The sequence below is a fragment of the Sinomonas gamaensis genome, from assembly GCF_005876955.1.
In the GTDB taxonomy this organism is placed as follows: domain Bacteria; phylum Actinomycetota; class Actinomycetes; order Actinomycetales; family Micrococcaceae; genus Sinomonas; species Sinomonas gamaensis.
In genome coordinates this window covers 1-57671 of sequence record NZ_SSCL01000008.1, presented here as the reverse complement: position 1 = coordinate 57671, position 57671 = coordinate 1, and the positions used below count along the sequence as shown (strand labels likewise).

Sequence of the window (57671 nt, the reverse complement as noted above, 5' to 3'; positions counted from 1 at the left end):
GGCTCGGCGTCCTCAGGCGTCCTGAACTGGAAGCAGGCCGACGTCAAGGACCAGTTTGTGGCCGGCAAGGCCGCGATGATGGTCAACGGCCCATGGCAGATCCCGCCCCTGGACAAGGTCCAGGGCCTCAACTACGGCATCGTGCAACTCCCGGTGAAGACGGCCGGGCAGACCGAAGTTGCGCCGCTCGGCGGCGAGACGTGGACCGTCCCGCAGACCGGCAACAAGGCGAAGCAGGCCAAGGCCGCCGAGATCGTCTCGTGCATGAACACCGACCAGACGCAGCTCTCCCTGGCCAAGCAGCGCAACACCGTCCCCTCCAAGACGACCCTCGCCGCCCAGTTCTCCGCCGAGAACCCCAAGCTCGCCGTCTTCACCAACCTGATCAAGTCCGCCCGCGCCCGCACCGGCGAGCTCGGCGCCGACTGGCCCAAGGCCGCGACCAAGATCTACACCGCCATCCAGACCGCGCTGACTGGCAAGGCCTCGCCGTCCGACGCGCTGCAGCAGGCGCAGAACGGCCAATGAGATGACGACGGCGACAACCAGCCGGGTGCGGACGCGGCCTCCCGCGTCGGCTGAGCCTGCTCCGCGACGCCGGCGGAAGCTACGCCGGGAGACCCTGTACCAGTGGGGCTTCCTGCTCCCCGCGGCCGTGTACCTCGCGCTGTTCTTCGGCTACCCCGTGGTGAAGAACCTCGTGATGAGCTTCCAGGACTACGGCACCGCGACCTTCTACACGGGCGAGGCGCCGTGGGTCGGGTTCGAGAACTACGCGAAGGTCCTCCGCTCCTCGATCTTCTCGACGGCGCTGACCAACACCGCGTTGTTCACGGCGGGCTCGATCGCGGGGCAGTTCGTGATCGGGCTGGCGCTCGCGGTGTTCTTCCGGAAGCGGTTCCCGCTCAGCGGGGTGCTGCGCTCGCTGCTCCTGCTCCCGTGGCTCCTGCCGCTCATCGCGTCCGGTGCCGTGTGGAAGTGGATCCTCGACAAGGATTCCGGGGCCCTGAACCAGTTCCTCGTCGCACTGCACGTCGTCCCGACCGGGGTGCCGTGGCTGACGAGCACGTCGCTCGCGCTCGTCGCGGTGGTCGGCGTGAACATCTGGGTGGGCATCCCGTTCAACGTCACCATCCTGTACGGCGGCCTCCAGGACATCCCGGACGAGCTCTACGAGGCGGCGGCGCTCGACGGCGCGACCGGCTGGCGCGCCTTCCGCCACGTCACGTGGCCGATGCTGCGACCGGTCGTGAGCGTGGTACTGGTCCTCGGCGTGGTCTACACGCTCAAGGTCCTCGACATCATCCTCGCCCTCACCGGGGGAGGGCCGGCCAACTCGAGCCAGACCATCGCGACCGAATCATACGCGCTGTCCTTTGCGGAATTCCGCTTCGGGGAGGGCTCGGCGCTCGGCAATATCCTCGTGCTCATTTCGCTCGTGTTCGCCGTCGTGTATCTGCGGGCGAGCCGGCGGGGCGTGGAAGATTGAGAGGAAGCGCGTCATGAATCTCACCAAAACGGGAATCCACAATTCCGCCCTGGGAATTCTGTTCCTCGCGATCATGCTGTTCCCCGTCTACTGGATGGTGAACGCGTCGCTCCAACCCAACGGCACCACCATCGAGGCCACCTGGTTCCCCCTCAAGCCCGACTTCTCCGGGTACGGCACCGCTCTAGCGCAGCAGGGCCGGAACCTCGGCACCTCGCTCGTGGTGGCCATCGGGAGCGTCGTGTTCAGCCTCGCGATCGCGGCCCCTGCGGCCTACGCGCTGAGCCACTTCAAGGTCCGAGGCACGAATATCGTGCTGTTCGGGATCCTGATCAGCCAGATGATTCCGGGGATTGTCGTCGCGAATGCGCTCTACACCGCCTACAACGATCTGGGTCTGCTCAATTCGATCGGCGGGCTCATCCTCGCGGATTCTTCCCACGGGATTCCATTCGCGATCCTGATCATCCGGGCGTTCATGAGCTCGATGCCCACCTCGATCATCGAGGCCGCTCGGGTGGACGGGGCGGGGCATCCGCGGGTGTTCTGGTCGATCGTGCTCCCCGTGAGCCGCAACGCGCTCATCACGGCGGGCCTGTTCACGTTCCTCTTCGCGTGGAGCGACTTCCTGTTCGCCCTCACCCTCACCACCACCGACGCAGTCCGGCCCGTCACCCTGGGCCTCTACCAATACATCGGCTCGTACGTCACCGACTGGAGCGCCGTGATGGCGACGGCCGTGCTCGCCTCGCTGCCCGCCGTCGTCCTCTTGCTGGTGGCCCAGAAATTCGTCGCCGCCGGCACTGCGACCGGCGCCGTCAAATAAGGAGAAAATCCATGACTCAACCCATTCGCGTCACCGTCTGGGGCGAATACCGCCACGAATTGCGGGATGAAAACGTCGCCGCGATCTACCCCGACGGAATGCACAACACGATCGCGGACGGAATCCGCGAGAACCTCGGCGAGCGGGCCGTCATCCGGACCGCGACCCTCGACGAGCCCGAGCACGGCCTCACCGAGGAAGTCCTCGCCGAGACCGACGTCCTGACCTGGTGGGGCCACATGGCCCACCGCGAGGTGAGCGACGACGTCGTCGAGCGCGTCCACCGCCACGTCCTCTCCGGCATGGGGTTGATCGTGCTGCACTCGGGCCACTGGTCGAAGATCTTCCAGAAGCTCATGGGCACAACGTGCACCCTGCGGTGGCGCAGCGAGCAGGACCGCGAACTCGTGTGGACCGTGAACCCGACGCACCCGATCGCTCAGGGCATCCCGCACCCCATCGAGATCCCCGCGCAGGAAATGTACGGCGAATTCTTCGACATTCCCGCACCCGACGAACTCGTCTTCATCAGCTCCTTCACCGGGGGAGAGGTGTTCCGTTCGGGCTGCACCTTCCGCCGCGGCCACGGCAAGATCTTCTTCTTCAGCCCCGGCGACCAGGACTACCCCGTCTACCACCACCCTGACGTCCGGCGCGTCATCGCGAACGGCGTCGAGTGGGCGGTCTCCGACCTTCCGGAGCGCGCGTACCCCACTCTGCTCCGGTACGAGACGGGCGAGTTCTTCAAGGGCGTCGACTATTCGCACGCCGCTCCCGAGATCGCCGAGGCTCGCCGATGAGCGCGCTGCGGGTGGTTGTTGTCGGGGCCGGCTCGATGGGCCGCGCGTGGCTGCGCAACGTTGAAGCGAACGACGACGTCGAACTCGCCGGGATTGCCGACCTCGCCGTCCCTGCCGCCGAGGCAGCCGCCGCGGAGCTCGGGCGGTCTGACCTGCCCGTGGGCCCCGACGCCGTCGACCTCGCGCGCGCTGTCGGCGCTGAGGCGATCGTCAACGTCACCATCCCCGCCGCCCACCACCCGGTGACGACGGCGGCGCTCCTCGCCGGATTCCCGGTGCTCGGGGAGAAGCCGGTCGCGTCGACGGTTGCGGAGGGGCTCTCGCTTGCGGCGTGCGCCGAGCTGACCGGGAAGCTGTTCATGGTGAGCCAGTCCCGCCGGTACAACAAGCACCTGTTCGCGGCGAAGGCGCAGGCGTCGGCGCTGGGGCGCGTCGGCGTCCTGTCCGTGGACTTCTTCAAGGCGCCGCACTTCGGCGGGTTCCGCGAGGAGATGGCGAGCCCCCTGCTGCTCGACATGGCCATCCACCAGTTCGACATGGCCCGCTTCCTGCTGGACGCGGACCCCGTCTCGGTGCTGTGCGAGGAGTTCAACCCTGCCTGGAGCTGGTACGCGGGTAACGCGGCCGCGACGGCGACGTTCGAGATGGCCGGCGGCGCGCGGTTCGTGTTCAACGGGAGCTGGTGCAGCCCGGGCGCAGAGACGTCGTGGAATGGGTCGTGGCGGGTCTCAGGGGAGAGGGGGACCGTTCTGTGGGACGGTGACCACGAGCCGACGGCGGATCTGCCCAACCAAGCCGAGGCCGCCGTCGTCCGCTCGTTCGATGATCCCGGCGAGACGATCGCGGGATCGCTGCGGGAATTCGTCGCCGCGGTTCGGACCGGCGCAACGCCCATGGGCGAGGTGCACGCCAACGTCATGAGCCTCGCCATGGTCGAAGCCGCCGTGCAGAGCGCGTCGCTCGGCCGGCGCGTGGCGCTCGACGACGTCCTCAACACGTCCTACGAGACCGCCCTCGCGCACGAGACCAACGAGGACGTGCTGCGGGTCCTCAAGTCGTGGCCGTCCGTGCGGGCGGCGCTGGGCCGTTAGCGCCCCAAGCTGCTTTCGGGAATGTCCCGCTCAAACAGAGATCTAGAGCGGGACATTCTCGGAAGGATTAGTCGCTACGCCCCCGCTGGCCCGCCGACCGATGAGGTGAGGCGCCGGTCACCTTGAAGGAATCGGAGGCTCAGACGCGCGGCTTGAGGTGAGCTGCGATGATCTGTTCGCTCTCGTTCAGAGGAATGCTTCCATCCGCAACGCCGAGAACGAGATTGAACCCAACATCGGTGGTGAAGTCATGCTTGTATCCATTGAGCCAGAGGAACACCGCCATTACCGTCCACGCGGTTCTCTTGTTGCCATCGGGGAGTGCATGATTTTTCGTGAGGGATTCAAGCAATGCTGCGGCTTTAAATGTCAGTTTCGGATAAGCGTCGCGGCCACCGACCGTAGTCGCCGGTCTGGCAAGAGCAGATGCAAGGAGACCGACGTCCCGGACGTGGAATCCGAGGCGCTCGATGATCAGCAGAGCATCGTCAAGGTCAACGAACGAGGTCACGCGTCGGCGAGGCGCTCGAGGAGTTCCGCGTCGTGCGACAGAACGAACGCGAGTCCCTCCTCGACCTGGCTTCGGTGCTCGTGCCGTTCAACAACGAGTTGGGCGCCTTGCAGCAGGAGCGCGCTCTTGGAAACATGTTCGGCTGCTGCGACGGCTTCGAGCTTGCGGTCGAGAGCCTCAGGGATGCGGATGTTGAGCGCCATGGATCAATTGTACCGGATTGGTACCTAATTCAAGGCTTGGCCGAACCAGGTGGTGAGCGCCTCGCGCAACCCGCTCTGGGACGCTTCTCCTACCCACGCGACGTAACCGTCTGGCCGGATCAGCACCGCGTCCGGAGCGGGAACCCGGCCGAGAACCGGAAGCTCCCACCGGCCTTCGACCTCGGCATCCACGAGTTGGACCCGGCTGGCCCACGGGCGTATATCGAACCGGCCGGGCTTACTGAGATTGAGGAGCACCGGCCGTGCCCCGTGGAGGAGCGAGAACACCCGCATCGGGCCATCTACGGTCGCAAGGTCGAGGTCGGGCATGCGACGCCCGAGCAAAGGGTGGCCCTCGCCGAGGTCGTAATGGATGTCGAGGCCGGACATCATTCCGGCAATCCGCTTGCGTGGCTCGTCCATGCCGAGCAGCTCGGTCACGATGTCCCGCAGGGCGTCCGTGCGCTCGTCCGTGCGGCTGAGGGCCACTTGCGCCATGGTGTTGTGCAGCACCCGCGCCCCGACCGGATGTCGCTCGGCGTGATAGCTGTCCAGCAGGCTGTCGGGCGACGTCCCCTTCACCACCTGGGCGAGCTTCCAGCCGAGGTTCACCGCGTCCTGCACGCCGACGCCCAAGCCCTGGCCGCCCATGGGGGAGTGGATATGCGCGGCGTCGCCGGCGAGGAGCACGCGTCCCTTGCGGTACGAGGCGGCCTGACGGGTGGTGTCCGAGAACCTCGAGATCCACGCCGCGCTGCGCAGCCCGAAGTCAGTGCCGTACACCGCGATGAGGGCCTTGCTCAGGTCCTCCAGGGTCGGCTCGTCCGTCCGCCCGGGGTGCTCCTCCGTGACCATGCAGCGGACTGACTCAGTGCCCTCCACCTTCGACAGGCCGTGCAGGCCGAAGCCCTGACGGCGCAGGCCCCACTCGGGCTCCTCGTCCATCTCGACCTCGGCGATCAGGCTGCTCGTCGTCGCATCCCAGCCCGCGAACTCAATGCCGGCGGCTTTTCGGATGCGGCTGCGCCCGCCGTCGCACGCCACAAGGTACTGCGCGCTTACCGTCGCGCCGTCCGCAAGATTGACGACGACGCCGGTCGCGTCCTCCGCGAAGCCCGTCACCTCGCGCCCCCGGTAGACCGGGACGCCGAGTTCGTCCACCCAGCCGGCGAGAATCCGCTCGATGTGCTGCTGCGCGAGCCCGAGCCCGTAGTTGTGCCGCGTCGGGAAGTCGCTGATGTCCAGAGGGGTCCAGGCGAAGCCACCGACCTGCCCGATTTTTCCCTGCTCCAGGAACCGGTCCGCGATCCCGCGCTGATCGAAGACCTCGATCGTGCGCGATAGGAAGCCGAGAGCCCGCTGGCCGACGAGGTCCTGATTCTCGCGCCGCTCAAGGATCGCGACGTCGATCCCGGCCAGCGCCAATTCCCCCGCCAGCATGAGCCCCGTTGGGCCCGCCCCGACAACGACCACCTGATGCCCCGCCATGTCCGCATTCACGCCGCCGATTCTCCGGCACCCTCGGGGCCTTGCCGCAAGCCCCCGGGCGCGGGGTACGGTGAAAATGGAAGGAGCGGCGGGACCAAAGCCTCACGCGGTCGGGGCTCGCAGACCTTACTGTCGATGCCAAAGCCCGGATCAGTCTGGGCCGCTCCAAGGGGTCACCATGCGACGGTCTCCACTCCCTGTCCTCGGGTTGGTCCTGATTCTGGCGCTCACAGGTGGCGTCGGGGGCAAGGCTCTCGCAGCAGCCCCGGTCGGAGTCTCCGCGACCGTCGCCAATCTGGTTCCGATGCAGACCGCAGACCCGATCGACGAGCACTACCAACAACTGGGCGGCACCAACTCCTTCTTGGGCGCGCCGATCGGCTCTGAATACGCGATCGCGGGCGGCCGCGGTCAGGACTTTCAGGGGGGGCTCGATCTACTGGTCCAGTGCCACCGGGGCCCATGAGGTGCACGGGGCGATCCGGGGCCACTATTTAGAGCTCGGCGGGCCGGGCGGTTTCTTCGGGTTCCCCTTGACGGATGAGATGGCCGCGGCTGGTGGGGCGGGGCGTTCCAACGACTTCGCCAACGGCTCGATCTATTGGAGCCCTGTCACCGGGGCCCACGAGGTGCACGGGGCGATCCGGGGCCATTATCTGGACCTTGGCGGGCCGGGCGGTTTCTTCGGGTTCCCCTTGACGGATGAGATGGCCGCGGCTGGTGGGGCGGGGCGTTCCAACGACTTCGCCAACGGCTCGGTCTACTGGAGCCCGGGCACGGGGGCCCATGAGGTGCACGGGGCGATCCGGGGCCATTATCTGGAGCTCGGCGGGCCGGGCGGTTTCTTTGGGTTCCCGTTGACCGATGAGATGGCCGCGGCTGGTGGGGCGGGCCGTGTCAATGACTTCGCCAACGGCTCGGTCTACTGGAGCCCCGGAACGGGAGCGCACGAGGTGCACGGGGCGATCCGGGGCGACTACCTGGCGCTCGGCGGGGCCGCGGGGGTTCTCGCCTTCCCCGTCACCGATGAGAATCCAACCGCCGACGGGATAGGACGATACAACCACTTCAGCGGCACGAGCGGCGGTTCGTCGATCTACTGGAGTCCAGCAACGGGCGCTCACGCCGTGGTCGGCGGGATCCGCGCGACGTGGGCCTCCCTCGGCTGGGAGACCGGCCGGCTCGGCTATCCGGTCAGCGACGAGTACGGCATCACCGGCGGCCGCCGCAGCGACTTCCAGCACGGTTCGATCCTGTGGCACGCGGCCAGCGGGAGAACCGAAGTCATCTACACCACGATCCCGTCCTCGCTCTTGGGCGTTGATCTCGAGCGTATTCCGACGACCCAGAAGATCGTCGCGCTAACCTTCGACGCCGGCGCCAACGACGCCGCCCTCCGGTCGATCCTCAACACCCTCGCATCGAACGGCGTGCCGGGCACATTCTTTCTCACGGGAGACTGGGTCAACCAGTTCCCCTCCGACCCCGCACTGATCTACAACGCCGGGCATCGGATCGGCAACCATTCGATGACTCACCCCGATTTCACCACCCTGAGCGATGCGCAGATCGCCGCCGAGATCAGCAACGCGCAGAGGACGATCGAAGCGGCGGGCGCCGACCCGCTCCCGTTCTTCCGCTTCCCCTTCGGCGCCCGCGACTCCCGCACCATCGCCGACGTCAATGCCGCCGGCTACGCGGCCATCCGTTGGACGGTAGACACCTTGGGCTGGCAGGGCACCATGAATGGCACACGCGGCCCGAGCTTCGTGGTCCAGCGGGTCATGGCTTCGGCGCAGCCCGGCGAGATCGTGCTCATGCACCTCGGCTCGAATCCCGACGACGGTTCCACGCTCGACGCCGATGCCCTCCCCGAGGTCATCTCCCAGCTCCGCTCTGCTGGCTATGGCTTCGTCACACTGAACGCGGTCCTGGGCTAGGGGTTCAGGCTTCAGGCTCCGGCAAAAGCAAGGATTCGCCTAAGTTTCTCCGCGAATCCACGATCTCAGGGATCCGCGCCCTTAGCCTCTTTGTGGAGCTGGCGGTCTGCCAGCGGAAGCCAAGACCCGAAGGGGGCGTTCCTCATCAGGAAGCTACTGTCTGCCACCGCGGCGGGCCTGCTCATGGCAGCGGCGCTGGTCACCGGCGCCACCTCCGCGAGTGCGGCGCCTCCGGTCACCAAGGGCGCCGACCACTCGATCAAGGTGTGCTCGACCCCGGCGCCCGGTGAAGCGGCCTGCGCTGCGCGGCAGGCCACCGACGCGGCCGGGAAGGTCATCACCAACACCGCGACGCCGCCGGGAAGTGCCCTCACCCCGGCCCAGCTGCGCTCCGCGTACAACCTCGGCGGCACCGCCTCGGGCGGGCGAACGGTCGCGATCGTCGACGCCTACGGGTACCCGAACCTCGAGCGCGACCTCGGCACCTACCGCAGCCAGTTCGGCCTCCCTGCCTGCACCACTGCCAATGGGTGCCTCACGATCGTTGACCAGAACGGCGGCAGTCGCCTGCCGAGGTTCGATCTCGGCTGGGCGCAGGAGCAGGCGCTCGACGTCGACGCCGTTTCAGCAACGTGCCCGGACTGCAAGATCGTGGTCGTCCAAGCGGCAACGCCGTCCTTTGCCAACCTCGGCACCGCCGTCCAGACTGCCGCCAAGCTGCCCGGCGTCGTCGCCATCTCGAACAGCTACGGCGGGTCGGACGCCTCCGACGCCACCTACGGGAAGTACTACAGCTTCCCGGGGATCGCCGTCACCGCGAGCGCCGGCGACTCGGGCTACCAGGGCGGTTCCTACCCGGCGTCATCGTCGTACGTGACGGCCGTCGGAGGCACGAGTCTCAATCTGGCCCCGGGCACGACCCGCGGTTGGGCTGAATCGGTCTGGTCCGGCACGGGATCGGGCTGCTCCTCCTACAACGCGCCCCTGACGGCGGCGGCCGGGTTCAGCACGGGCTGCTCGAAGCGGGCGATGAACGACGTCGCAGCTGCCTCCGACCCATCCAACGGCGGACTCGCAGTGGTCTACCCGACGTCGAGCAAGAGCTCCACGTGGGGACAGTTCGGCGGGACCAGCGAGGCGTCCCCGATCATCGCCTCGGTCTACGCCCTCTCGGGCAACACGGGCTCCTCCGCCAACGGCGTCTATGCGAACAGCATCCCGTACGCCCACGCGGGCTCGCTGTTCGACGTGAGCTCGGGTTCCAATGGCTCCTGCACGACCATCCAGTGGTGCACGGCGCGTACCGGTTGGGACGGGCCGACCGGCCTCGGCACCCCGAACGGCGTCGCCGGGTTCTGATCGCCCTCAAGGAAAAAGCGTTACGCCCTAACCGCCGGTTAGGGCGTAACGCTTTTGGATGACTATTCGCCGCAGCCGGTCTGGATGCCGTGGGTGCTGTTCGCTGTTGTTCGCGCGGTATTGCCGTTCACGCAGAGGCTGTTCTCGTGGAGCCATGAGACGCCGCCGCGGTCGTTCAGGTAATTCCCATTGGCGCCCGGGAGCCCGACCTGCTGCGAGGGGATGGATCCCGGAGTGCCGAAGCCCCAGGCATATTCGGGAACGCCGATGCTCGGAAGCCATACCCAGTTTCCGTCAGTGACGGGGCCCGGACAGGACCAGCCGCACGGCGCCGGGGCGCGGGAGAGGTTCACGCAATCATCCGCGTTGGCGGCAGTTCCGACGAGGAGCAGTGCAGCGGTTGCTGCCGCCGTTGCCAAGAGCCTTTTCATCGTCATAGCTGGATCCGATCATGAGTCCGAGACCAGCGGACAAGATCCCCCAACGGAGCAATTGTTGCCTTGGGGAACGGTTTGGTCAACGACCCGTCACTGCTCTTCGGTGTTCGAGCGTGCTCTCCGTGAGCCGATACAGCGCATCGCAGACATCCATGAGGCGGGGATCATGGGTGGCGACGACGACAGCCCCGCCTCCCGCTACTCGCTGCTGCTCACCTCCGCTCAGCAGCCGGCGCCTGACGCGTCCGCGGGCACTGCCGAGATTGATCTCGTCAAGGTGGATTTAGTGCTCCGATGGGCAGGTTCCGTGGTGGGGATCAAGAGGTCTCCGTGGCGGATGAACCGGCCGGGCGCCGGTGTCGTCCTCTCGGTGATGCTCCAGACGTTCCCTGTCAGGAGCTTTCGGAGGGCACCATGAAGACTTTCCGCCCCGCAGTTGCTGCCGCAGCTTTTGGAGCCACCATCGTGCTCGTGGGCTGCGCGAACTCACAGCCTGCGGCTCCCACACCCAGTCGGTCGGTCTCCGCGCCAACCTCGATCCCGTCCCCAACTCCATCGCCGACGGCGACACCGACACCGACACCAACGGTGACGTCGCCGCCGTCGTCCTCGATGCCCACGGAGACGGTGGCCCCGGCGCCGCCCGTCGTCCCACCGCCGGCCCCGGCACCCGTCGTCCCGCCCCCAGCCCCGGCGCCGCAGCCTCTTCACCCGGGCGGCGGAGACCGCGACGGCGACGACCGCGGCGGTCCGGACGATGGCGACGGCAACAAGTAGGGCGCGCGCAATTCTCGGGATGGGCGCCGTCGTCGTGATTCTGGCGTCAGGGTGCGGCGTCCAGCCTGAGACGTCAGCTTTCGCGTGGTTTCAGGCAGGTCCAGCGCCATCGGCCTGGAAAACTCTCGAGCTCCCCGATCGAAGCGCGAGAATGTCCATTCCGCCGGAGGCGATACCGCAGGACAGCGACCCCGGAAGCGTCTCCGCCGAAATGACGTCCGGCAGCGGTGACCTCGAGCTGTATCTCAACGCCACACCGAGGAAGGCAACGAGTCGCTCGCCGCCTGGCCGGAATTCCGCCTCGATCATTTGGCGGAGGAAAACGGACAGGCAGCCGTGAAGGAATTCAGCCGGACGGGAATGAGGTTCGCGGGCGGAACGGGCTCCTGCGTGTCGGACACCTACACCGCCCGAGACGGTATTCACCGGTACCGCGAAATCGCGTGCTACGTCGAAGGCACCCACGGTGGAAGTGTTCTGGTCGTCGCCACTCCGATTCAGTCAGGAAACCCCGGGGAGTCGCTCGTCGAGCAGGCTGTCGATTCCTACGTCGCCGAGTGATGGTCTAGGCGCGAGGTAGGTCGGCGTGGGTCTTGCGCAGGGGGAGGCGCAGCGTGAAGACGCTCCCGACGCCGACGACGCTCGTGACGTCGAGCTGCCCGTCGTGCAGTTCAGCGACTTCCTTGGCGAGGGCAAGGCCCAGGCCGGTGCCAGGGATCCCCGACCGGACGGCGGCGTCGCTGCGTTGGAAGCGCGTGAAGACGCGATTCAGATCCTCGGGGGCAATCCCGAGGCCCTCGTCGGTGACGGAGCAGACGGCCCAGTCGTCGTCCTTGCACGTCTCAAGTGTGACCTTTGTGCCGGCGTAGGAGTACTTGAGAGCGTTGGAGAGCAGGTTGTCGAGGATTCGGACCAATCCAGTCCGATCGCCCATGACCGGAAGCGCCCGCTCAGCGTTCACCTCGACCTCGATGCCACGGCTCGTCGCCTCGGCCCGCGCTGAGGCCACGGCTTCCCGCGCCAGCTCGGACAGGTCGAGCGGCCTGCGCAGGAGGGGCGCATCTGAGCCGGTGACCGAACTCAGGAGGATGTCGTCCACCATGTGGTTCAGGTGCCGAGCGTTGCGGGCCATGATCTGCAGATCGGATCTGGCAGCGGGGCTGAGGGACGGATCATCGTAGAGCAGCTCGGCGTAGCCGAGGATGTTGGTCAGGGGCGTTCGGAACTCGTGGGACATAGCGGCGAGGAACTTGTCACGCGCACGCACAGCGGCCACGACCTCGGTCACGTCCGTCGAGGCCAGCACCGTGCCGGCCTTGTTCCCAGCCGCGTCCACAAACTGTCGCCCTGAGATCGAGACAGTCCTCGCCTCGGGGCCGCGACCCAACTGGTAGACCTCATGCTCGATGGTCTCCCCGTTGAGGACCCGCTCGAGCGGCCGCTGCTCGGGCGGAACAGGCTCGTCCCTGCCCTCCCAATAGATGAGAAGCTCGGCCTCGTTGGTCGTTGAGGAGCCCGCCGGCAGGGCGGCCACATAGAGCTGGCGCTCCTTGGCGTTCAGGTACGTGTTCTCTCCGTGGTCGTCGAGCACGAGCACTCCGACGTCGACCGTGTCGAGCACGGTGTCCAGGAGCCTCTCGCGCGTCTCGGCGCGCTCGAGGAGCTCCTGGACCCGCTCCTGCTGGGCCATGCCGCTCAACGTCATAACCGATGTGCCCACCCCGATGGCGAGCAGCATGAACGGCACCACGAGATTGGCGGCAAGCTCATGCGGCGTCGCCCTGCCCTCCATGAACAGCGGCACCCAGACCATGAGCAGCGCTGCCACACCGCCGAACGGCACCATGATCCGCGGCCGATACCCCGAGCCGGCGAGCCACATGATGGGGAAGACGGCCAGCAGACCGAGCCCGGGAAGGGTCGGCTCGCTCGAATAGCGCAGGAGCCCCACCGGATAGAAGTCGAGGACCGGCATGACGAGGAACCACCCGTATGGCAGGCGATCCCACGGCACCGCTACGGCGACGACGAGCAGCGCGAGCGCCCAGGCCTGTGCAATGAGGAACCCGGGATTGCCGAAGATCTCCGGATCCGCGATGACGGCGATGAGGCACACGAGCAGCATCGTCAGGTTGAGCGGAAGCTGGCTCAGCACCACGCGCCCACGCATGCTGAGATCGTGGAAGCGCATCCTCCCCAGCAATAGGACGTCCAGCAGCTTCTCCACGTGCCCCTCCTGCCCCAAAATCAACCCCCGATAGGTCAATTCTGTGACAGGAGGAGTCACAACGCCCTATACGCGCACGCCGAGCCGCACTTCGCCGTCGATCGCTGTCCCCAGGACCGCCGACTCGGCGAGCTCGTCGGGGTCTGCGGTGAGCGGGTCGAGCTCGAGGAACGTGAGGTCGGCGCGCTTGCCCACCGTGATGGAGCCCGAGTCGGCCCACGCACCCGCGGCATGCGCGGCGTGGGACGTGTACCCCTCAAGCGCCTGACGGGCGGTGAGCGCCTGCGAGGGAACGATCGGCTCCTCTGAAACCCCCGCACGACGCCGAAGCTGGGCATCGGCGATGATCGGCAGCGGCGGGTAGGGGGCGATGGGCCAGTCCGAACCGAGCACGAGCGTCCGACCCTGCTCGAGAAGATCTCGGCAGCGCCAGGCCCGTCCGGCGCGCACGGGGCCGAGGCGAACGCTCCAGTTGTCGCTCTGATCGGCTCGGGAATAGTGCGTGCAATGGGTGGGCTGCATCGACGCGACGAGGCCGGAGTCCGCGAAGCGTGCCACGAGTTCGTCCGGAACCGTCTCGAGGTGCTCGATCCGGTGCACGGCCCGGGACCGGACCGCGGGTTCGAGCGCGAGGAGGGCGTCCAGCACGTAGCCGACCCCGGCGTCGCCGATCGCATGGGTCGCGGTCGGGATGCCGCGCTCGGCGAAGAACGTGACGGCGCGGGAGTACTCGGCCGGATCCGGCCAGAACGGGTGCAACGACTCGCCGAGGGCGTCCGGTTCGTAGAGCCAGGCCGTGCCGTTGTCGACCGTGCCGTCGATGAAGAGCTTGATCCCGGCGACGCCCCAGCGCCGGCCGCCGGCGCCAACCGACGCCGCGAGCTCGGCCCAGTCCTCCGGCCCGGTGCCGGGCTGGCACCACGGGGCGCAGCGCAGGCGGACGGGGAGCTCACCCCGTTCCTCGAGCGCCCGGTAGAGGGCCGCCGATTCGTCCGAGTGGTCCATGACGTGTGCTCCGGTGAGACCGGCAGCAGCGAAGCCGTCGAGCACCTCGGCCAGGCGATCCCGCCGCTGCTCGAACGATTCCTCGGGCAGGCACCGGGCCACGAGGTCCACCGCGTGGAACTCGAGGAGCAGCCCGCTCGGGCGGGCGTCGGCGTCGCACACAACCGACGCCGCTCCGTCGAACTCCCGTGGCCCGTCGACCCCGGCGAGCTCGAGCGCCCGCGAACTCGCGAGCGCCGAGTGCCCGTCGAACAGCCGGACGAAGCCCGGTCGGCCGCCGAGGACGTCGTCGATCGCCGCTGAGGCGACGGGTGCGCCGTCGAACGCGTTCGGGTCGAGGCCCCAGGCCCGGACCCACTCGCCCGGGCCGAGCCGCGACGCCTCGGCGGCCAGCCGCCGTCGGACTTCGCCGAGATCCTGAAGCCCGCTCAGGTCGACGCCGGCGGTGATGTCCAGCCCGAAGACCGGGTGGGAGTGGCCGTCGACGAGTCCTGGGACAACCGTTGCACGTCCGAGGTCGACGATGTCGGTGCCGGGGCCGCCCCAGGAGGCGGCGTCGTCGCGCGTTCCGACAGCGGCGATCCGACTTCCGCTGATGGCGATGGCTTGGGCGGGGCCGTGGGCGGGGTCGAGGGTGTGGACGGTGTCGGCGAGAATGATGCGGTCAGGCGCGGTCATGAATCTCAGTGCTCTCGGCTTCAGTGCTTCCAATGCGTGCATAGGCGGACGGGCGGACGCGGCGCAGCCACCGTGCGAGGAGGAGGCCGACGACGAACACCGCCGGCGTGATCGCCATGAGGATCGCGTTGGTCACCGCGTCGGCGAAGGTCAGCAGCTCGATGTTGATGCCGATGAGCACGACGGCGGCGAACAGCAGCACGGCGCTCGCTGCGGTGAGGGGAACCGTGAGCCGGTTGCGGACGGCCTCGGGGTGGCGGCGGAAGTAGACGAGCGCTGCAACTCCGACGAGCCCTTGGAGCCCGACAATCCCGAAGATGCCGGGCGTGTTGACCCAGATGAGGAGCTGCTGGTAGGGATCCGCGCCGAGGACCGCGCAGAGGCCGATGACGACGGCGGCCAGCAGCGTCTGCACTTGGCCCGCCCTGTGGGGCGACTTGTGCTTGCGGTGGGTGTGACCGAGGAAGGCGGGCAGTACGCCATCCTGCGCGAGCATGTAGACGTAGCGGTTGATCGCATTATGGAACGCGAGCTGCGACGCGTAGACGCTCGTGACGATGAGGATGTACATCGCGGTTTCGGCCCAGGGCCCCACATACTGCGCGATGGTCGCGAAGAACATGCCCTGCTGCTGGCTGTCGGCGGCCGCGACGGCGTCAGCGTCCCCGTAGGCCTGGACGACGGTCCAGACAATGAAGGCGTAGAACACGGCCATGAAGCCGACCGCGATGAACGTCGCGCGGGGGACCGCCCGATCCGGGTCTTTGGCCTCGCGCCGGTAGAGCACGGTCGACTCGAAGCCCATGAACGCGGCGAAGCAGATGCCGAGGATTGCCAGGACGCCGGGGCTGAACATGGCCTCAGGGGCGAACGAGCCGGCCGTGATGCCCTTCGCGCCCCCGTGAACCAGGATGCCGACGCCCATCACGGCGAGGATCGCGGTTTCGGCGGTGAGCAGGACGGCCAGCACCTTCGCTCCGACGTCGATCCCGCGGTAGCCGAGGAACCACACGGCCGCGATGGCCACGAACGCGACGACGGGCCAGGGCACGTCCAGCCCGAACACGAACGAGAGCATCGCCTGTGTCTGCACGGCGAACAGCCCATACACGCCGATCTGGAGGCAGTTGTAGGAAACGACGGCGACAATCGCGGCGGCCAGGCCCACGGTCTTCCCGAGGGCGATGGTGATGTAGGTGTAGAAGCCACCCGCCGCCTTAGCGTGGCGGGTCATGGCCATGAAGCCGATCGCGAAGAGGGCCAGGGCGATGCCTGCCGCGAGGTAGCCGACGGGGGCGCCGATGCCTCCGCGGTCGATCGCGACGGGCGCCACGCCGGCCATCACGGTGAGGGGCGCGGCGGCGGAGATGACGAGGAACGCGATGCCGAAGGTGCCGATCGCGTTCCGCTTGAGGCCGTCGCCGCGAGGGGCGTCGGGAGCCGGAGGAGTTCCCTGGCTCGTGTCGGTCTGGGTCATGGGGGTTCCTTGATGGGGTCGCTCAGTGGGGGGAAGGCGAGATCTTTCTGAGGCTAAAACGAAAGCCTTTCGGTTTAGTATGAGGTACCGTGACCGAGAGCACAAGAGGAGATTGGAGAGAGGTTGGCACGCCCGTCTGAACCGCTCATCACGGTCGAGGCCGTCACTGACGCGGCGCTCGAGCTCGTGGACGAGAGCGGCGATTTCAGCCTGCCGCGCGTCGCAAAGCGGATCGGGGTGACGCAGTCGTCGATCTACCACCACGTGAAGGGGCGCGACGAGATCGTCGAGCGGATGCGTCGGCGGATCATCGAGACGACGCCGCGCACCGCCGTCGACGGTCTCTCCTGGGACGACGCCCTCCGCACGCTGGTGCGGGCCTATCGCGACGGCTTCGCGCGGCACCCGCGCCTCGCCCCGCTGCTCGTGCAGCAGACCGTCCAGGACGATCTGGTCCTTGGGCTCTACGAAGACATCGCGCTCACGCTCGAGCGCGCAGGATTCCGCGGCGCCGAGGTTCTCGCCGCGATTTCGACCATCGACTCGTTCGCGATCGGCGCCGCACTCGACCTGGCTGCGCCCGACGTCGTGTGGGCGCCGCCGGGGGAGGGCTACCCGACGCTGTCGCGGGCCTTGAGCCACGCGCCGGCCCCCGCGCAGCGCGCGGAAGAGGCCTTCGAGTTCGGGCTCGACGTGCTCATCGAGGGGTTGTGGGCGAGGCTCGGGGCCTCACGCTGAAACGACTGCTCCATAACTGTCGTTTTGGGGCCTGAAAACGACAGTTATGGAGCAGTCGATGGGGGGTGGGGTGGGGGAGCGGGTTAGGCCTGCTGGATGCGGACCGTGTTGCCGGCGGGGTCGCGGAGGGCGGCGTCGCGGACGCCCCACGGCTGGCTCACCGGCTCCTGCAGGACTTCGACACCCGGGGCGGCGGCGGCCTTCTCGAACGTTGCGTCGAGATCCTCCGTGCTGAAGTTGATGCCGCCGAGCTCGCCCTTCGCGAGGAGGGCCGCGATGGCCTCGCCGTCCTCCTTCGAACGCCCGGCCTGGGGCTGGGAGAGGACGATCTGGATCTCGGGCTGGTTGGGCGTGCTGAGGACGATCCAGCGGAAGCCCTCGCGGGCCACCTCGTTCTGGACGGTCAGGCCGAGGGTGTCCCGGTAGAAGGAGACGGCTGCGTCGGGATCATTGACGAGGACGTGGACGGTGCTGATTGAGACGGTCATGAAAATGATGCTAGGCGGGGGTCGAACTGAGCGCTTCTTGGAAACTGCTCAATTCCTCACGCACCGCTTCCGCGCTCGCAGCCCCCGTTTTCCGCGGCCGCGTCACGACCATCGCATGGCAGCTCGGCAGCACGCGCCAATCCTCGTGGTCCCGGGCCCGATACGCCGACGGCGATTCGCCCACGAGTTCCGTGAAACGCGAGGAGAACGATCCCAGACTCGTACAGCCGACCGCGAAGCAGATCTCCGTCACGCTCAGCTCTCCGTAGCGCAGCAGGGCTTTCGCCCGTTCGATCCGCCGCGTCATGAGGTACGCGTACGGCGTCTCGGAATAGACGTCCTTGAAGCGCCTGCTGAAATGCGCCGTTGACATGAGCGCAGTGCGGGCGAGGGAGGCAACGTCGAGCGGCTGCGCGTACTCGCGATCCATCCGGTCGCGGGCTCGGCGCAGCCGCTTCAATTCGTCGAGGTCAACACCCATAGGCCCAGTGTGCACAATTCGGGCGCTGATTTACACGCTCGGATAAATCACACCCCGAGATAGACGGTCTTTCCCCAGGTGTAGAACTCCACGGCGGTCCGGCCCTGTTCGCGGAAGGTATTCGTGGACGAATCCTTGATTCCGCCGAACGGCACATTGAGGTCAAGGCCCGAGGTGGGCCGGTTGATCTTCACGACGCCTGCCTGCGCACGGGCCGCGAAGTCCGAAGCGAGCGCAAGCGAGTCCGTGCAGATTCCCGCCGTGAGTCCGTACTGGGACGAGTTGACTGCGGCGAGCCCGGCCTCGTAGTCCGGCACCTCGAGGACGACGACGACCGGCCCGAAGATCTCGTCCGTCACCGCGGGGTCATCGTCGGGGAGCTCGGTGAGCACCGTGGGCGGGAAGAAGAGGCCGCCGGAGGGGGCGGCGTCGTCCGACCCGATGAGGAGGCGCGCGCCGCGGTCGACGGCGCCCCGCACGGCGGCCGCGTCCTGCGTGAGCTGGGCCTCGCTCACGACGGCGCCCATACGCGCGCCGTCGAGCCCGTCGCCTGGGACGTAGGCGGCGGCCTGCTGCACAAGCGCGTCGACGAACGCCTCGCGGATGCCCGGGGTGACGTAGACGCGGGAGGTGGCGGTGCACGCCTGGCCGGTGAGGCCGAACGCCCCGGCGGCGACGACGGCCGCGGCCGCCTGAGGCGCGGCGTCGTCAAGGACCAGGACCGCGTTCTTCCCGCCCATCTCGAGCTGCACGCGGGCGCGGCGCGCGTCAAGGATGTCCTTCAGGTGGAGGCCGACGGCGGTGGAGCCGGTGAACGAGAGGCCCGCCACGCGCTCGTCCCGCGCGAGCGCCTCGCCGACCACGCGGCCCTTGCCGTGCACGAGGTTGAACACGCCGGCCGGCAGACCGGCGTCGTGCAGGGCGCGGGCCAGATGGGTTGCCGAGAGCGGCGTGAGCTCGGCGGGCTTGAGGACGACGGCGTTCCCCGAGACGAGCGCGGGTGCCGCCTTCCACGCTGGGATCGCGAGTGGGAAATTCCATGGCGTGATGAGCGCGAAGACGCCGAGGGGCTCGCGCCGGGTGGTGACGGTCGTCCCGGGGAGCGAACTCGGCAGGACCTCGCCCGAGGGCGCCCAGCCGAGGGAGCTGAAGAAGCGGAGGACGTCAGTGGCGCGCTTGACCTCACCGGAGGCCTCGGCCAAGGTCTTGCCCTCTTCGCGCACGAGATCCTCGGCGATCTGCTCCGCGCGCTCCTCGAGGAGGCCTGCCGCGCGGATCAGAACGGCTCCACGCGACGGGGCAGGGAGGGCGGCCCACTCCGGTTGGGCGCGGACGGCCGCGGCGAGGGCGGCGTCGACGTCCTCGGCGGTACCAGCCGGGGAGACCGCGGCGAGCTCGGCAGGCCGCGCGGGGTTGCGGCGCTCGACCGCGGGCTCACCCTCCCATGCGCCATCGATGAGGTGGAGTGCGACGGCGGGTGGGCGGACGCCGTCGCTGTTTTTTGCCCAGGGGGCATTGGGTTCGGTGGCAAGGGAAGTCATGTCAGTCCTATTGAGGTCAAAGGCGTTGGATGAGATCAGAGGCTTCGGATGAGGCCGCCGTCGCAGCGCAGGGCGACGCCGGTGACGTACGAGGCGGCCGCGCTGCACAGGAAGGCTGCGGCGGCGCCGAACTCTTCAGGAGTGCCGTAGCGGCGGGCGGGGATGGTCTTGCGGGATTCGAGCTGCACCTCGTCCACGGAGATTCCGCGGCGCTTTGCTGCGGCGGCGTCGAGCTCGGCGACGCGGTCGGTCGAGATCCGCCCGGGGAGGAGGAGGTTGACGGTGACGGCGTCGAGCGCGACCTCGGCGGCGAGCGTCTTGAGGTAGCCGGCGAGGGCGGCGCGGCCGGTGTTGGAGACGGCGAGGTTCGGCAGCGGGGCGGTGACCCCGCTCGAGCCGACCGCGAGGATCCGCCCCCAGCGCCGTACCCGCATGCCGGGCAGGACCTTGGAGACGAGTTCGTGGTGCGGGCGCAGGAGGAGGTCGAACGCGCTCGCGAGCTCGTCGGAGCCGAGCGCTGCCGCGGCGCCGGGCTTGGGGCCGGGGCCGTTGAGGACAGCGATGTCGATGGGTCCCAGGAGTTCCTCGGTCCGGTCCACCGCCTCGGCCACGCCTCCCGGCGCCTGGAGGTCGGCCGCCACGGCGACGGCCCCGGGGAGCGAGGCCGCGACCTGCTCGGCGCGCTCCCGCCGTCGTCCGGTGATCGCGACTTTCGCTCCTTCGGCCGCGAGCGCCTGTGCCACTGCGAGCCCGAGCCCGCCGGTCGACGCGGCGACAAATGCGACCTTTCCGGTGATACCGAGGTCCATCAGCGCACCCCCGCCTGCAGGGGAGCGAGCGCGGCCGCGAGCTGCTCGCGCAGGATCGGCAGCAGCTCCTCGGGCAGGGGAGCCGACGGAGGGCGCACCGCGGCATCCGCGATGAGGCCGCGCTCGCGGAAGAGCGCCTTGCGCAGCGCGAGGGCCACGCGCGGCTGCTGCTCGAAGTTCACGAGCGGAAGGAACGGCGCGAACGCCTCGCGGGCCGCGTCGATGCCGCCCTCGGTGAAGGCGCGCACGGTCGCGACGAGGGCCTCGGGGCACGAGAACCCGGTCATCGCGCCGGCCGCCCCGGCGGCGAGCTCGTCGAGGAGCCCCTGCCCGCCGAGCCCGCCGAACACGGGAACGTTCACTTCGGCGGTCAGCCGAGCGATGTTCAGCGCGGTGGGCGGGGCCTCACCCTTCACCGCGGCCACGAACGGGCAGCGGCGGACGACGGCGGCCAGCACCGTGGCGGGGACGGCCACACCGCTCGCGGCGGGGTAGTCCTGGACGACGACGGCGGCGCCGGTCGTGCGATGGATCGCGGTCAGGTGGTCGGCGAGCACCTGCGGGTCGGCCGAGCTTGCCTGGACCATGACGGCCTTGAGCCGCTCGCCGAGGGCTTCCTGCGCGGCGGCGACCTCGTCGATCGCCGGTCGGGTGGCGAGGGCGCCGACGCCGGCGACGATCGGCAGGGAGCTCGCGTCGGCGGCGGTCTCGAGAACGAGGGCCTTTTCCGCAATGCTGAGCGCGGCGGCCTCGCCGAAGACGCCCAGGACTGTGAGCCCGACCGCGCCGACGCTCTCGTAGTGCTCGACGAGACCGGCGAGGCTGTCGGCGTCGACGTCTAGGGCGCTGCCGGCGAACGGCGTCGGGACGACTCCCCAGACACCGGATTCAAGGGTGATGCTCACGAATCCTCCTACTCTCCAGGCCATATCGGCGCGCGCTTCTCCTGGAACGCGAGCACGCCCTCGGCCGAATCCTTGCTGTCCAGCGCCGCCATGAGCGCGGGCAGGCGCATGGCTCGGGCCTCGGTGGGCGTGAGGTGCGCCGTGCGGGTGACCATCTGCTTCACGGCTCGGACCGACGTCGGCGCGCAGGCCCGGATCTGCTCGAGCCAGCGCTCGACCGCGGCGTCGAGTTCCTCCGCGGGCACCACCTCGTTGACCAGTCCCATCGCCGCCATCTCCTCGGCGGAGGCCTTCCGGCCGGTGAGCAGCATGGACATGGCCTGCGTGTAGGGGACCCGACGCACGAGCTGGTGGATGCCGCCGTCGAGCGCCAGCCGTCCGACGCGCGGCTCGGTGAGGCCGAACTTCGCATGCTCTGCGGCTACCACGATGTCCGCTCCGAGGACCATCTCCATGCCGCCGCCCAGCGCGTAGCCGTTGACGCGGGCGATGACGGGGATGTCGAGCGTCTGGCGGAGGCTCAGGCCGCCGAAGCCGTTCGGGTCGAGGTCTGCCCAGTATTCGAGGCCGGTCTTGTCCACTCCGGCGGCGGACATGTCCGCGCCCACGCAGAAGGCCCGCTCGCCGGCGCCGGTGACGACGACGGCCCGGAGGCTCGCGTCTGCTTCGATCTGCTCCCAGATCTCGTTGAGCCGCGCCGTCGTCGGCCCGTCCACGGCATTGAGGACGTGCGGGCGGTCGATGACCACCCACGCAACCCCATTGCGGACTTCGAAGCTCACCCCGTTCATCGCAGCACCCCCAGCTCCTGCAGACGCGCGATCGTCTCCTCGTCGAAGCCGTTCTCCCGCAGGACCTCGGCGTTGTGCTCGCCGAGTCGCGGCGCCACGCGGCGCACGGACGCGGGGGTCTCCGAGAGCCGGATCGGCGCGTTGAGCATGCGGACCGTTCCGACGCTCGGATGCTCGGCCTCGACGATCATGCCGTTGACGCGCGTCTGCTCATCGGCGAGCGTCTGCTCCAGGGTGTGCACGGGAGCGTTGAGCAGCCCTTCGCGCTCGAGCCTGTCCGTCCAGTACGCGGTGCTGTTCGTCGCGAAGCGCTCGCGGAAGATCGCCTGGAGCGCCGGCTTGTTCTCGAACTGCTTCTCGAGGTTCGCGAACTCCGGACGCTGTGTGAGGTCCTCGTTGAGGCCGAGTGCCTGCGAAATGTGCCGGAGCGGGTCCTGCGTGAAGCCGCCGACCATGCACACCGCGCCGTCGGTCGTCTCGAACACCCCGCTGAGCGGCATGGCGCCCCAGTTGACCTCGTAGCCGCGGTTGAGCTGCATGCACGCCTCCTGCATCTGCAGGTGCAGCATCGAGTCGTACATGGTGACCTCGACCTTCTGGCCTGTCCCAGACGACTCGCGGGTGCGCAGCGCCAGCAGGATGCCCTGGAGCAGGTGCATGCCCGTGATGTAGTCGCACAGGGTGGTCGGGTAGATCGACGGCGGCAGGTCCTCGCGGTCCCTGCGCCACATGACGCCCGAGTAGGCCTGCGCGATCGCGTCCTGCCCGCCCTTGTGGGAATACGGGCCTTCGGGACCGAAGCCCGTGCCCGAGGCCCAGATGATGCCGGGGTTGGTGCGGCGGACGTCGTCGTAGCCGAACCCCATGCGCTCCATGACGCCCGCGCGGAAATTGCTGACGACGACGTCGGCATCGGCGATGAGGCGAGCGATCACCTCCCGGCCCTCGTCCGTGCGGGTGTCGACGCTGATGCTCCGCTTGTTCCGGTTGATCGACAGGAAGATCGGGTTGTCCTGGCCGTCGGGGTCAGGGAACGAGTTGCGGGAGATGTCCCCGCTGCCCGGGCGCTCGATCTTGATGACGTCGGCCCCGAAGTCGCCGAGCAGCTGCGTGCAGCTCGGGCCCATGAAGACCTGGGTGAAGTCGACGATCTTGATGCCGTCCAGGGGGAGAGCCGCCGTCGGGTCGGAGTCTGGGGAGACGCGGGGATGCTCGGCCGTGACGACGCTCATGCCCCCACCCCCACGAGTGCGTCGATCGTCGCGTTCGCCGAGGGGACGTCGCCGGGATCCGCGCCCTGCTGCCGCATCCCCACCTGGATCTCGCGGGGATCCACATGGCGGACGAGCGCGCCGTTCGAGACGGCGAGCCCTGCAGCGACGCCGACGGCCTGGCCCATGGCCATGCACGGCGGGATCTCGCGGCTCATCTTCTGCGCTTCCGGCGTCGCCGAGTAGTGGCGGCCGGCGACCAGGAGCTGGTCGACCTCGCGCGGAAGGAGCGAGCGGTAGGGGTAGTAGTAGTCCCGGCCACGCGCCACGGTATCGGCGAAGTGGCGGCGAGTGACGACGTCGTCCTTCGTCATGACGTACTCGCCCTCAAGAAGCCGCGTCTGGCGCACGCCCAGCTGGGGTGCGGCGTCGAGGAGGTAGGCGTTCGCGAAGCCGGGCAGGTTCTCCTTGACGTACGCGACGGCCTCGGTGATCCGGTCCCGCGCCGCGAACTCGGCGGCCGTCAGATCGCCGGGGTCCACGCCGTCGTACCCCGACATGTGCGGCGCGTTGCACCACACCACGCCCTCGAGCGGGGTCTTGAGCCACCACAGCTCCCAGGCGCCGCCGAGCAGCCGCTTGATGCGGCGGTTGATGGCGCGGGCCTCCTTCGGATTCTCCTGCTCGAAGCGCTCGGCCTCGGCGGTGTCCACGCCCCCGAGGCGGAAGACGAGGGTGGTGATGTAGGAATCGTGGGCGTACTTGGCGCCCGCACGGGAGGCGACGTCGATGTCGCCCGTGGTGTCGATGACGACGTCGGCGAGGTACGCCTGCGGACCTGCCTTCGTCTCGACGACGACGCCCTTCATCACGCCGTTGCCGTCCGGACCCTCATCGACGATCGGCCGCGAGAACCACGAGTGCAGCCGCAGCGTGACCCCGGCCTCGCGGACCAGGTCGTTCGAGACGCGCTTCCACCCGTCCGGATCGAAGGCGGCGGCGTAGCAGATGGGCTTTGGCGTGGAGTGCGAGTGGAAGTCGAAGGTGCCGTAGCGGCCCCACTTGTTCCAGAGCTCCTGCGACGTGCGGCGGTCCTCCTTCGGCGGGACGACGGCCAGGCCCGCGGCCTGAAGCCGCTCGACGTACTCCGAGACGATCCCGGTGACGGTGATCTCGGGACCGTTGACCATGTCGTCGAGCACGAGCACCATGCCGCCCGAGGCGAGGCCGCCGAGGTAGGAGTAGCGCTCGAGGAGCGTGACGCTCGCGCCGGACCGGGCCGCGCTGACCGCGGCGGCGACGCCCGCCGGGCCGCCGCCGACCACGAGGACCTGCGATCGGTTGACGATGGGTGCCGCGAGCTCTTCCGAGCGCACACGGAGATCGAGGGATTGCATGGGGTGATTCCTTACTTGCAGGCTCACTTGCCGACGAAGATGCCGGACGAGCGACGGGCGAGGACGTAGAAGATGACGCTCAGGGCCGAGAGCACGGCCACGTAGGTGGGGAAGATCCAGTCGGCGTGGAGGGACTGGAACCACACGAGGAGGTAGGACGCGGTGCCGCCGAAGAGCGCGACGCCGATTCCGTAGCCGAGGGCCACCCCGGTGCCGCGGATGTTCTTCGGCATGAGCGAGGTGCTCACCACGTTGTAGATGGTCATGTTGAGGACCAGGACGATCGAGCCGCCGAGCAGCACCGCCGCGAAGCCGCCGATCCCGGGCCGCACGTAGAGCAGCATGAGGAACACCGAGGGGATCGCGAGGAGCCGGGTCACGATGAACCACCGGGACATCGCCTTGCCGTCCGTGAGCTTGCCCACCACCCAGCTGCCGACCACGAGGACGACGGCGAGGGCCGTGGTGAGCGCGAACACGATCGTGGGGTCTTCCTTGAAGTTGCTCCGGGCCGCGGTGGGCAGGCCGGTGTTCCACGCGTAGTTGTAGGCCTGGGCTGCGCCGACCACGAAGATGATCGCGAGGACGCCGAGCCAGTGCTTGCGGATGCCGGACCAGACGGTAGTGCCGGATGCTTCGGCGAGTTCCTCTGCCCGCAGCGTCTCGGGCAGCGCCCGCCGCAGGTAGAGGACGACGACGCCGAACACCGCGCCGATGATGAACGGCACCCGCCATCCCCACGAGCCCATCGCGGCGCCGCCGAGCGTGAGGCTGCACAGGAAGCTCACGAGCGAGGCCATGAGGATGCCGATGTTCACGTAGAGGCTCATCATCCCGGCCACCATGCCCTCGCGCCCTTCGGGGGCGAGTTCCACGGCGTGGGAAGTGGACAGCGGCGCTTCGATGCCGGTGGAGATGCCCTGGATGATGCGGGAGACCACGAGGATCACGCCGGACCACACGCCGATCACCGAATAGCTCGGCGTGACGGCGATGAGGAGGGTGGTGCTCGCCATGAGGAGGATCGAGGTGAGCATGACGCGCCGGCGGCCGATGCGGTCGGCGAAGAGGCCGAGGAGTACCCCGCCCAGCGGGCGGAAGGCGAAGCCGACGGCGAAGACCGCGAGCGTATTGAGCGTTGCCGAGAGCGGATCCCGGTCAGGGAAGAAATTGGGGCCGATGAAGGCCGAGAGGAGCCCGAAGACCATCCAGTCGTACCATTCGAGGGCATTTCCGAGGCCGAGGCCGAGGAGGCCTCGACGGACTTCGGGCGAGAAGCGCCGAGAGGTAGAAGGGTCAACTTTGACCACGTTCTCGATCATGAGAGGTCCTTTGCTGCGCCGGAAGGGCGCGCGAGGGTATGACGCATCGCAGGGCGGTGCGAAAGGGGTAAGAGGGTAAGGGTCAGCTCCGATGAAGCGGGAATTGGCGAGTGGCGGGAATTACCACGCGTGGGGGGCGCTGACCCAGATCGCTACGCAGACCTCTTCGTAGCTGTTCGCGTACCAGTGGGGGATTTCGGAGGAATACGTAATGGAGTCGCCTTCGCTGAGGCTGTAGCGGACTCCATCGAGATACACGTCCTTCTTGCCAGAGATGACGAGGCAGAATTCCTCGCCGCTGTGGTGGAAGGGCGTGGCGCTGGTGTCGTGTCCGGGCGGCGTCACGATCCATTGGACCTCGAGGGCGCCGTTGGTGCTCGGCGTGAGGAGCTCGTGGACGGCTTCGCCCACGGACTCCCGGGTCACCCCGCGGAGGTTCCGCCGTTCGTGGCGCCTCACCACGGGGGAGGCGCTGTCCGGCTGGCCCGCGAAGAAGCGGCCGACCGGGATGTCGAGGCCATGGGCAAGCTGGGCCAGAGTGGTGAACGAGGGGTTGGCCAATCCTCGCTCGATCTGGCTGACGATTGCCTGGCTGAGGCCCGTGGCGTCCGAGAGCTGGGCCAGCGTCATCCCGAGGTCCTTGCGGCGCGCGCGGACCTTCGCGCCGACCGAGGCCAAGAGGGCCCCTGTTGCGGCGGGAGTCTGCGTGACGCTCTCGGTAGTCATGTGTTCAGCTCCGTTCGGTGACCTGACTCACACAACTATAGTGAAGATCTTTAGCGAATCAAGGGTTTTGCATAAGTATTCTGAATTTCTTCACTCAACCCCGGATTCTTGGGGTTTCTGATCGCGGAGTGCCTCGAACGCGGCGGTCAACTGTGCGACCTGCCTGCTCAGGGCATCGATCTTCGCCTCGATCGACTCGTCGAGCGCTTCGACCTCGGCCTCGACCTCCTCCACCTCGTTTTCGACCTCCTCCGCGGCGGCCGCGGTGATGCTGGTGACGAGCCAGGTGGCGATCGACGCGGTCACCACACCGAGGACGGCGATGCCCGCGATCATGAGAGCCGCAGCGACGAAGCGCCCCACGACGGTGACCGGATAATGATCACCGTAGCCCACGGTGGTGATCGTCTCGAGGGCCCACCAGATGGCGGAGCCGAATGAGCGGATGTTCGAGCCCGGCACGTTCTGCTCGACGTCCTCGGCCGCGAGGGCCCCGCAATAGACCAGCATGACCGCGGAAGCCACCACATAGAGGAGCAGCCGTCCGCGGAGCACGTCGCCGGCCCTGTTGTGCACGACCCGCAGGAACGTGATGAGCCGCAGAAGGCGCAGCGGGCGGAGGGCCGGGAGGAGGAGGATGGCGAGCTCATGCAGGTTGCGGACGAACCAACGGCGGCGGTCCGGGGCAAGGTAGAGCTGCACACTGTAGTCCACGAGGAAGACGGCCCACGAGGCAAAGACAAGGGCCTCGGCCCAGACCCCTTCCTCTTCCCGGAGGTTCGCGATCACCTGGACGGAATACGCCACGAGGAACACCACCGCCGCGCCGATCATCGGCCACTCGGACAGGCTCCGCCACCGCTCCAACGTCATGGCCGAAGGGTACTCCCGAGAGGGCGTTTCCGGGTCCGCGAACTCTAGCTGACAGAGTCGGAGATCTCTAGCCTTTGTGCATGAGCGGTCTGGACGCCGAGCTTCTCGCTCGACTCCTCGCGCTCCGGGCCGCCTGGCGACTCCACGAGCGCTGGAGTCCCGCGCGGATTGCCGCCCACCAAACCGAGGCGTTCGAGCGGCTGCGGGCGTACGCCGTCGGCCATTCTGCTTTCTACCGCCGCCGGTACGCCGGCCTGGAGCATGCGCCGCTCTCCGCTCTGCCGCCCGTGACGAAGGCCGAGCTCATGGAGCACTTCGACGAGGCCGTCACCGCCCCGAGCCTGCGGCTGGCAGATGTCGAGGCCCACCTCCGCGAGTTGGTGGAGAACGACGGCGATCCCTCCGTCCCGTGGCGCGGCCGCTGGTGGGTCGCGGCGAGCGCGGGCACCACGGGGCGTCGCGGCGTGTTCGTGTGGGACCACCGCGAGTGGGCCTCGGTCATCGCCTCCTACACGCGCATCCCGAGCTGGGCCGGTCTGCCCGGGCTCATCCGCCGACCGGCACGCGTGGCGATTGTCACTTCCCGTTGGCCTACCCACCAGTCAGCCGTGCTGTCGGCGACGTTCAACTCGTTGCTGTTCCCGACGCTCCGCCTCGATGCCGGGGACCCTCCGGATCGGACGGTCGGCCGCCTCAACGCCTTCCGCCCCGACCTCCTCATCGGGTACCCCTCTGCGCTCTGGCCGTTGGCGGCCGAGCAGCTCAGCGGTCGGCTGCAGATCGCGCCGCGGGCCGTCCTCTCGGCGTCCGAGGTCCTCGGCTCGCGCGCCGCGCGGGAGATGGCGGCCGCCTGGGGCAGCGAGCCGTTCGACGTCTACGGCACCACCGAGACCGCCGGCATTGCCTCCATGTGCTCGGCGAGGCGGAAGCACGTCTACGAGGACCTGGTGATCGTCGAGCCGGTCGACGCGGACTACCGGCCGGTGCCCCATGGCGTCACCGGGGACCGCATCCTTGTGACGGTCCTGTTCTCCCGCACGCTTCCGCTCATCCGCTACGAGATGTCGGACGAAGTTCGGCTTGATGGTCGCGGCTGCCCGTGCGGCAGATCCTTCGAGCTGCTCTCCAAGGTGGAGGGGCGTGCGGAGGAGGTCCTGCATCTGCGGGTGGGCGAGACCGAGGTGCCCGTCCACCCGAATGTATTCCACGCCGCGCTCGAGGACGCGCCCGTGACGGGCTGGCAGGTGGTGCAGCGTCCGGAAGGCCTCGATGTGCTCCTCGCCGGGCTCCCTCTCGGCACCGACCTACGGGCCCTGCGCGACCGCGTCATGCTGGGCCTCGCGGGAGCGGGAGTCGTGGGGACCCCGGTGAACATCATCCCGGTGCACGAAATCCAGCGGACGGCGCTCGGAAAGGCCCCGCTGGTGAAGGCAGCCGGGGATTAATTCCTGGACCGCGCAGGAGTACCATCGTCGCAAGTGCTGGGAATCTCCAACGGAGACGCATCATGTCCACAGCACCGAATGGAACCGGTCCCTCGCTCGAAGTCCTCGAGCTGCGCGTCCACGGCGTCCGGAACACCCCGCCGCAGGAAATGCTCGGGACCACCACGGACAACCTGCAGATGGTTCACGAGGGCGCCGTCACCCTCGGGGACAACCTTGCGGGCTTCTACACCCCGAAATCCCCGCTCCCCGGCCAGAAGACCAGGCTCGAGGCCTATAGCTGGGGCAATCTGGACAGGTTCTCGAAGGGCAACAGCTTCTTCGGCAAGGTCGGGCGCGTGGTCTACAACCTCGGCTGGTTCCTCATCGCCCCGTTCGGCTTCGCGAACGCGGCCTACTGGGCGCGCTCGTTCCGCCCCGATCCGAGCCGCGAAGGCGGGATCCGCACAGGCAGCGGCGGGGGAGTGGTGCGGCTGTTCGGCCTGCTCCTGACCCTCCTCCTGGTCTCCGCGGTCTCCACTGTGGCCTTCGACCTTGTGGCCGTCCAGTGCTTCCAGCCGACAGGCCAGCCCAACAGCTGGAAGGTCTGCAGCGCCCTCCCGTCGCAGTTCGACGGGCTCCGCGAACTCACCCGCGGACAGCGTCTGGCGGCACTCTCGCTCGCGCCGATCCTCGCCGTCGTCCTCGTCTCCCTCTTGGGGCTCGTGAGCGACGTCCGCTTCCGCACGCGTGCGGGCGACGCCGCCCGCGCCCTCGACAACCAGACCGAGAGCGACGCGTTCGCGCTCGCCGTCCCGAGCCTCTGGGTGCGGCGCCGCATCAATTCGCCCACCGGCATGCTGCACATCGCGGCGAGCATCCACCTCGTGGTCATCCTCCTCATGTCGGACGCCCTCAGCCGCGACGGTGCCGCCGCCTCGTCGCTCCTGATCCTCGCCTCGGTGCAGCTGGGCGTCGTTGCGCTCGTCGTGGCGGTCTGGGCGCGCTCGATCCACCCGCCGCTCGTCGCGGACTTCTGGACGAGCCGCCACGTGTGGGCGTTCCTCCTCCTCGCAGCGGCCACCGCGACGTACATCGGCTGCCTCATCACCGAGGCAAGCCTGTCGGACGAGAATCCGTCCTCGCCGTTCACCGCCGGGCAGCTCACGCCCACGGTCATCCTCGTGTGCCTGACGATCCTCGCTACCGTCGGCTGCGTGGTCCGCTCGGGCTACAACGAGTGGATCGCGACGGCGGTGCTCACCGTCGGCGTCGCCGCGCTCGTCGTGGTGGTCGGCGGATGGCTCGATCCGCTCGGGGCGGGCGCCAACGCCCTGGCGATTGCCGTCGTCGTCCTCTGCGGGCTCGGGTTCGTGCTGCCGTACCTCGTCCTCCGCCGCCGCGACCCGCATCGGAAGGAGCACGCGTGGCATGGGGCGGGACCGGGGGTGTTCATGTACCTCGGGCTCGTGATCGCGGCGTTCCTGGCGAGCGCCGTCGCCCTCGGCATCGGCTCCTACCTCCGGGCCGGGCGGCTGCAGTCGAGCTCGGACCGCGCGGATCCGCTGTTCCGGGACCTCACCATCCCCGCCGGTGCGCACGATATCGCCGTCCCCACCGTCTTCTGGGCGTTCGGCGGCGTGCTCGTGCTGATCGTGGTGTTCGTCGGGGCCCTCCTGTGCGTGCTCGCATGGCTTGGGCTGCGCAAGGCGATCATCGACAGCCCGCCCGTCGACCCGGCCGAGGCCGTGTTCGCACGCGAGATCGACGCCGTGCGCCGCTCGAGCGCGTTCCTGCAGCGGGCGGAGCCGCTGCTCTACACGCTGAGCTGGGTGATCGGCGTGACCGTCACGGTCTCCCTCGCGTTCACCGTGATGCGGCAGGCGCGCGACGTCACCGATCGGTGGACGTGGATTCGCGGCGCACTCAGAGCGGTCTTCGGAGGGGACGACGGCGTTGCCGCCTTCTCCGCGTTCGCCCAGTGGGCGGTACTCAGCAGCGTGGTGCTCGGTGCGCTCGCCGTGGTGAGCGCCGCCGTCGCCAATGCCGCGACCGCCGGCCGCGGGCGTCCTCTCGGCCTCCTGTGGGACCTCATGGCCTGGCTGCCGCGGGCCGCGCACCCGTTCGGACCCGCGTGCTTCTCCGAGCGGGCCGTGCCCGAGCTCGCGGACCGGATGATGCGCTGGCTCGAGCCCGACGGGAAGCCGGCTCCCCAGCGCCGAGTCCTCCTCGCGACCCACAGCCTCGGCACAGTCCTCGGCGTTGCCGCCCTGTTCCACCTCGCGGCGCTGGGCAAATCCGACCTGCTCGGGCGCGTGCGGCTGCTCACGTTCGGGATGCAGCTGCGTCCGTACTTCGGGCGGTTCTTCCCCGAGCTGTTCGGGCCCGAGGTGCTCGGCACGCCCGGAATCGCCGCACCTTCGTTCTGGACCGCCGACCCCTGGAAGGGCAAGGACCTCGGGGATCATCCTGTGGCGAACCCGGCGCCCTCCGTCGCCGGCACGCCACTGACCGAGCTGCTCCACATTCCGAACGGCGCGTTCGCGCTCCCGTCGCGCCCGCAACCCGTGTGGATCAACCTCTGGCGACGCACCGATTACCTGGGCTTCCCGGGCTATTCCTACTCGGCCATGCCGAACAATCTGGACCGGGTGGCCCTTGAGATGGAGCCGGATTCGTACATGGCACGCGTCGCAACGCACGGGAATTACCTTCCGACCATGGCGTATCTCCAAGCGCGAGATGAACTTTTGGTGGGGTGGTAGTGCCCCTGTTGCCGGATGGATATCGTGGTGGCCGTGACTGACCTCGGCCAGCCAACCGTCCTCAACGACTACGCCAAGGCCGTCGACCAGCTCGACGACCTGACCACGCGCTTCGCCGCGGCCGCGGATCGCGTTCGGCACTGGGATGCCCTCGTCCCCGCCTGCCCCCGCTGGACCGCCCGCAAGCTCGTCATCCACCTCGGAAGCATCCACGCCTGGGCCCTCGCGTGCCTGGGCGCGGAGAGCGAGCCGGAGGTGCCGCGGTTCGTGGACCACGGCGAAGCGCTGCCGCTCTGGTATCGGGACCGTGCCTCGGCCCTCGTGTCCGCCCTCCGGGAGAGCGCGCCCGACGCTCCGGCCTGGACGCTGTGGGGGCCTGCCGTCGCCTCGTTCTGGGCCCGGCGGCAGGTGCACGAGACTGCGGTCCACGGGGTGGACCTTGCCGCCACGCTGGCCACGTCGGGGGAGCCGGTGCCCGAGTCGTGGCCCATTCCGGAGGGCCTCGCTCTGGACGGGCTTCGCGAGGTCGTCGACGGCTTCTACCCGCGGCAGGTCCGCCTCGGCCGGACGGAGGGCCTTCCCGGGACCGTGCGCTTCGAAGTGATCTCGGACGGGGCTCCGCTGGCCGCAATCGAGGCCCTCGGGGCGCGGTACACCGAACGCGGCCCGGGGGAGACGCATCTCGGGACCGTAACGGGCTCCGCGGAGCAGCTGTATCTGGCCGTCTGGGGCCGGGCGCCGTTCCCCGACACCGCGCCCGAGCTCGCGGCGACGATCCGGGACGCCCGCCTCACGCCCTGACCCCTCCCGTTGCGCCGTCACGTTTGCGGGGTGCGCTCTCGTTGCGCCGTCACGTTTGCGGGGTGCGCTCTCGTTGCGCCGTCACGTTTGGGGGGTGCGCTCTCGTTGCGCCATCACGTTTGCAGGGTGGGACGGACGACGACGAGGGCTAGGACCGAGACTGTCAGGGTCGAGCTCTTGACAGGAGCATCGCGCAGTTAATAAAATCGAAGGACAAATTAATGATCGCCTCGGATTCCCAGCGTCCGAGTCGAGACGTGCCAGCCGGGCCTCGCTACCCGCGCCCCGGCTGGAGACGCCTTCCCCGCCCGCCCCCAAATGCAGCGGGCGGATGCGCAGCAGTTTGGGCCGCTCAAAGGCCGCCCGCGTGAAAGAACCACCCATGAGCACTGAAGCAACCTCCAGCACCCACGGCTACGGCTGGGTGCCGGACGTCCCCGACCAACGCGACCACCTCTTCGCAGCGCCACCGACCATCCTCGGCGCGCTGCCGTCGTCGACCGATCTCACCAGTCAATGTCCGCCCGTCTACGACCAGGGCCAACTCGGCTCCTGCACCGCGAACGCGATCGCAGGCGCCCTCGAATTCGACGCCGGAAAGCAATCCATCGGCGACTACAAGACGCCCTCGCGGCTCTTCATCTACTACAACGAAAGGGTGATGGAGCACACGGTCGAGAGTGATTCGGGCGCGCAGATCCGTGACGGCATCAAGTCGGTCGGGAAGCAGGGAGCGTGCCCGGAAACCGACTGGCCGTACGACATCCAGAAATTCGCCCAGCAACCCCCGGAGCAGTGCTACGAAGACGCCCAGAAGCACCGCGCGCTCGCCTACCAGAGGGTGGCCCGGAGTCTTCAGCAGATGCAGGGCTGCCTCGCCGCGGGCTTCCCGTTCGTGTTCGGCTTCACGGTGTACGAGTCGTTCGAGAGCCAAGAGGTCGCGCAGACCGGCGTCGCCCCGATGCCCGAGCCGAACGAGCAGGTCCTCGGCGGCCACGCAGTCTTGGCGGTGGGCTACGACAACGCGAGCCAGCGCTTCCGCGTCCGCAACTCGTGGGGGACCGGCTGGGGGCAGGGCGGCTACTTCACCCTGCCGTACCAGTACTTCCTCTCGAGCGGGCTCTCGAGCGATTTCTGGACCGTCCGCATGGTGAGCTGAGGCGCGCGCCGACTGAACATTGCTCGGCACGGCGGCATCCAGCAGACTGATCAAATGCCCGAACAGCTGCAGCCGTTCCTCCATGACCTCGAGATCGTCCTCCGCGCGCCGACGCAGGCCTGGTCCGGCCGTGATGGCCAGATCAGGCCGGCCGCGCCTGGCACCGCCACCGTCCATGGCCTCATGCACTCCGATGTGCGCGTCCTGAGCGAGGCGGTCCTCGAGATTGGGGGGCGGGAGGCCGAACCGGCCGGCTCATGGCACGACGACGACGGCGGGCTCGTCGTCGTCGGCCTCCCGCGGCATCTGGGAACCACGTGGGGCGACCCGACCCTGCGTCTGACCCGTGCGCGCCGCGTCGAGGCCGGCAGCATGCACGAGGAGATCGAGCTGACGAGTTCGACGGCGGAGCCGGTCGCCACCGAGATCACCGTGCGGCTCGCCGCCGACCTTGCGCCGATGGAAGCCGTGAAGTCCGGCATCACGACGCCACCGCTCGCGGCCGAGGAGGCCGAGCAAGGCCTCGTCTGGGCCTCAGGCGAGGTGCGCGCGACGCTCGAGGCGCCGGGCGCCGTCGTCGACCTCTCGGACCCCGCGGGCCCAGTGCTCCGCTGGTCTGTGACCGCCTCGGCGGGGAAGCCCGCCCGCGTGAGGTGGCGAGTTGCGGCGGAGGACAGGATCGCCGTCGTCATCGGGGCCCGCCGCGCCGCGCCGCACGGCTGGCGAGGCGTACGACGCCCAGAGGAGACACGCCTCGCTCGGTTCCTCGAGCAGTCGCTCCGTGACCTCGACGGCCTGCGGCTCTCGCTCCCGGCCCTCCCTGACGCCGAGTTCCTGGCTGCGGGCGCGCCGTGGTTCTTCACGCTGTTCGGACGCGACTCGCTCTGGGCCGCGCGCCTCCTCCTGCCGCTTGGCCCCGAGCTCGCGGCCGGCACGCTGTCCGTCCTCGCCTCGTTCCAAGGCACGAAGAGCGATCCCGAGTCCCAAGAGGATGCGGGGAAGATCATGCATGAGCTGCGGCGCGGCACCCTGACGCTCCACGGCGAGCAGCTCAGCCTCCCACCCCTCTACTACGGCACGGTGGACGCGACCCCACTCTGGGTGTGCCTCCTGCACGACGCATGGCGGGCCGGCATGCCCGCCGACGCGGTCGAACGGCTCCTCCCGCATGCGGAGCGCGCGCTCGCATGGGTTGCCGACGGCGTGAAGGACGGATACCTCAACTACCTCGACACTTCGGGCCACGGGCTCGCCAATCAGGGCTGGAAGGATTCGGCCGACGCCGTGCAGTTCCGCGACGGGCAGCTTGCGAAGGCTCCCATCTCGCTGTGCGAGGTGCAGGGGTACGCGCACGAGGCGCTCGTCGACGGGGCCCAGCTGCTCGAGGCGTTCGGGCGCCGAGGGGACGTCGCCCTGGGGACGTCGCCCGCCCAGCTGCGCGACACCGCCGCCGCGCTCGCCGACCGCTTCCGCGCCGATTTCTGGCTCGAGGATGCGCTGGGAGCCTACGTCGCGATAGCGATCGACGGCGATGGCAAGCCCGTGGACACTGTCACCTCGAACATGGGTCACCTTCTGGGCACGGGGCTGCTGAGCCCGGAGGAAGAAGGCATCGTTGCTGCCCGGCTCGCGCACCCGGAGCTCGACTCCGGCTTCGGGCTGCGAACCCTGGCAACCTCGAGCGCGGGCTTCTGGCCGCTCTCGTACCACTGCGGATCGGTGTGGGCCCACGATACCGCGATCGCCATCAGGGGACTCCTCGCCTCGGGACACGGCGAGGCCGCGTCCCGACTGGCCGAGGGGCTGCTGAAGGCCGCCGAATCCTTCGAGTACCGGATGCCGGAGCTGCACTCAGGCGACTCGTTCGCCGACGTGGGCCAGGCGCTCCCGTATCCGTCGGCGTGCCGGCCTCAGGCGTGGTCGGCGGCGTCGGCCGTCGTCGTGGCGCAGGCGCTGGGAGCGCTGTAAGTCACTTGCGGAAGGCCGAATACTCCCTCGCCGGTCCCGTGGTTCCCCTCAGGACGAGCGTCCCGTCGAAGGTGATTCTGGCTGTGGGAAGTGTCGCGTCGCTGGGGTGCTCGGTCAAGCCATGGATGGCGGCGCTGGTCGCGTCGGCGACGTTGAAGGAGATTGTCGAGAGGGCGGGGAAGGTCTGCGTTGCGAGGGCGTCATCGCACCCGATGATACTGACGTCGCCTGGCACGTCGATGCGCTCCTCGGCGAAGCCTCCCATGAGCCCGTGGGCCAGGACGTCGTCGAAGGCAATAACCCCCGTCGCTCCCTTTCCCACGACGGTCCGGCTGAGCGCCTTGGCCGCCTCGTACGTTCCGGGAGGGACACCGTAGGACGTGAAGTGGAGTCCGAGCTGGCGGGCCGTGACCTCGACGGCGCCCCGCCGCTGCCTGTTGGACCACGATCGCTCGGGGCCTCCCACGTACGCGATGCGGGTGTGGCCCAATTCCTTCAGATGATTCAAGGCCGCGCGGATTGCGCTCGTCGCGTCGAGCAGCACGCGGAAGGTCCCGGCGACGTCGCGGTTGATCAAGGCGAGGCGGTATCTCCCGGCAAGTTCGCGGAGGCGGGTGGAAGGCAGCCTCGAGGAGACCACGAGGAGCCCCTCGACTTGAGGAGCCATCGCGATGATGAGCCGCTCTTCCCGCTCGGCGTCCTCGTCGCTGTCCGCGAGGAAGACGGAGAGTCCCGCTGCGCTCGCGTGATTCTGCGCCGCGCGGATGAGCGGCGGGAAGAAGGGGTTGGCGATGTCGGGGACGATCAGCCCGATGGCTCCGGCCCTTCCGGTCGAGAGAGCCCTCGCGTTGTTGTTCGGTACGTAGCCCACCGCCTTGGCGGCCGCCAGCACGCGGTCCACAGTGTCCGGCCGGAGCAGATCAGGGCGGGTGAAGGCGCGCGAAACCGTCGATGGCGCCACACCGAGCTGTGACGCCAATTGGGTGATGGTGGGCCTGGAAATCACTTCGGCACTAGGTCCACGGCTGCCTGCACGAGTTGTTCCGCGCTTCCGGCCGCGAACGGAGCGGGCATTCCGTAATAGCGGTGCGCGTCGAGGACCTCATATCCTCCGAATTTATACTCGTCCTTCGCCGGAAGATATCCCGGGCACCCATTCGTGTATCCAGTGACCATGGTGATTCCGCCGGCTCCGGCCGCAATTTCATCCGCAGTCGTGAGAAATGGCTCGCCCGGGAGTCCGACCAGGGTGAGCGGGCCCCATCGGAAGGCTGTGACCGGGGCCTGCCATGCGCGTTCCTCGTCCTCGCGGCGCTGCTCCGCCCACTGAATCCAGGCGTCAAGGAGCGCTGCCCGGCCGGCGTCGCTTACTTGAGCCTCGCTCCTCCATTCTGCGGCCAGATCCGCGGGGACATGATCGTCGAGCGATTCCAGACGAAGGTCGACCGTGAGCTGCCGCGCAGTCGCCGGCTGGTCGGTGGCGAGATGGCGTGGGGTTGCGACGAGGGCCTTCTCGGCGATGAGGATTCCGATTCGTTCGGCTTCGGCCAGAGTTCGGGGCGTTGCCTGAGAGAGGCTGTAGGAAGCCTCGGCGGAGTGCCCAGTGTTGACGTCTCCGGCTGCGCCTGGAAGGAAGAGGGCGATGGATCCGGGGGCCACAGCCTCGAGAGCCTTTCGGGCGAAGGCCGGGTAGTCTCCGCTGATGAGCCGATTCGCGGGCCCCACCACAACAGGGTGGCACGGGTAGAGGAGCACCCAGGCGACAGGCGTTCCGTCGACCCCGTGGAATGACGCGAGCTGGGCGGGAGGGTCGATTTTCCGCTCGCCGTGTCGACGATTGGAGGCGACGCCGATCCCGGTTGCCTCGCGGTAGAAGAGCTCAGCAGGCCTCCGCCCTGCCATCGCCTTCTCAGCAGCTGTGATCGCGGCGCTTCTTATCTGATCGAGGACGGCGTCGTCGTGGCCACCAAGCCGCCCCGGCATGACGCACGGCCCTGCGTGGGTGTGGGTCGCCGTCACGGCGACGCTCGCGGCCGGAAGCGGAAGCGCGCCCGCAATCTCCCGGCACGTCTGCTCGTGCAGCCCGCACACGTCCACCGTGATCCAGCACGTTTCGTCCACCACCAAGGCCCGCACGCTCACGGGGTCGTGGACACCCGTGCTCGGCTCAGTGCGAGCGGCGAAGCCGGCCATCCGCGTGCCCGGCGGCGGATAGACGTCGACGACCCCGGCGCCGACGCTGAACCAGTGTCCGGGTTCCGGCGACTGGGTCACTGGGGACCGCCCTTGACCCATCGCCCGGACTGCAGGACGGCCTGAACAGCGCCGAACTCCGCCTCATGTGGCTCCAGGAGGACAAGGTCGGCCGGCGCCCCCGGGAGGAGATGGCCGAGTCCCGGCCGCGTCCCGGGGATGACGCGAGCAGGGGTCGAGGTGACGAGCTTCAACGCATCGCCCACGCTCAGCCCCACTTCATTGATCACGTAGCGGAATCCGCGCGCCAGGTCTGCGGCGGCGCCGGCAAGGAGCTGCGTTCCGACGTAGGAGAGGCGGCCGTCCGGGGACAGGTCGACTGTCCCACCGACCGCGGTCTCGTACCGGCCCGGATGGCTTCCGGCCAGGGCGGTGGTGTCGGAGACGAGGTAGGCCCTCTCGGGCCCCTTCGCGCGCAGCATTACCTTGAGGGTCTCCGCGGGCAGGTGGTGCCCGTCCGCGATGAGGCCTGCGGTGAGCCGGTCGTCGGCGAGCTGAGTCCAGAGCACGTTCGGATGGCGTGGAATGGTCGTGCCGATCCCGTTGCCCAAGTGCGTTGACAGCGTTGCGCCGGCGTCCACCGCCGCCGATATCTGCTCGGGCGTGGCGTGGGTGTGGCCTACGGCCACGGTCACGCCGAGGGCGCGAATTCGCGCGATCTGACGGACTGCGTCCGGAGTGTGCGGCGAGACGGTGACGATGCCCACGAGCTGGCTCGCCCGCCGCCAGCGCTCCACCTCCGCGGCGTCGAGCGGCCGGATCCACCGCGCGTCGTGGACGCCCCGCGGGCCGTCCTGATCCGAGATGAAGGGGCCCTCGATGTGGACACACGGAATCGCGGCACGGGTGATCGCGTCCTTCTCGCGGGCCGTCTCGATGGCGCGGAGCGCGTTGAGGATCGACTCCTCTGGAGCAGTCACGATCGTCGGAACCCAGCTGGTGACCCCGATCCCCGCGAGCTGCTCGGTCATCTCCATGACCACCTCGGCGTTGACCTCGGCGGCATTGATGTCCAGACCGCCATAGCCGTTGACCTGCCCATCGATGAAGCCGGGGGCGATCAGGGGCAGGTCCCCGTCCGCCTGGACTCCGAGGTCGGTGACGGACACGATCTTCGCCCCGTCCCAGGCGATTTCCACGGTGGAGCCGCTCAGCGGGTCTCTGCCTCGCGCCGTCCGATGAGAGATCACAGTTTCCGTACCCGTTCCTTGAAGCGGTCGATGAACTTCTGGTTGGCCTCGTCCCCGCCCGGGGCATTCCCCGAGCGCCAGAGCGGGGGATCGACGCCCATCTCGCTGAGCTTCTCGATCGTCGCGGTCATGAGCCAATTCAGCGTGAAGGCATTCGCGAAGGTCGAAACCGCCGCGGTCTTCTCCGAGACTCCGGGGATCTCCATCACCGCGTCCCCGATCGGCACCTTCGTGTCGAGGTGATGGTCGACGACGTCATGAAGGTTGAGCTTGCGAGGGTGCCTCGCAGGGTGGTCGGGGCTGGTCTGTTCGGCGTGTGACCGTGAAGAGATGCCAATGGTCGTCACGGACTTCGCCTTCGCCGTCAGGGCGGCGTCGATGAGCGCGCTGTTGATCCCGTAGGCGTTGACCAGGATGAGGACGTCTCCGGCACCGAGACCCGCATCCTCGATGACGATCCGACCGTAGCCCGGAGTCCGCTCGATGGCCATGGAGCGGAGCGCCCCATTGGAGAGCAGGGTCCCCTCGTCGAGGACCGCAGAGACGTGCATGAGTCCGCCAGCGCGGAAGAACACCTCTTGGCTCGCCAAGTTCGAGTGGCCGCCCGGGCCGTAGATGTGGACGAGCCGGTCCTGGGCGATGTGCTCGGCAAGGAGCCCGGCGACGGCGTCCACCGCTGGAGCCTCTTCCGTCTGGATGCGCTGCAGCAGCTCCGTGATCTTGCCGAAGTACTGCTCAGCCAGCGCTGCCGTGCTCATCGCGGGTCCGCCTCGGCGTCGAGGTACAGGGCAGCGTTCGGATGGGTCCTGAGCGCCGTGCCGGGGTACTCGCCGCTCACCGGCTGATTGAGCGTGTCCGCCACGGCGTTCCGCTTGGCCTTCCCAGCGACGGAGCCGACGATCTCGACGGCGTTGAGCAGCCGGGGGATGGTGACGGTGATGGCCTGTTCGGGGACGTCGTCGAACCGGTCGAAGAGGCCTTCGTCGACCTGCTGCTGGCGGCTCACCCGGTCAAGCGTGATCACCTTGGCGGATTCCGGGTCCTCGAGATTCGCGGGCGGGTCGTTGAACGCAAGATGCCCGTTGACGCCGAGGCCGAGCAGGACGACGTCGAACGGCTCCTCGCCCATGAGGCCGGCATAGCGTGCGGCCTCCTCGTCCGCCGCCCTGGTCGTGTCGATCGAGTGGAACGTCGCCCCGGCAACACGGGAGAAGAAGTGACGGCGCAGCCAATTGCCGAAGCCCTGTGGAGCGTCTTGCGGCAGCCCGATGTAGTCGTCCATGTGGAAGCACGTCACGCGGCTCCAGTCGATTCCTTCCTCGGCGGCGAGCGCCTGCAGCGTGGCCTCTTGGCTCGGCGCCGCGGCGAGCATCATCCTTGCCTCGCCCTTGTCCGCGAGAGCGCGGCGAAGGGCGACGGCGGCACGGCGCCCGGCGTGCTGGCCCATCTCCTCTCGGGTGGGGTGCGAAGAGACGACAAGAGGGTAGGTCGCAGTCACGGTCACAGGTGGCTCCTCCGGGAATCCAGTTCGGTCATGAGCAGCAGGGCTCGGGAAATGTGGAAGGGGTCTTTGACGGGCAGGGCGACGACTTCGTCCAACGGTGCACCGCGGCGGTCACGGATCTGGATCCACTCGCCGCCTCCCGGCTGAGGGAACGTGTCCAAGGTGTACCGGGCCAGCCGATCGCCCCAATCGGCGAGGTCGGCCCGCTCGAAGCGCTCGGCGAGGAGCCGGGCCGCATAGAGGGCTTCGACGTGGACCCACCACAGTTTGGTGTCCCAGGTCTTTCGGACGAGTTCCTCGTAGCGGTCGTCGCCGAATTCGCGGCCCCGAGGCCGTCCTCCGTCTGCGTCGACGTAGCGGAACATCCCACCGAACTCCGCGTCCCACCCCAACTCGAGGGCGCAGACCGCAAGATCGGGAAGCCAGGACGGGATCCGAGCACGAAGTGCCGGGACGGCGTCGGCGGCATCGAGCACCATCCAGGCCATTTCGAGAAGGTGCCCCGGCGTGCGGTGACGTGCGAGCAGCGTGTCTCGGTCGCCGTCGTCATCCGGGCGGTACTCCCACCATGAAGCGGGAGTCCACATGCCGCCATCGTCATCGTCGCCGAGCAGCTTGCCCAGCGCCCACCCAGCGGTTTCCGCGCTCTCTGCCGAGCGAGAGGACCGGTGGAGCTCGGCCCCGACGTTGAGCAGCAGCATGAGGCCCGCTCCGTCGGTGAAGCCCTGCCTGACCGGGTAGGGCTCCGACGGCGCAGTCCGCGAGCGGATGCGTTCTCTGGCGTGGGCGAGGAGAGCGTGCGCCGTCTCGAGCCAGAGCGCGCGCTCCTCGGAGCTCGCACTCGGCACTCGCGCCGCTCCCGCGAGGCCCAGCGCCGCGAAGAGGTCCGCGAACACGCTCACGGCCAGCTCTCCATCGGGTCCGCTCGGCAGGGGCGCGCCCTCGGCGGTGGTCCGATACGCGACGACGGGTCCCGGGAGGAGTACGTGTTCCTGCAGGAAGCGCGCGGTCTCGACTCCGAGTCGCTCCCATTGCTCCGCCTCGGCAGTGATCACTCCGGCTGCGGCGGCCTCGGCGAGCCTGGCGCAGAGCCAGGCCCACCGGCCTTGGGACCACGTGTACTTCTCGCGTGACAGGAGGCGTCCGTCGTTCGAGAAGCACGTGAAGACGCCTCCGTGCTCCCGGTCGACCCCGTGCTCAAGCCACCACGGCAGGACGTTCTCGACCAGTTCGCTCCGCACCCGATCCGTTCCGACGATCACGAGGCATCAGCCGCCACGGCGACCGGAGTGTCCGCCGGCAGGTCGTGGTCGAGGGAATCGACGAGCGCGTCCGAGGCCTCGCTGTGCCAAGGGCGAATCCAGCCCAGGACGATGTACACCACGATGGAGGCGAGGATGGGCGCAGCCACCGAGATGCTCTGGGCGCTCGCGGAGCCGAGGCTCGCGATGGGCGCGGCCAGCGCGTACTTCGTGATCGCGAACACGATGAGCCCCGCTGCCCAGGAGAACAATGCCGCGGAAGGGCCGCAGCGGCGGAACGGCTTGAGCATCCCCAGCAGCATCGGCACGGCGATCGGCCCCACGAGGGCGCCGAACCACAGGATGATCAGGCCGAGGACGCCTCCGAAGGAGTCCGCGGTGAGCGCGATGATCATCGAGAGGCCGATGAACAGGAACGTCGAAATGCGGCCGGCAGCCAGTTCGAGCCTGGACGAGAGCGGCTGCCGCGACCCGCGGAGCGCGGGAATGATGTCGCGGACCACGACGGCGGAAATTGCGTTGGCGTCCGACGACGTCATGGCCATGGTGTGCGAGAACATGCCCGCCACGACGAGTCCGATGAGGCCCACCGGGAGCAGCTGCTGCGTGAGCAGGGCGTACGACTGGTCAGGATGCGCCAGATTCGGCAGGATCAGCGGCGCCGCCCACATCGGGAAGAACAGCACGAGCGGCCAGATCAGGTAGAGCGCACCCGAGAGGATCAGGGACTTGCGAGCCGCAGAGCCGGTAGGCGATGCGATGAAGCGCTGCGCGAGGTTCCAGGTGCCGCCGTTGTAGGAAATGGTGCTGATCAGGATGTACGCGAGGAAGAAGGGAAGAGTGTAGTCGCCAGCGAACGGCAGGGAATGCGAAGCTGGCAGCTTCGTCCAGATATCCCCGATGGCAGACACACCGCCGAGCTTGATCAGGGAGAACACCAGCATGGCGATGCCCGCCACGAACTGGATCACGAACTGGCCGAAATCCGTCAGGGCGTCTGCCCAGAGGCCGCCGATGGTCGAGTAGATCAGCGTGACCCCGCCGACGATCAAGACGCCCACCGCGATGGGGACGCCGGCGAACACATTGAGCAGCAGCGCGCTGGCCGCCCACTTGGCCGCCACGTCGAACACCTTGAGGGCCGCGCCCGACCACGCGAGCACTTGCTGCGCGGGCAGGTTGTACCTCGTACTGAGGTACTCGAGCGGGGAGATGATGCCGAGCCGCTGGCGGAGCCGAGGCCACCGCGGGGCGAACAGAACGGAGCCGATCACACAGGCAATGGTGATGGTGATGGCCCACCAGACGTAGAGGGCAAAGCCTGTCGTGTAGGCGATAGCGGCATAGGCCACGAATACCGCCGCGGAATAGCCGGACATGTGGTGGGAAATGCCGGACAGCCACCACGGCATTCGTCCGCCAGCCGTGAAGAAGTCCGCGGCGTTCTTCACGCGCTTTTTCGCCCACCAGCCGATGCCGATCATGACGACGAAATAGGCGCTCAGAACGAGCCAGTCGCCAATATGCATTTCTCGAGCCTCCTTGATCGAATGCGCCGTCTTTGTAGCACAACGGCTTGATTCGATGGTTCTCTGCAAACGTTTGCATGACAAGGGGTTCTGCTCATAAAGATTTCAGCGGCTTGAGTCAGCGCCGGGACCAGCTCGGAGCGTGCTCGGGGAGCGGGCCGATGCCCACGAGCTTGGCGGGGAGCACCCGCAGCGCCGGCAGGCGGTCCAGCACCCGGAGCGGAAGCGGCGGTCGCTCGGAGCTGGTCCAGTTCCTCTGATGAGCGGCATTCTCGTCGAGGATCCGCCCCACAGCTCCGCGGTGAGCGAGCTGCTGGAACCCCTGGATCAGCACGGTGGGCCACCAGCGTCGCCGTTGGACGCTCTGCAGGACGGTCTCCGGGACCGGTCCTCCGCGGAGCAGCGCGGGACGGAGGATCCGCGCGGCCGCGACCGCGTCCTGCACGGCCAGATTGATCCCTACGCCGCCGACGGGGCTCATGGCATGCGCGGCATCACCCAAGATGAGGAGGCCGGGAAGGTGCCATCGAGGGAGGCGATCGAGCCTCACGTCCAGCAGCTTGACGTCGTCGAACGACGACGGTGCGTCCGCCGTGCGGTCGGCGAGCCACGGCAGCAGCTCGGCAAGGCGGGCCCGGAACGCTTCGATACCCTCTGACCTCAGCGATGCGTCGGCGCCCTTGCGGATGAGGTAGCCGCACTGCCAGTAGTCGCCCCGATCGATCATGATGAGGAACTGGCCGCGGTGGATCCGACCCAAGGCGCCTTCTGGGTCCGAGGGCTCTCTCGGGATGCGGAACCACCAGACGTCCATCGGCACGCCGAAGGCCACCGGCTCGAGGCCGGCGGCGACACGGACTGCCGAGCCGCGGCCGTCGCACGCGACGACCAGGTCGGCCTCGAGGCGGTGCTCGGCTTCGAGCTCCCCGCCCTCGGACCGCTCCCGCCACACGACCCCGGTGACGCGGCCGCCGTCGCCCGTTCCGCCGTCGTCCGCCCTCAGCAGCCCGGTGACCTCCGCCTGGCGGAGCAGCGTGAAGGTCGGCTCGCGGCTCGCAGCGTCGGCGAGCAGTTCGAGGAGGTCCCACTGCGGGACCAAGGCGATGTAGTTGTGCGGGCCGTGCAGCAGCGAGAGGTCGCCGAGTTGGGCAGGACCGGAGTCGAGGTCGGCCCCGACCCAGGTGATCTTGCGCTGGGGGAGCGCCGCGAAGGCCGGGCCGAGGCCCAGCTCGTCGAGGAGCGTGAGGGTCGAGGGATGCACGGTATCGCCGCGGAAGTCGCGCAGGAAATCGGCATGCTTCTCGAGGACAGTCACGTCGATGCCGCCCCGAGCGAGCAGGAGCCCAAGGAACATGCCGGCCGGGCCCCCTCCGGCGATGGCGACGCGCGTGCGCTCGTTCGCGGCCATGCGATCAGGGTACGCGGCCCACCGTCAGTCGGGAGGTCCCGGTGAAGGCGATTCCGCCCGGTTCCGCCGCTACCGCTCGGACCGTGATGCTCCCCGGCCTGAGGGCGTGGACCACGCCGTCCTGGTCCACAGTGGCGATGGACGGGTCAGACGACACCCACTCCACCCTCCAGCGCACTTGCACCTGATCAGTCGAGACGGAAGCGCCGTTGTCAAGGATCAGGAAGGCCGCGAGACGCCCCGAAGATCTGACCGCGAGCGAGGCCTCGGCAGGCTCGATGCGAAGGCCAACCGCGACGGGCGCGGTGTCACCCTGGGTCGTGGGTTCTGCTGAGGCCGAGGCCGCCGGAGCGAACGGGCCCCAGGCAGGGGCTCCCGACGCCGAACGCCACAGGAGCACGCACACCGACAGCACGGCCACGACGAGAATGGCCGTGACGCTCAGCGTGATGTACCGCCTCCGAAGCCGGCGCGTCCCTGAAGCAGTTGCCTGCTCGATGTCGGCGGGGTAGCGGTCGGCGAGCGACGCCGCTTCAGCTGCCATGCGGTCGCGAAGATTGTGGTTCATTGCTGGCCGCCGTCCAGCGCCATCTGGTTCGCGAGGCCGAGCCGCTCTGTCACTGCGGGCAAAGTGGAATCGGTGAGACCCGCGATCTCTGCGATGCTGAGATGGCCGAAGTCGTGCAGGACCACCGCGACGCGCTCCTGAAGCGGCAGGGCGTGAAGTGGGTCGAGCGGCGTCTTGGGATGCCTGGGCGCAGGGGGAGCCCACTTCTCGTTGGCCTCGACGAGCTTGACGAACAGGCAGAGCGTGTAAATCCGCAGTTGCGGGGTGACCGGTCCCCGCCACGCCTCAGCGCTCTGGGCAAGCGCGGCCTCGAGGAGGCTCCGTGCCTGCTCGGGATCGCGGCACAGCATCTGGGCGCACAGCTGGAGCTCCCCTCGCTGGTGCTCGAAAACGTCGAAGATGTCACCCCGGCGTTCCTCGAAAGAGCCGCTCAGCTTGATGCCGGGCAACTGGACTTCCCAGTCCCGGAGAGCGGGAATCGCCGCGCCGAGGACCAGGAGCCCGCCCACCCCGATGGGCAGCGAACTGAAGGAGCGCGGGATGAGCCATGCCCCCGCGGCCAGAACCACTCCCAAGAGCGCCGTGACGACGCGTCCCGGCTTGAGGATGTCGCGGAGGTGCCGCTGGGGCAGTTCACACATAGCCAGACGAATTCTACCGCCAACGATTGGACTAAACCATGCGCGAGAAGGGGCGGGCTCGATTCCGAGCCCGCCCCTTTTCGCCCTACGCGACGCTTTCGACGGCGGGCTGGACCGAGAGCGGCCAGCCCACCACCGTCTTGGGGCGCGGCTTGGCGAACGTGCGGACCTTCGACGTCGTCAGCCCGAGCCTCACGAGCGACTCCGCCACGGCGACCGCGGCAGCAACGCCGTCGACCACTGGCACCCCGCAGCGCTCGCCGATCCGGTCCTCGAGCTCCGCCATGCCACCGCAGCCCAGCACAATCACCTCGGCCCGGTCTTCCCGCACCGCCCACTCCGCCTCGGCCACAATGGCCTCGATGGCGCGCTCGGGATCCGCCTCGAGCTCGAGGACCGCCATCCCGGAGGCGCGGACCGAGGCGCAGCGCGCGTCGAGCCCCGCGAGTTTGAGACGGTCCTCGATGAGCGGCACCGTGCGGTCAAGGGTGGTGACCACGGAATACCTGTGGCCGAGGTACATCGCGGTCGCCGCCGCAGCCTCGGTGATGTCGACGACCGGCACGTCGAGCAGTTCCTGCAGCCCCTCCCTGCCATGCTCCCCATAGCCGGCCTGGATCACGGCGTCGAAATCGCCGTCGTACGTCGTCACCGCATCCATGACAGCGATAGCCGCCAGATAGCTCTCGAAGCTCCCCTCGCACGAGTCGGCGCCGAAGCGCGGGGTGATGCCCACGATCTCGGTGTCTGGGAGCGCGGCACGGCGGGCTTGAGCCGCGATGGCGTCCGTCATGGACTGGGTGGTGTTGACGTTGGCGACGAGGATGCGCATGGGATTCTCTCTGCTCAATTCTTCGGGTCGGCTTCAGTGGACGACCGGGACGGCGATCGCCTCGCCGTCGGCGTCGTGGAACTCGCGCTTGCGGTCCGCGACGAGCCAATACGCTGCCGCGCCGAGGCCAGCCCCGAAGAACCAGGCGAATTCGGAGAGCACCGCGAGTGCGGGGACGAAGGCGATGGCGAGGGCGACGGCGGCCGCCGGGAGGAGCGCGGCGATCGCCCGAGGGTTGAAGCCGCGGCGATAGTGGTACTCGCCGTCGGGCTCCTCGGTGTAGAGCTCGCGGACGTTGACCCGGCCGCGGCGGATGAGCCAGTAGTCGGCCATGATGACGCCGAACAGCGGACCGAGCAGCGCCCCGAGGCCGCCGAGGAAGTACACGATCACGGCGGGGTTGTTGTAGAGGTTCCAGGGGAGGATCACGAGGCCGATGACGGCTGACACGATCGCGGCCTTGCGGAAGTTGAGGCGCTTCGGGAACAGGTTGGTGAGGGCGTAGGTCGGGGCGACGAAGTTGGCCATGAGGTTCACGGCGATCGTCAGGACGAGGAGCGCGAGCGAGGCGCCAGCGAGGAGGAACGTGTTCGGAATGGCCTCGACCACGTCCGACGGGGACGTGATGATCCTCCCGTCGATCTTGAACTGGGCGCCGGCCAGGACCACGCTGATCGCGCCGAAGAGGAGCATGTTGACGGGGATCCCCCAGAAGTTGCCCTTGACGATCGAGCCCTTGGACTTCGCCGCGCGCGTGAAGTCGCAGAAGTTGAGGACGAACGTGCCGTAGATCGACACCCAGAGCGCGCCGCCGCCCAGAATGTGGCCCCACATCGCCGGGCCCTCGAGGCTGTTGTCGGTGTGCCACGCGATGGAGAAGCCGGCGCGGGCGAACATCCAGATGGCGAGGGCGAGCATGGTCACCAGGATGATTGGGCCCGCGAAAGCCTCGTACTTGCGGATCATCTCCATCCCGTAGCTCACGATCACGACCTGCACGATCCAGAGACCCACGAAGGCAATCCAGCCGAGCGGGGAGAGCCCGAGGATGCTGCCGTCGTCGAGCGGCTTGAGGCCCGGAGCGAGCGCGATCAGGAGGACACGGAGGACGACGGACGCCAAGTACGTCTGGATGCCGAACCACGCGATGGCAACGCCGCCACGGATGAGCGCCGGGATCTGCGCCCCATGGATGCCGAAGGCGATGCGGCTCATGACCGGGAACGGAACGCCCGTCTTCTGGCCCATGAAACCGGACAGGTTGAGCAGGGCGAAGAGCAGCACGGCACCGATGCCGAGCGCGCCGAGCACCTGCCAACCGCCGAGTCCCAGAGCGAAAAGGCCGATAGCGAAGGCGTAATTGCCGAGGCTGTGAACGTCGTTCGCCCAGAGGGTGAAGATGCTGTACGCGCTCCAGCTGCGGCCCTTGCGCTCAGTCGGGGCAAGGTCGCGGTTGTAGAGGCGGGGGCTGATGGCGATCGGGATCTGCGAGGTGGGGGACGCGGGTGATGCGTCGCGCCCGGAGTGGGCTTGGGCGTTCAGCGGCTGGACGACGGTGTCCTGATTGCTGTTCATGGTTCTCTTTTCGGATCAGTGGTGGCGGCGTGGCCGCTCGTGGGATCCGCTGGCCTGTTGGGGCTGTGAGGCTCAGCTTTCGGCTTTGGCGCCGATGTGCGGAGGGTCTCGGTTGGGTGTGACCGGCCTCTCATCGCTTGGTATACAAGATAGCTCTGGGATACCAAATCTGACAAGAGTTCCGGTGAAGAAAGTTTGGGAAGCTGAAACAGCGCCTTTGGGATACCGGCGTCGTTGGCCGAGGTCGGGTGCCCTGCCGCCGAAATCGGGTGGTGTGGCGCCGAGGTCGGGTGGTGTGGCGCCGAAGTAGGGCCTGGTGGCGCCGAGGTCGGGTGGTGTGGCGCGGAGGTCGGGTGGTGTGGCGCCGAGGTCGGGTGCAGGTGCCCTGCCGCCGAGGTCGGGTGGTGTGGCGCCGAGGTCGGGCCAGTCTGAGGCACGGTAATCATTTCGGCGAGGGCCGCCGTCGGCCCTTGCTCCGGTGAGAAGTCCGACGTCGGCGGGGCGCCACTGCGTCACTAGGGCCGATCTCGGCGTCGGCCGGGCCCGACCTTGGCGTGAGAGGGCCCGACCTCGGCGTCAGCAGGCCTGACTTCGGCGTTGCCAGGCCCGACGTCGGCGCTACCAGGCCCGACCTCGGCGGGGAAGGCGGCGGGGCAGACAGCGGTGCCCCCGGTCAAGGACGACCGGGGGCACCGCGTGGGGGATGGGAAACCTTACTCCGCGGGGATCTGAAGGACCTGACCGGGGAAGATGAGGTTCGGGTTGGCGATGGTGCTCGCGTTGGCGTCGGCCAAGAGCTGCCAGCCGCCCTTGATGCCAAGCTGCTGGGCAATGGCGCTCAGGGTGTCGCCGGACTTGATCGTGTAGGTCTGGCCGGTGACGGGCACCTGCGAGGCGTGGCGCGGGGCAGCCTGCTGGACCGGGGCCTGCTGGACAGGAGCGGCCTTGGGGGCCGGCGCCTTCTGGACGGGTGCGGCCTGGGCGGGCGCAACCTGGACCGGAGTCGGGCTGGCGCCAGCCTTGCCGGAGAGGCCGAGCTTCGCGGAGCAGGCGGGCCATGCGCCCCACCCTTGGCTCGCGAGGACTCGCTCGGCGACGGCGATCTGGGTGTCCTTGGAGGCCTGGTTCGGCATCCCGGTGCCACCGTAGGCCTGCCAGGTGCTCAGGGTGAACTGGAGGCCGCCGTAGTAGCCGTTGCCCGTGTTGATGGCCCAGTTTCCGCCGGACTCGCACTGGGCGATGGCGTCCCAGGTCGAGGTGCTGGCCGCGTTGGCGGCGGGCGCAGCCAGTGCGGCGCCGCCGAGGGCGGCACCGGAGATGGCGGCAAGGGCGAGAGAACGGCGTGCGGCAGTGCTGAAGGTGTTCTTCTTCATGGTTTCTCAGATGCTCGGGACTCCACCGGCACTCATTCCCGTCCAAGGAAGTCTTCGTGCGCCGCCGGCCCCTGACTGATTGAGGTCAGGACGTTGGTGACTGCGCAGACGGCGGCGAACGGTGGATGGCAGCACCCGGCATATGCAGCCGACGGCGCGCGCTGGCGTCGGCGTTGTACCCTCTCGAGGAGTCAGTCCGTTATCGAACCTTGACCTACCCTAGGGTAGAAATCCGCTGTTGCCAAATCGTGACCAAACCTACTCTATGAGACTTCTCACATCGTCGGCGGTAAGCGCTGACGAGAACATGGCATCGTCGTCCATCACCGAGGAGAACAGGGCGGCCTTCTTCTCCTTGAGTTCCATGACCTTCTCCTCGATCGTCCCCCGTGCCACCAGGCGGTACGTCATCACCGCCCGCTGCTGGCCGATGCGGTGCGCGCGGTCCACGGCCTGAGCCTCGGCCGCGGGGTTCCACCAGGGATCGAGAAGGAAGCAGTAGTCGGCCTCGGTGAGGTTGAGGCCGAACCCGCCGGCTTTGAGCGAGATGAGGAAGACCGGTGCGTCGCCTTCCTTGAAGGCCTGGACCACCTGTCCGCGGCGCTTCGTGGACCCGTCCAAGTACACATACGCGATGCCCTCGGCGTCCATGCGAGCGGCCGCCTTTTTGAGGAAGGACGTGAACTGGCTGAACACGAGGGCACGGTGCCCTTCCGCAATGACGTCCGCGAGCTGCTCGAGCAGCACGTCGAGCTTCGCGGGCGGCACGCGATCGAGCGCGGGGTCGACGAGCGCCGGGTCGAGCGCCATGAGGCGCAGGAGCGTGAGCGAGCGGAAGACGATGAACCGGTTCCGGTCAAGGTCCTCGACCAGGCCGAGGACCTTCTCCCGCTCGCGCTGGAGGTACTGGTCGTAGAGGCGCCGGTGCCGGGGAGACAGCTCGACCTCGAGGCGCTGCTCGACCTTCTCGGGGAGCTCGGACGCCACCGCTTCCTTGGTCCGGCGGAGCATGAGGGGCCGGATGCGCCGTCGCAGCCGGGCGAGCTTGCGCTCGTCGCCGTTCTTCTCGATGGGCCGCGCGAAGTCCTGGGAGAACACGTGGGCGGTGGGGAACAGCCCCGGGGCGACGATCGCGAACAGCGACCAGAGCTCCATCAGGTTGTTCTCGAGCGGCGTTCCCGTGAGCGCGAGTTTGAAGGGCGCGTCGAGGTCGCGCGCGTGCTGATGCGCCTTGGTTGCGCGGTTCTTGAGGAACTGCGCCTCGTCCATGACGAGCCCAGCCCACGGAAGCCCGGAATACGCCTCGGCGTCGAGGCGGAAGAGCGCATAGCTGGTGACGACGACGTCCGCGCCCTTGACGCTGTCGGCGAGCGGAACGCCTGCGGCAGCCTGCGTGTCCGAGACCGCGACCGTCTGCAGCGACGGCGCAAAGCGGGCCGCCTCGGAGGCCCAGTTCGGCACCACTGACGTCGGCGCAACGACGAGGAAGGGCGCGGCAGTCCCAGCAGCCGAATCTTCGCTGGCGCGGCGCGCGTGCAGGAACAAGGCGAGGGTCTGCAGGGTCTTGCCGAGCCCCATGTCGTCGGCGAGAACGCCGCCGAGCCCGTGGCGCCAGAGGAACGCGAGCCACTGGAAGCCCTCAAGCTGGTACGGGCGAAGCTCGGCCTCGAGGCCGCGGGGCGCAGCGACGGGGTCGAGAGCCTTCGGGTCGAGGAGCGCCTGCACGGTCTGCCGCCACCGGGGAGGCTCGACCGTCTCGCCCGCGAGCTCCGCGATCTCGTCCCACAGTCCCGCCTGAAACAGACTCAGCTGCGGGGGCTTGGGCGCCCCACCCGGCGCCTGCCATTCGCGCAGTTCGTGCGACTCGTCGATGAGTTCCTTGAGCCGCAGGATCTCCGGGGTGTCGATCCGGAACCACGACTTGTCCGGCAGCATGATCTTGGTCCGCCCCCGCGCGAGCGCCACAAAGATGTCCTGGAACGCGACCTTCCGGCCCTCGACCGTCACCATGAGGCCGAGATCGAACCAATCGCGCTTCTCGCTTTCCACCGCGCTGAGCACGAGCTCCGGGGCCCCGTCGAGCCGCCGGTAGTCCGGCTTCTCGCCGACCAGCACCACCTCGAGCCCCTCGACTTTCGCCAGTTCCGGGAGCGTCCGCTCGACGAAGTCCGCCGTGTCGAGGTCGGCGAGCGTGGCGTCCCCGAGCGAGCGGCCCGCGACCGCGCTGTCCTCGAGCGCCGAGACCGCGCGGCCGACGACGGCTGCCTCCGCCGCCTCGTCCCGCACCTCGTGCTCGCCCCGGCCCGCGTAGAGCGGAAGCTGCCGCACGTCGTCGCCCGTTCTGTATTCCCAGTGCCAGGCGAGCCGAAGCCGATCCTGGGGCGCGAAGGTGGCGGTGAGCACCAGAACCGGCGGCTCGATGGGAGGAAGCTGCACGCTCCCGTCGCTGCTGAGCACGTCAAGGCTGCGTGCGAGGTCAGGATAGAGCTCACCGAAGAAAAGGTCCCGATCGGAGTCGGGGACGTGGATGGGCTCGTGGCGACGCAGAAGGGCGCGCTCCCGGTCGGTCAGGGTGCGGGAGGACGGCGCGAGAACGATCAGCTCGTCCTTGCCGTGGCGAAGCGCGGCGTACGCTCCGTGGTCGCCAATAGGTCCCGCAGACGATGCCGGCACCTCCTCACCGTCGAAGGCGAGGGACGGCGCGACGGTCAGGCCGCCGTCGTCCGCCGCGCGCACGTCCAGACCCACCTCTACTCCGTCCGCGAGGTGGATCTGCACGCTGCTCTTGGACCCCACGAGCTCGATGCCAGCGGTCCTCGCCTCCTGCAGAACGGTCCACCAGAGGGAGCTGTTGAAGTCGTCGACGTAGATCCAGGGGTCGTTCGGGCGCCAGTAGTTGCCGCCATCGGCAAGCTGGAGGGGCTGGACCTGCTGCAGGACGCGAAATTGTGCGGGATCGAAGCTGCCCGCGTAGTCGCGCCGGCCGAAGGTGGACCAGGAGAGGCTACCGCGATTCCAACGCCCCGTGCTGGGATCCTCGCTCACCGGACGGACGCCCAGCTTGATGCCCTCCTGATGCTGCCGGGCGTACACGAGCCCGTACTTCTTCCGCTTGTGCGCATCGAGGTCCCGCAGCTCGAACTGGAGGGCCAGGCGGGTGCGCCGCGTGGAACCGGGCGTGGAGCCCGCGGGGGCGAGGATCTCTGCAAGAGCCATGCGCCACGCGGGCTGCTGGGCCTTCTGTGCCGCAGGGCTAGCGATGCCCATCCGCGCCCGGATGGTCTGCTCGTTGGCCGCGAGGACCGCCGCGAGCATGTGCTTGCAGTCGCTCCCCACCGGGCACGTGCACCACCCGCCCTCGTACAGGTCGCGTCCAGGGGCCTGTCGAATGCGGACGAGGCACTCGTAGGGCTCGGGTTCGCCGCCCTCGACCTCGGCGGTCAGTTCGCTGGCCAGTGGGTTCCAGTCGAAGTTCAGGACGTGGCCCCCGCGGGCGTAGGCCGTGGCGCGGGCGAGCGTCGTCGGGCCCACGGCCTTCACGAGCCCCTGCACATCGACCATCGGCAGGTCCGCGGGGCGCGGCCCGGAACCGTTGGCCGAAGGCTCGTTGCTGGGGGAGAGGGGCACGAGGCCATCCTCCCACGCCCCTCCGACAGCGACGCGGCAGGCCCAGCGCTAGGGGACAGGGATCGCCGCGCCCGACGCCGTCCCGAGCCCGCGCACGGTCCAGCCTGAAGCGCGCCACGCCTCGGCTTCGAGGACGTTCCGTGCATCGACCATGACTGGCCGTGCCACGATCCCGCCCAACTCCTCCGGGTTCAGCGCCCGGTACTCGGCCCATTCGGTCAGGAGCAGCACGAGCTCCGCGCCGCTGCAGGCCGAGCTCACCGAGGGATCGAACTGCAGCTGCGGATAGCGCATCCACGCGTTGTTGATCGCCTTGGGGTCGGTGACCACCACGTGGGCGCCCGCTTGGGCGAGGCGGAGCGCGACGTCGAGCGCAGGGGAGTCGCGGATGTCGTCGGTCTCGGGCTTGAAGGCCGCGCCGAGCACCGTCACGCGCCGGCCGGCCAGGGATCCGCCGCACAGCTCCGCGGCGATCGCGACGACCCGCGCGCGCTGATCCACGTTGATCCGGTCCACGAGGCCCATCCACGCGTCCACTGAATCGACCGACAGCTCCCGGGCCTGCGCCCGGAACGAGCGGATGTCCTTGGGCAGGCACCCGCCGCCGAAGCCGAGGCCGGCGGCGAGGTAGCGCTGCCCGATCCTGGGGTCCAGGCCCATCGCGGTCGAGAGCTGCGTGACATCCGCGCCGGCGGCATCGCACAGCTGGGCCATGGCATTGATGTAGGAGAGCTTCGTGGCGAGGTAGGCGTTCGCGGCCGACTTGATCAGTTCCGCCGTCGCGAAGTTGCACACGATCCTCGGCACCCCGGCATGCAGCAGCGGCGCGTAGACCTCGTCGAGCACGCGGAGCACGATGGCGGCGGCAGCATCGCCGTCGTCCAACCCATACACGAGGCGATCCGGCACCAGGGAGTCCTTGACCGCCGTGCCCTGCCGCAGGAACTCGGGGTTCCACCCGAGCTCGGCGCCCGAGCCGGCGAGCCAGCCCCGCACCCGCTGGACCGTGCCCACGGGCACGGTGGACTTGCCAACGACGACGGAGCCCGCCTTCGCACGGACCGCGAGCGAGCGCGTGGCGGCCTCAAGGTACGTCAGGTCGGCGATCTCGCTCGTCTTCGACTGCGGGGTGCCGACGCACAGGAAGTGCACCTCGCAGGCGGCGACGAGGTCCATGTCGGTCGTGAACCTGAGCCGGCCGGTGACGCGCCCCTCGGCGAGGAGCTCCTCCAGCCCAGGCTCGAAGAACGGCGCGAAGCCGCGGGCGAGATGCGCCACCTTGTCCGCATCGGTGTCGACGCCCACCACTTCGTGGCCCATCGACGCGAGCGTCGCGGCGTGGACGGCACCAAGATAGCCGCAGCCGATGACCGAGATCTTCATGGAGTTCCTTTCCGGGAGGGTCGGTTCAGCGCACCGCAAGGGGAGCGCGTGCGGCGATGACGTCGTCGTAATGGCCTACGAGCTCCGCGCAGATCGAGGACCACGTCCGTCCCTGCACGCTCTGCAGCGCGGCCTCGGCGAACGCGGCTCTCTTCGCGTCGTCGCCGATGAGGTCCTGCACGTAGGAGCGCAGCTCGTTGAGGCTGCCCGGGGTGTAGAGCCAGCCGGTCTTCGAGTTCTCTACGAGGTCGAGCGGGCCGCCGCGCCCCGTCGCGACGACCGGAACGCCCGAGGCCATGGCTTCCTGGATGGTCTGGCAGAACGTCTCGAATTCGCCCGGGTGGACGAACAGATCGAAGCTGGCCATGATGCGCGCCAGGTCCTCGCCGCCCCGGAAGCCGGTGAAGTGGGCGGAGGGAAGCTGGGCCTCGAGCGTGGGGCGCAGCGGGCCGTCGCCCACGATCACCAGCTGCGTGTTGGGCAGGTCGGCGAGCACACGGAGGTCCTCGACCTGCTTCTCGGCAGCGAGCCGGCCCACGTAGCCGATGATCTTCCTCTGCGGGGTGGCGCCCCCCGCCACGGAAGCCCGCCACCCGTCGTCGCGCTTCGTGGGGGTGAACCGCGAGGTGTCCACGCCGCGGCGCCACAGCTCGACGTCGAAGACCCCGTGGCCCCGCAGCTGATTGACGGCGAAGGTCGACGGCGCGAGCGTGCGGTTCGCGAGAAGGTGGATCTTCTCGACGCGCTCCCACGCCCAGTTCTCGAGGAACGGCACGCCGTAGCGGGCGGCGTAGCTGGGGACCTCAGTCTGATACACCGCGACTGTCGGGATGCCGAGGCCGTGGGCCGCTCGGACCGCGCGCCACCCGAGTTCGAAGGGCGAGGCGAGATGGACGACGTCGGGCGCGAACCGCTTGAGGATCCGCCGCACCTTGGGGACCGCGCCGAACGCGACGCGGACGTTCGAATAGCCGGCCATCGGCATCGACGGCAGGCGGTGCACCAGGGCCCCTGACACATATTCCGGGCCCACTGCCGAGTCCCCCGCGGGGGCGATCACGAGGACGTCGTCCCCGCGTTCCTGCAGATGGTCCAGGATCCGCAGGATCGAGTGGACCACTCCGTTCATCTGGGGCAGGAATGATTCGGCGACTATCGCGATCCTCACGGTTTCCACCGTCCGCCGCGCGCCTGACGCGTGGGCGGAGACGGCGTGACGACGAGGGGAAGGGTTGGTTAACGCCGGGCTTCGCCCCTTGCCGTCTCGGGTACGGCTAATTCGCCCCTCAGCCGTTTCGGGTACGCATTAGCTGTACCCGAAAGCCCGTTGGAGGGAGTTATCTGTACCCGAAACGGGTGGCGGCGCGGACCCCGCCGAGTCGGTCCGCGCCGCGGCTGTGGAAAGCCTGCCTTCAATTCTAGAGGCGCAGCGCGTGGTGAAGGTCACAGTCCGAGAACGGATCAGGCGGAAATGCACCGCGTGCGCTCGCCGTTGCCGCCATCATGACCCTTGAGCACACAGAACAGCCCATCACGCCAGACGCCCAGAAGAAGGCCCTCGCCGATCTCTTCACGCCCGTCCAGCTGGGCTCGCTGCGCGTCCCGAACCGCTTCGCGATGGCCCCGATGACGCGCGAATTCTCCCCTGAGGGAACGGTCACCGACGAGGTCATCTCCTACTACGCCCGCCGCGCCGCGGCAGGGGTGGGACTCCTCATCACCGAGGGCGTCTACGTGTCCGAGGACTCCGGGCCGAGCACCCGCGTCCCACGCCTGTTCGGAGAGGCGCAGCTCGCGGGGTGGAAGCGGCTCGTCGACGCCGTCCACGCGCAGGGTGGCCTGATCGTCCCGCAGCTGTGGCACCTCGGGGCCGAGCGAGGGGACCACCCTGACCTCAACCCGCAGCTCCCCACCCTCAGCCCCTCCGGCCTCTCGACCTCGGGCAAGGCACGTGGGCGGGCCGCGACGGCAGCCGAGCTCGAGCGCATTCGGGACGACTTCGCGAAGGCCGCCGTGGCCGCCAAGGAAGCGGGCTTCGACGCCGTCGAGCTCCACGGGGCGCACGGCTACCTCCTCGACCAGTTCCTGTGGGAAGGGACCAACCGCCGAGAGGACCGATACGGCGGTTCCCTCGAGGCGCGTACCCGCTTCCCCGCCGAGGTCGCCGCGGCCGTCCGGGACGCCGTGGGCCCCGACCTCCCCGTGATCTTCCGCTTCTCCCAGTGGAAGTCCGGCGACTACACGGCCCGCATCGCGAAGACCCCTGCCGAGCTCGAGGCCCTCCTCGGTGCGCTCGCCGAGGCCGGCGTGTCAGCCTTCCACGCCTCGACGCGCCGCCACTGGGAGCCCGCGTTCCCGGAGGTCGAGGGCCCCGACGGGCAGCTGGGCCTCGCGGGCTGGTCGAAGAAGGTGACTGGTCTGCCCTCGATCGCCGTTGGCTCCGTGGGCCTCAACCAGGCCTTCCAGGTTGCGTTCCAAGAGGGAGGCCGGGCCGAGACCACCGGCTTCGAGCCCCTTCTCGAGCAGTTCGGCCGAGGGGAGTTCGACCTCATTGCCGTCGGCCGCGTGCTCCTGAGCGATCCGGCTTGGGTGGCGAAGGTCCGGGACGGCCGCTTCGACGAGATCCGGCCCTTCCACGCTGAGGACCGCGCGACGCTCAGCTGATTCCCGCTGCGTTCCTGTCCGGTTGTCACTTGGGCTCAGGACTTCGAAGCAACGCCTGCGATGATTTCGGGGCATGAGCTGAGGAGTCGCATGGAGCGTAGGGAGCTGACCCCTGAGGATCGGCTGATGATCCAGGCCGGGATCGGGAAGCGGAT

General features: G+C 68.6%; 52 protein-coding genes (1 of these 52 running past the window's edge). 18 read left to right on the top strand and 34 right to left on the bottom strand.

What is annotated here, in order from left to right:
- The 5 genes in view from E5679_RS12075 to E5679_RS12055 are tightly spaced (at most 13 nt apart) and all read left to right on the top strand, a layout consistent with a single transcriptional unit that may run on beyond the window.
- Window positions 1-528 carry the final stretch of a sugar ABC transporter substrate-binding protein gene (locus E5679_RS12075; RefSeq protein ID WP_138416165.1) on the top strand. 705 nt of this gene lie to the left of the window's left edge, so the window shows 528 of its 1233 coding nt (coding positions 706-1233); its start codon lies beyond the left edge, outside the window; the stop codon is at window positions 526-528.
- Between the two features lies 1 nt (window position 529).
- Entirely contained in the window at window positions 530-1489 is a 960-nt protein-coding gene (locus E5679_RS12070; protein WP_138416162.1) for a carbohydrate ABC transporter permease, read from the top strand.
- Between the two features lie 13 nt (window positions 1490-1502).
- Entirely contained in the window at window positions 1503-2315 is an 813-nt protein-coding gene (locus E5679_RS12065; RefSeq protein ID WP_138416159.1) for a carbohydrate ABC transporter permease, read from the top strand.
- A gap of 11 nt (window positions 2316-2326) precedes the next feature.
- Window positions 2327-3115, top strand: a complete 789-nt coding sequence (locus E5679_RS12060) for a ThuA domain-containing protein (RefSeq protein ID WP_138416157.1) — start codon at window positions 2327-2329, stop codon at window positions 3113-3115.
- Window positions 3112-4206, top strand: a complete 1095-nt coding sequence (locus tag E5679_RS12055) for a Gfo/Idh/MocA family protein (protein WP_138416155.1) — start codon at window positions 3112-3114, stop codon at window positions 4204-4206. The genes E5679_RS12060 and E5679_RS12055 overlap by 4 nt, the downstream gene beginning before the upstream one ends.
- Before the next feature lie 139 nt (window positions 4207-4345).
- Here the strand turns inward: E5679_RS12055 and E5679_RS12050 are convergent, their stop codons facing one another.
- Genes E5679_RS12050 through E5679_RS12040 form a run of 3 tightly spaced genes read right to left on the bottom strand, consistent with a single transcriptional unit; the run spans window position 4346 to window position 6420 of the window.
- A complete protein-coding gene (locus E5679_RS12050) occupies window positions 4346-4717 on the bottom strand; it encodes a type II toxin-antitoxin system death-on-curing family toxin (protein ID WP_138416153.1) in 372 nt (123 codons plus the stop codon).
- Window positions 4714-4920, bottom strand: coding sequence for a hypothetical protein (locus E5679_RS12045; protein WP_138416151.1), 207 nt, complete (start codon window positions 4918-4920; stop codon window positions 4714-4716). Before E5679_RS12045 ends, E5679_RS12050 begins: the two co-directional genes overlap by 4 nt.
- 24 nt (window positions 4921-4944) lie before the next feature.
- Window positions 4945-6420, bottom strand: coding sequence for an FAD-dependent monooxygenase (locus E5679_RS12040; RefSeq protein ID WP_249336098.1), 1476 nt, complete (start codon window positions 6418-6420; stop codon window positions 4945-4947).
- Window positions 6421-6586: 166 nt separating this feature from the next.
- Between E5679_RS12040 and E5679_RS21265 the strand changes: the two genes are divergently transcribed.
- From E5679_RS21265 to E5679_RS12030, 3 genes are all read left to right on the top strand, one after another.
- Complete coding sequence (locus tag E5679_RS21265; RefSeq protein WP_249336097.1) at window positions 6587-6874, top strand: LGFP repeat-containing protein; 288 nt, start codon at window positions 6587-6589, stop codon at window positions 6872-6874.
- A complete protein-coding gene (locus tag E5679_RS12035) occupies window positions 6792-8348 on the top strand; it encodes a polysaccharide deacetylase family protein (RefSeq protein WP_420821071.1) in 1557 nt (518 codons plus the stop codon). Before E5679_RS21265 ends, E5679_RS12035 begins: the two co-directional genes overlap by 83 nt.
- Before the next feature lie 183 nt (window positions 8349-8531).
- Window positions 8532-9707: a S53 family peptidase gene (locus E5679_RS12030; protein ID WP_138416147.1), complete on the top strand. Its 1176-nt coding sequence runs from the start codon at window positions 8532-8534 to the stop codon at window positions 9705-9707.
- 62 nt (window positions 9708-9769) lie between these two features.
- Here the strand turns inward: E5679_RS12030 and E5679_RS12025 are convergent, their stop codons facing one another.
- Window positions 9770-10144, bottom strand: coding sequence for a hypothetical protein (locus E5679_RS12025; protein WP_138416145.1), 375 nt, complete (start codon window positions 10142-10144; stop codon window positions 9770-9772).
- Window positions 10145-10310: 166 nt separating this feature from the next.
- On the opposite strand from E5679_RS12025, the gene E5679_RS12020 reads away from it, so the two are divergent.
- From E5679_RS12020 to E5679_RS12010, 3 genes are all read left to right on the top strand, one after another.
- Complete coding sequence (locus tag E5679_RS12020; RefSeq protein ID WP_138416143.1) at window positions 10311-10562, top strand: hypothetical protein; 252 nt, start codon at window positions 10311-10313, stop codon at window positions 10560-10562.
- Window positions 10559-10921 carry a hypothetical protein gene (locus E5679_RS12015; RefSeq protein ID WP_138416141.1) on the top strand — a complete coding sequence of 121 codons (363 nt, stop codon included), beginning with the start codon at window positions 10559-10561 and terminating at the stop codon, window positions 10919-10921. Before E5679_RS12020 ends, E5679_RS12015 begins: the two co-directional genes overlap by 4 nt.
- Window positions 10922-11311: 390 nt before the next feature.
- Window positions 11312-11482: a hypothetical protein gene (locus E5679_RS12010; protein ID WP_171042354.1), complete on the top strand. Its 171-nt coding sequence runs from the start codon at window positions 11312-11314 to the stop codon at window positions 11480-11482.
- Between the two features lie 4 nt (window positions 11483-11486).
- Here the strand turns inward: E5679_RS12010 and E5679_RS12005 are convergent, their stop codons facing one another.
- The 3 genes from E5679_RS12005 to E5679_RS11995 all read right to left on the bottom strand — a co-directional run bounded on the left by E5679_RS12005 (window position 11487) and on the right by E5679_RS11995 (window position 16308).
- Window positions 11487-13148, bottom strand: a complete 1662-nt coding sequence (locus tag E5679_RS12005; RefSeq protein ID WP_138416137.1) for a sensor histidine kinase — start codon at window positions 13146-13148, stop codon at window positions 11487-11489.
- Window positions 13149-13214: 66 nt separating this feature from the next.
- The gene (locus E5679_RS12000) at window positions 13215-14831 is read right to left on the bottom strand and encodes an amidohydrolase (protein ID WP_138416135.1); all 1617 of its coding nucleotides are present in this window, start codon (window positions 14829-14831) and stop codon (window positions 13215-13217) included.
- Window positions 14818-16308 carry an APC family permease gene (locus E5679_RS11995; RefSeq protein WP_138416133.1) on the bottom strand — a complete coding sequence of 497 codons (1491 nt, stop codon included), beginning with the start codon at window positions 16306-16308 and terminating at the stop codon, window positions 14818-14820. The genes E5679_RS12000 and E5679_RS11995 overlap by 14 nt, the downstream gene beginning before the upstream one ends.
- Before the next feature lie 123 nt (window positions 16309-16431).
- On the opposite strand from E5679_RS11995, the gene E5679_RS11990 reads away from it, so the two are divergent.
- A complete protein-coding gene (locus tag E5679_RS11990; RefSeq protein ID WP_138416131.1) occupies window positions 16432-17046 on the top strand; it encodes a TetR/AcrR family transcriptional regulator C-terminal domain-containing protein in 615 nt (204 codons plus the stop codon).
- Between the two features lie 83 nt (window positions 17047-17129).
- Here E5679_RS11990 and E5679_RS11985 read toward each other — a convergent pair whose 3' ends face one another.
- The 11 genes from E5679_RS11985 to E5679_RS11935 form a co-directional block, all read right to left on the bottom strand.
- The gene (locus E5679_RS11985; protein WP_138416129.1) at window positions 17130-17534 is read right to left on the bottom strand and encodes a VOC family protein; all 405 of its coding nucleotides are present in this window, start codon (window positions 17532-17534) and stop codon (window positions 17130-17132) included.
- Window positions 17535-17544: 10 nt separating this feature from the next.
- Window positions 17545-18015 carry a helix-turn-helix transcriptional regulator gene (locus E5679_RS11980; protein ID WP_138416127.1) on the bottom strand — a complete coding sequence of 157 codons (471 nt, stop codon included), beginning with the start codon at window positions 18013-18015 and terminating at the stop codon, window positions 17545-17547.
- A gap of 47 nt (window positions 18016-18062) precedes the next feature.
- Window positions 18063-19556: an aldehyde dehydrogenase family protein gene (locus tag E5679_RS11975; RefSeq protein ID WP_138416125.1), complete on the bottom strand. Its 1494-nt coding sequence runs from the start codon at window positions 19554-19556 to the stop codon at window positions 18063-18065.
- Between the two features lie 35 nt (window positions 19557-19591).
- A complete protein-coding gene (locus tag E5679_RS11970; protein WP_138416123.1) occupies window positions 19592-20365 on the bottom strand; it encodes an SDR family oxidoreductase in 774 nt (257 codons plus the stop codon).
- A complete protein-coding gene (locus E5679_RS11965; RefSeq protein ID WP_249336095.1) occupies window positions 20365-21270 on the bottom strand; it encodes a dihydrodipicolinate synthase family protein in 906 nt (301 codons plus the stop codon). Before E5679_RS11965 ends, E5679_RS11970 begins: the two co-directional genes overlap by 1 nt.
- 8 nt (window positions 21271-21278) lie before the next feature.
- Window positions 21279-22061, bottom strand: a complete 783-nt coding sequence (locus E5679_RS11960) for an enoyl-CoA hydratase-related protein (protein ID WP_138416118.1) — start codon at window positions 22059-22061, stop codon at window positions 21279-21281.
- Window positions 22058-23293 (bottom strand): CaiB/BaiF CoA transferase family protein, encoded by a 1236-nt coding sequence (locus tag E5679_RS11955; protein ID WP_138416116.1) that lies wholly within the window; start codon window positions 23291-23293, stop codon window positions 22058-22060. Before E5679_RS11955 ends, E5679_RS11960 begins: the two co-directional genes overlap by 4 nt.
- Complete coding sequence (locus E5679_RS11950) at window positions 23290-24669, bottom strand: FAD-dependent oxidoreductase (RefSeq protein WP_138416114.1); 1380 nt, start codon at window positions 24667-24669, stop codon at window positions 23290-23292. Before E5679_RS11950 ends, E5679_RS11955 begins: the two co-directional genes overlap by 4 nt.
- A gap of 23 nt (window positions 24670-24692) precedes the next feature.
- Window positions 24693-25991 (bottom strand): MFS transporter, encoded by a 1299-nt coding sequence (locus tag E5679_RS11945; protein WP_138416112.1) that lies wholly within the window; start codon window positions 25989-25991, stop codon window positions 24693-24695.
- 120 nt (window positions 25992-26111) lie between these two features.
- On the bottom strand, window positions 26112-26717 hold the full coding sequence (locus E5679_RS11940; protein WP_138416110.1) for a helix-turn-helix domain-containing protein: 606 nt from the start codon (window positions 26715-26717) through the stop codon (window positions 26112-26114).
- Between the two features lie 90 nt (window positions 26718-26807).
- Window positions 26808-27590 (bottom strand): potassium channel family protein, encoded by a 783-nt coding sequence (locus E5679_RS11935; RefSeq protein ID WP_138416108.1) that lies wholly within the window; start codon window positions 27588-27590, stop codon window positions 26808-26810.
- Between the two features lie 80 nt (window positions 27591-27670).
- Here E5679_RS11935 and E5679_RS11930 point away from each other — a divergent pair, with 80 nt between their 5' ends.
- The 5 genes from E5679_RS11930 (at window position 27671) to E5679_RS11910 (ending at window position 35707) form a co-directional block, all read left to right on the top strand.
- Window positions 27671-29035 carry a phenylacetate--CoA ligase family protein gene (locus E5679_RS11930; RefSeq protein WP_249336094.1) on the top strand — a complete coding sequence of 455 codons (1365 nt, stop codon included), beginning with the start codon at window positions 27671-27673 and terminating at the stop codon, window positions 29033-29035.
- A 62-nt stretch (window positions 29036-29097) separates the two neighbouring features.
- Window positions 29098-31779: a hypothetical protein gene (locus E5679_RS11925; RefSeq protein WP_138416106.1), complete on the top strand. Its 2682-nt coding sequence runs from the start codon at window positions 29098-29100 to the stop codon at window positions 31777-31779.
- A gap of 27 nt (window positions 31780-31806) precedes the next feature.
- Window positions 31807-32580, top strand: coding sequence for a maleylpyruvate isomerase family mycothiol-dependent enzyme (locus tag E5679_RS11920; protein ID WP_171042353.1), 774 nt, complete (start codon window positions 31807-31809; stop codon window positions 32578-32580).
- Window positions 32581-32962: 382 nt separating this feature from the next.
- On the top strand, window positions 32963-33739 hold the full coding sequence (locus tag E5679_RS11915) for a C1 family peptidase (protein ID WP_138416102.1): 777 nt from the start codon (window positions 32963-32965) through the stop codon (window positions 33737-33739).
- Window positions 33740-33793: 54 nt separating this feature from the next.
- Complete coding sequence (locus E5679_RS11910) at window positions 33794-35707, top strand: glycogen debranching N-terminal domain-containing protein (protein ID WP_138416099.1); 1914 nt, start codon at window positions 33794-33796, stop codon at window positions 35705-35707.
- A 1-nt stretch (window position 35708) separates the two neighbouring features.
- Here the strand turns inward: E5679_RS11910 and E5679_RS11905 are convergent, their stop codons facing one another.
- From E5679_RS11905 to E5679_RS11830, 16 genes are all read right to left on the bottom strand, one after another.
- Window positions 35709-36686 carry a LacI family DNA-binding transcriptional regulator gene (locus E5679_RS11905; RefSeq protein WP_171042352.1) on the bottom strand — a complete coding sequence of 326 codons (978 nt, stop codon included), beginning with the start codon at window positions 36684-36686 and terminating at the stop codon, window positions 35709-35711.
- Window positions 36687-36709: 23 nt separating this feature from the next.
- Window positions 36710-37981, bottom strand: a complete 1272-nt coding sequence (locus tag E5679_RS11900; protein ID WP_171042351.1) for a neutral/alkaline non-lysosomal ceramidase N-terminal domain-containing protein — start codon at window positions 37979-37981, stop codon at window positions 36710-36712.
- The gene (locus tag E5679_RS11895; protein ID WP_249336093.1) at window positions 37978-39099 is read right to left on the bottom strand and encodes an N-acetylglucosamine-6-phosphate deacetylase; all 1122 of its coding nucleotides are present in this window, start codon (window positions 39097-39099) and stop codon (window positions 37978-37980) included. Before E5679_RS11895 ends, E5679_RS11900 begins: the two co-directional genes overlap by 4 nt.
- 47 nt (window positions 39100-39146) lie before the next feature.
- Entirely contained in the window at window positions 39147-39908 is a 762-nt protein-coding gene (locus E5679_RS11890) for a sugar isomerase domain-containing protein (protein WP_138416093.1), read from the bottom strand.
- The gene (locus tag E5679_RS11885) at window positions 39905-40654 is read right to left on the bottom strand and encodes a 6-phosphogluconolactonase (RefSeq protein WP_212746943.1); all 750 of its coding nucleotides are present in this window, start codon (window positions 40652-40654) and stop codon (window positions 39905-39907) included. The genes E5679_RS11890 and E5679_RS11885 overlap by 4 nt, the downstream gene beginning before the upstream one ends.
- Window positions 40651-41916, bottom strand: coding sequence for an AGE family epimerase/isomerase (locus tag E5679_RS11880; RefSeq protein WP_212746942.1), 1266 nt, complete (start codon window positions 41914-41916; stop codon window positions 40651-40653). The genes E5679_RS11885 and E5679_RS11880 overlap by 4 nt, the downstream gene beginning before the upstream one ends.
- Window positions 41913-43445: a sodium:solute symporter family protein gene (locus tag E5679_RS11875; RefSeq protein ID WP_138416091.1), complete on the bottom strand. Its 1533-nt coding sequence runs from the start codon at window positions 43443-43445 to the stop codon at window positions 41913-41915. Before E5679_RS11875 ends, E5679_RS11880 begins: the two co-directional genes overlap by 4 nt.
- Before the next feature lie 118 nt (window positions 43446-43563).
- On the bottom strand, window positions 43564-44853 hold the full coding sequence (locus tag E5679_RS11870) for an FAD-dependent oxidoreductase (protein WP_138416089.1): 1290 nt from the start codon (window positions 44851-44853) through the stop codon (window positions 43564-43566).
- A gap of 4 nt (window positions 44854-44857) precedes the next feature.
- Window positions 44858-45421, bottom strand: a complete 564-nt coding sequence (locus E5679_RS11865) for an Ig-like domain-containing protein (protein WP_138416087.1) — start codon at window positions 45419-45421, stop codon at window positions 44858-44860.
- A complete protein-coding gene (locus tag E5679_RS11860) occupies window positions 45418-46062 on the bottom strand; it encodes an RNA polymerase sigma factor (protein WP_138416085.1) in 645 nt (214 codons plus the stop codon). The genes E5679_RS11865 and E5679_RS11860 overlap by 4 nt, the downstream gene beginning before the upstream one ends.
- Window positions 46063-46147: 85 nt before the next feature.
- Complete coding sequence (locus E5679_RS11855; protein WP_138416083.1) at window positions 46148-46894, bottom strand: aspartate/glutamate racemase family protein; 747 nt, start codon at window positions 46892-46894, stop codon at window positions 46148-46150.
- A gap of 33 nt (window positions 46895-46927) precedes the next feature.
- Window positions 46928-48469 (bottom strand): NCS1 family nucleobase:cation symporter-1, encoded by a 1542-nt coding sequence (locus E5679_RS11850; RefSeq protein WP_138416081.1) that lies wholly within the window; start codon window positions 48467-48469, stop codon window positions 46928-46930.
- Between the two features lie 713 nt (window positions 48470-49182).
- The gene (locus E5679_RS11845) at window positions 49183-49842 is read right to left on the bottom strand and encodes a LysM peptidoglycan-binding domain-containing protein (protein WP_138416079.1); all 660 of its coding nucleotides are present in this window, start codon (window positions 49840-49842) and stop codon (window positions 49183-49185) included.
- A gap of 258 nt (window positions 49843-50100) precedes the next feature.
- A complete protein-coding gene (locus E5679_RS11840) occupies window positions 50101-53469 on the bottom strand; it encodes a DEAD/DEAH box helicase (protein WP_138416077.1) in 3369 nt (1122 codons plus the stop codon).
- Between the two features lie 48 nt (window positions 53470-53517).
- Window positions 53518-54852 carry a UDP-glucose dehydrogenase family protein gene (locus E5679_RS11835; protein ID WP_138416075.1) on the bottom strand — a complete coding sequence of 445 codons (1335 nt, stop codon included), beginning with the start codon at window positions 54850-54852 and terminating at the stop codon, window positions 53518-53520.
- A 25-nt stretch (window positions 54853-54877) separates the two neighbouring features.
- Window positions 54878-56020, bottom strand: coding sequence for a glycosyltransferase family 4 protein (locus tag E5679_RS11830; protein ID WP_138416073.1), 1143 nt, complete (start codon window positions 56018-56020; stop codon window positions 54878-54880).
- Window positions 56021-56355: 335 nt separating this feature from the next.
- Between E5679_RS11830 and E5679_RS11825 the strand changes: the two genes are divergently transcribed.
- A complete protein-coding gene (locus E5679_RS11825) occupies window positions 56356-57516 on the top strand; it encodes an NADH:flavin oxidoreductase (RefSeq protein WP_138416071.1) in 1161 nt (386 codons plus the stop codon).
- Window positions 57517-57671 lie beyond the last annotated feature (155 nt).

Coding starts and splice junctions, on each gene's coding strand:
- E5679_RS12070 (WP_138416162.1), top strand. CDS start 530: ATGACGACGGCGACAACCAGCCGGGTGCGGACGCGGCCTCCCGCGTCG.
- E5679_RS12065 (WP_138416159.1), top strand. CDS start 1,503: ATGAATCTCACCAAAACGGGAATCCACAATTCCGCCCTGGGAATTCTG.
- E5679_RS12060 (WP_138416157.1), top strand. CDS start 2,327: ATGACTCAACCCATTCGCGTCACCGTCTGGGGCGAATACCGCCACGAA.
- E5679_RS12055 (WP_138416155.1), top strand. CDS start 3,112: ATGAGCGCGCTGCGGGTGGTTGTTGTCGGGGCCGGCTCGATGGGCCGC.
- E5679_RS12045 (WP_138416151.1), bottom strand. CDS start 4,920: ATGGCGCTCAACATCCGCATCCCTGAGGCTCTCGACCGCAAGCTCGAA.
- E5679_RS21265 (WP_249336097.1), top strand. CDS start 6,587: ATGCGACGGTCTCCACTCCCTGTCCTCGGGTTGGTCCTGATTCTGGCG.
- E5679_RS12030 (WP_138416147.1), top strand. CDS start 8,532: ATGGCAGCGGCGCTGGTCACCGGCGCCACCTCCGCGAGTGCGGCGCCT.
- E5679_RS12025 (WP_138416145.1), bottom strand. CDS start 10,144: ATGACGATGAAAAGGCTCTTGGCAACGGCGGCAGCAACCGCTGCACTG.
- E5679_RS12020 (WP_138416143.1), top strand. CDS start 10,311: ATGGGTGGCGACGACGACAGCCCCGCCTCCCGCTACTCGCTGCTGCTC.
- E5679_RS12015 (WP_138416141.1), top strand. CDS start 10,559: ATGAAGACTTTCCGCCCCGCAGTTGCTGCCGCAGCTTTTGGAGCCACC.
- E5679_RS12000 (WP_138416135.1), bottom strand. CDS start 14,831: ATGACCGCGCCTGACCGCATCATTCTCGCCGACACCGTCCACACCCTC.
- E5679_RS11995 (WP_138416133.1), bottom strand. CDS start 16,308: ATGACCCAGACCGACACGAGCCAGGGAACTCCTCCGGCTCCCGACGCC.
- E5679_RS11985 (WP_138416129.1), bottom strand. CDS start 17,534: ATGACCGTCTCAATCAGCACCGTCCACGTCCTCGTCAATGATCCCGAC.
- E5679_RS11980 (WP_138416127.1), bottom strand. CDS start 18,015: ATGGGTGTTGACCTCGACGAATTGAAGCGGCTGCGCCGAGCCCGCGAC.
- E5679_RS11975 (WP_138416125.1), bottom strand. CDS start 19,556: ATGACTTCCCTTGCCACCGAACCCAATGCCCCCTGGGCAAAAAACAGC.
- E5679_RS11970 (WP_138416123.1), bottom strand. CDS start 20,365: ATGGACCTCGGTATCACCGGAAAGGTCGCATTTGTCGCCGCGTCGACC.
- E5679_RS11960 (WP_138416118.1), bottom strand. CDS start 22,061: ATGAACGGGGTGAGCTTCGAAGTCCGCAATGGGGTTGCGTGGGTGGTC.
- E5679_RS11955 (WP_138416116.1), bottom strand. CDS start 23,293: ATGAGCGTCGTCACGGCCGAGCATCCCCGCGTCTCCCCAGACTCCGAC.
- E5679_RS11950 (WP_138416114.1), bottom strand. CDS start 24,669: ATGCAATCCCTCGATCTCCGTGTGCGCTCGGAAGAGCTCGCGGCACCC.
- E5679_RS11945 (WP_138416112.1), bottom strand. CDS start 25,991: ATGATCGAGAACGTGGTCAAAGTTGACCCTTCTACCTCTCGGCGCTTC.
- E5679_RS11940 (WP_138416110.1), bottom strand. CDS start 26,717: ATGACTACCGAGAGCGTCACGCAGACTCCCGCCGCAACAGGGGCCCTC.
- E5679_RS11935 (WP_138416108.1), bottom strand. CDS start 27,590: ATGACGTTGGAGCGGTGGCGGAGCCTGTCCGAGTGGCCGATGATCGGC.
- E5679_RS11930 (WP_249336094.1), top strand. CDS start 27,671: ATGAGCGGTCTGGACGCCGAGCTTCTCGCTCGACTCCTCGCGCTCCGG.
- E5679_RS11925 (WP_138416106.1), top strand. CDS start 29,098: ATGTCCACAGCACCGAATGGAACCGGTCCCTCGCTCGAAGTCCTCGAG.
- E5679_RS11915 (WP_138416102.1), top strand. CDS start 32,963: ATGAGCACTGAAGCAACCTCCAGCACCCACGGCTACGGCTGGGTGCCG.
- E5679_RS11910 (WP_138416099.1), top strand. CDS start 33,794: ATGCCCGAACAGCTGCAGCCGTTCCTCCATGACCTCGAGATCGTCCTC.
- E5679_RS11890 (WP_138416093.1), bottom strand. CDS start 39,908: ATGAGCACGGCAGCGCTGGCTGAGCAGTACTTCGGCAAGATCACGGAG.
- E5679_RS11875 (WP_138416091.1), bottom strand. CDS start 43,445: ATGCATATTGGCGACTGGCTCGTTCTGAGCGCCTATTTCGTCGTCATG.
- E5679_RS11870 (WP_138416089.1), bottom strand. CDS start 44,853: ATGGCCGCGAACGAGCGCACGCGCGTCGCCATCGCCGGAGGGGGCCCG.
- E5679_RS11865 (WP_138416087.1), bottom strand. CDS start 45,421: ATGAACCACAATCTTCGCGACCGCATGGCAGCTGAAGCGGCGTCGCTC.
- E5679_RS11860 (WP_138416085.1), bottom strand. CDS start 46,062: ATGTGTGAACTGCCCCAGCGGCACCTCCGCGACATCCTCAAGCCGGGA.
- E5679_RS11855 (WP_138416083.1), bottom strand. CDS start 46,894: ATGCGCATCCTCGTCGCCAACGTCAACACCACCCAGTCCATGACGGAC.
- E5679_RS11850 (WP_138416081.1), bottom strand. CDS start 48,469: ATGAACAGCAATCAGGACACCGTCGTCCAGCCGCTGAACGCCCAAGCC.
- E5679_RS11845 (WP_138416079.1), bottom strand. CDS start 49,842: ATGAAGAAGAACACCTTCAGCACTGCCGCACGCCGTTCTCTCGCCCTT.
- E5679_RS11835 (WP_138416075.1), bottom strand. CDS start 54,852: ATGAAGATCTCGGTCATCGGCTGCGGCTATCTTGGTGCCGTCCACGCC.
- E5679_RS11825 (WP_138416071.1), top strand. CDS start 56,356: ATGACCCTTGAGCACACAGAACAGCCCATCACGCCAGACGCCCAGAAG.